Origin of the sequence: Acinetobacter sp. 5862 (assembly GCF_024494585.1) — a bacterium.
Lineage (GTDB): Bacteria > Pseudomonadota > Gammaproteobacteria > Pseudomonadales > Moraxellaceae > Acinetobacter.
The window spans coordinates 1-56,343 of the sequence record NZ_JANHGP010000053.1 but is presented as its reverse complement, the minus strand read 5'-3'; the positions used below and the strand labels follow the sequence as shown (position 1 = coordinate 56,343).

At 37.4% G+C, this 56,343-nt stretch carries 63 protein-coding genes (1 of these 63 only partly in view); 44 read left to right on the top strand and 19 right to left on the bottom strand.

All coding sequences use genetic code 11. The features are described 5' to 3' along the window. Both rhlB and fba read left to right on the top strand, forming a co-directional pair. Positions 1 to 1,002, top strand: partial view of an ATP-dependent RNA helicase RhlB gene (gene rhlB, locus NO346_RS09810; protein ID WP_005159857.1) — the 3' portion only. Its footprint begins 150 nt before the window's first position; 1,002 of the gene's 1,152 nt are visible here — the last part of the coding sequence; its start codon lies off the left edge, out of view; it ends in the stop codon at positions 1,000 to 1,002. A 200-nt stretch (positions 1,003 to 1,202) separates the two neighbouring features. After that, complete coding sequence (fba, locus tag NO346_RS09805; protein ID WP_004662410.1) at positions 1,203 to 2,240, top strand: class II fructose-bisphosphate aldolase; 1,038 nt, start codon at positions 1,203 to 1,205, stop codon at positions 2,238 to 2,240. A gap of 98 nt (positions 2,241 to 2,338) precedes the next feature. Here the strand turns inward: fba and NO346_RS09800 are convergent, their stop codons facing one another. Continuing rightward, positions 2,339 to 3,649, bottom strand: a complete 1,311-nt coding sequence (locus NO346_RS09800) for a peptidylprolyl isomerase (protein WP_087545339.1) — start codon at positions 3,647 to 3,649, stop codon at positions 2,339 to 2,341. Next, complete coding sequence (locus NO346_RS09795; protein WP_256415056.1) at positions 3,649 to 6,114, bottom strand: LPS-assembly protein LptD; 2,466 nt, start codon at positions 6,112 to 6,114, stop codon at positions 3,649 to 3,651. The genes NO346_RS09800 and NO346_RS09795 overlap by 1 nt, the downstream gene beginning before the upstream one ends. 118 nt (positions 6,115 to 6,232) lie before the next feature. Here NO346_RS09795 and NO346_RS09790 point away from each other — a divergent pair, with 118 nt between their 5' ends. From NO346_RS09790 to pyrF, 28 genes are all read left to right on the top strand, one after another. Beyond that, entirely contained in the window at positions 6,233 to 7,246 is a 1,014-nt protein-coding gene (locus NO346_RS09790) for an aminoglycoside phosphotransferase family protein (RefSeq protein ID WP_256415055.1), read from the top strand. Continuing rightward, positions 7,246 to 7,935, top strand: coding sequence for an N-acetylmuramate alpha-1-phosphate uridylyltransferase MurU (gene murU / locus NO346_RS09785; RefSeq protein ID WP_256415054.1), 690 nt, complete (start codon positions 7,246 to 7,248; stop codon positions 7,933 to 7,935). The genes NO346_RS09790 and murU overlap by 1 nt, the downstream gene beginning before the upstream one ends. A gap of 176 nt (positions 7,936 to 8,111) precedes the next feature. Then, positions 8,112 to 8,747, top strand: a complete 636-nt coding sequence (gene rsmG / locus NO346_RS09780; RefSeq protein ID WP_087535852.1) for a 16S rRNA (guanine(527)-N(7))-methyltransferase RsmG — start codon at positions 8,112 to 8,114, stop codon at positions 8,745 to 8,747. 18 nt (positions 8,748 to 8,765) lie between these two features. Further along, positions 8,766 to 9,548, top strand: coding sequence for a ParA family protein (locus tag NO346_RS09775; RefSeq protein ID WP_256415053.1), 783 nt, complete (start codon positions 8,766 to 8,768; stop codon positions 9,546 to 9,548). After that, on the top strand, positions 9,545 to 10,432 hold the full coding sequence (locus tag NO346_RS09770; RefSeq protein ID WP_256415052.1) for a ParB/RepB/Spo0J family partition protein: 888 nt from the start codon (positions 9,545 to 9,547) through the stop codon (positions 10,430 to 10,432). The genes NO346_RS09775 and NO346_RS09770 overlap by 4 nt, the downstream gene beginning before the upstream one ends. A 47-nt stretch (positions 10,433 to 10,479) precedes the next feature. Beyond that, positions 10,480 to 11,109 carry a MotA/TolQ/ExbB proton channel family protein gene (locus tag NO346_RS09765; RefSeq protein ID WP_256415051.1) on the top strand — a complete coding sequence of 210 codons (630 nt, stop codon included), beginning with the start codon at positions 10,480 to 10,482 and terminating at the stop codon, positions 11,107 to 11,109. A gap of 14 nt (positions 11,110 to 11,123) precedes the next feature. Continuing rightward, positions 11,124 to 11,552 carry a biopolymer transporter ExbD gene (locus tag NO346_RS09760; protein ID WP_005159883.1) on the top strand — a complete coding sequence of 143 codons (429 nt, stop codon included), beginning with the start codon at positions 11,124 to 11,126 and terminating at the stop codon, positions 11,550 to 11,552. Then, positions 11,549 to 13,276 carry a lipid A export permease/ATP-binding protein MsbA gene (gene msbA / locus NO346_RS09755; protein ID WP_256415050.1) on the top strand — a complete coding sequence of 576 codons (1,728 nt, stop codon included), beginning with the start codon at positions 11,549 to 11,551 and terminating at the stop codon, positions 13,274 to 13,276. The genes NO346_RS09760 and msbA overlap by 4 nt, the downstream gene beginning before the upstream one ends. A gap of 2 nt (positions 13,277 to 13,278) precedes the next feature. Further along, positions 13,279 to 14,286 carry a tetraacyldisaccharide 4'-kinase gene (gene lpxK / locus NO346_RS09750; protein WP_256415049.1) on the top strand — a complete coding sequence of 336 codons (1,008 nt, stop codon included), beginning with the start codon at positions 13,279 to 13,281 and terminating at the stop codon, positions 14,284 to 14,286. Between the two features lie 9 nt (positions 14,287 to 14,295). Further along, positions 14,296 to 15,057: a 3-deoxy-manno-octulosonate cytidylyltransferase gene (gene kdsB, locus NO346_RS09745; protein WP_256415048.1), complete on the top strand. Its 762-nt coding sequence runs from the start codon at positions 14,296 to 14,298 to the stop codon at positions 15,055 to 15,057. A 2-nt stretch (positions 15,058 to 15,059) separates the two neighbouring features. Beyond that, positions 15,060 to 16,043, top strand: a complete 984-nt coding sequence (locus tag NO346_RS09740; RefSeq protein WP_256415047.1) for a DNA polymerase III subunit delta' — start codon at positions 15,060 to 15,062, stop codon at positions 16,041 to 16,043. A 338-nt stretch (positions 16,044 to 16,381) separates the two neighbouring features. Next, entirely contained in the window at positions 16,382 to 16,726 is a 345-nt protein-coding gene (locus tag NO346_RS09735; RefSeq protein WP_004662384.1) for a PilZ domain-containing protein, read from the top strand. A 16-nt stretch (positions 16,727 to 16,742) separates the two neighbouring features. Next, a complete protein-coding gene (locus NO346_RS09730; RefSeq protein WP_256415046.1) occupies positions 16,743 to 17,516 on the top strand; it encodes a TatD family hydrolase in 774 nt (257 codons plus the stop codon). Between the two features lie 40 nt (positions 17,517 to 17,556). Then, positions 17,557 to 18,168, top strand: coding sequence for a TetR/AcrR family transcriptional regulator (locus NO346_RS09725; RefSeq protein ID WP_034601445.1), 612 nt, complete (start codon positions 17,557 to 17,559; stop codon positions 18,166 to 18,168). Positions 18,169 to 18,176: 8 nt separating this feature from the next. Next, a complete protein-coding gene (locus NO346_RS09720) occupies positions 18,177 to 18,728 on the top strand; it encodes a prepilin-type N-terminal cleavage/methylation domain-containing protein (RefSeq protein ID WP_005159908.1) in 552 nt (183 codons plus the stop codon). Next, a complete protein-coding gene (gene gspI / locus NO346_RS09715; protein WP_004662377.1) occupies positions 18,715 to 19,101 on the top strand; it encodes a type II secretion system minor pseudopilin GspI in 387 nt (128 codons plus the stop codon). Before NO346_RS09720 ends, gspI begins: the two co-directional genes overlap by 14 nt. Then, entirely contained in the window at positions 19,101 to 19,730 is a 630-nt protein-coding gene (gene gspJ / locus NO346_RS09710) for a type II secretion system minor pseudopilin GspJ (RefSeq protein WP_256415124.1), read from the top strand. The genes gspI and gspJ overlap by 1 nt, the downstream gene beginning before the upstream one ends. Then, positions 19,727 to 20,683 (top strand): type II secretion system minor pseudopilin GspK, encoded by a 957-nt coding sequence (gene gspK, locus NO346_RS09705; protein ID WP_256415045.1) that lies wholly within the window; start codon positions 19,727 to 19,729, stop codon positions 20,681 to 20,683. Before gspJ ends, gspK begins: the two co-directional genes overlap by 4 nt. Before the next feature lie 110 nt (positions 20,684 to 20,793). Beyond that, positions 20,794 to 21,390, top strand: a complete 597-nt coding sequence (locus NO346_RS09700; protein ID WP_005216460.1) for a 6-carboxytetrahydropterin synthase — start codon at positions 20,794 to 20,796, stop codon at positions 21,388 to 21,390. A 45-nt stretch (positions 21,391 to 21,435) separates the two neighbouring features. Beyond that, positions 21,436 to 22,149: a uracil-DNA glycosylase gene (gene ung, locus NO346_RS09695; protein ID WP_249571225.1), complete on the top strand. Its 714-nt coding sequence runs from the start codon at positions 21,436 to 21,438 to the stop codon at positions 22,147 to 22,149. After that, positions 22,146 to 23,270, top strand: coding sequence for an enoyl-CoA hydratase/isomerase family protein (locus NO346_RS09690; RefSeq protein WP_171295091.1), 1,125 nt, complete (start codon positions 22,146 to 22,148; stop codon positions 23,268 to 23,270). The genes ung and NO346_RS09690 overlap by 4 nt, the downstream gene beginning before the upstream one ends. A gap of 5 nt (positions 23,271 to 23,275) precedes the next feature. Continuing rightward, entirely contained in the window at positions 23,276 to 23,800 is a 525-nt protein-coding gene (gene tadA / locus NO346_RS09685) for a tRNA adenosine(34) deaminase TadA (RefSeq protein ID WP_256415044.1), read from the top strand. Positions 23,801 to 23,866: 66 nt separating this feature from the next. Then, positions 23,867 to 24,307, top strand: coding sequence for an SRPBCC family protein (locus tag NO346_RS09680; RefSeq protein WP_005159930.1), 441 nt, complete (start codon positions 23,867 to 23,869; stop codon positions 24,305 to 24,307). Between the two features lie 9 nt (positions 24,308 to 24,316). Continuing rightward, a complete protein-coding gene (gene cmk, locus NO346_RS09675; RefSeq protein WP_005159932.1) occupies positions 24,317 to 24,997 on the top strand; it encodes a (d)CMP kinase in 681 nt (226 codons plus the stop codon). A gap of 115 nt (positions 24,998 to 25,112) precedes the next feature. Continuing rightward, a complete protein-coding gene (gene rpsA / locus NO346_RS09670) occupies positions 25,113 to 26,795 on the top strand; it encodes a 30S ribosomal protein S1 (protein WP_005159935.1) in 1,683 nt (560 codons plus the stop codon). Between the two features lie 156 nt (positions 26,796 to 26,951). Continuing rightward, complete coding sequence (locus NO346_RS09665) at positions 26,952 to 27,254, top strand: integration host factor subunit beta (RefSeq protein WP_005159938.1); 303 nt, start codon at positions 26,952 to 26,954, stop codon at positions 27,252 to 27,254. Between the two features lie 18 nt (positions 27,255 to 27,272). Further along, positions 27,273 to 27,626, top strand: a complete 354-nt coding sequence (locus NO346_RS09660; protein WP_005159942.1) for a lipopolysaccharide assembly protein LapA domain-containing protein — start codon at positions 27,273 to 27,275, stop codon at positions 27,624 to 27,626. A 758-nt stretch (positions 27,627 to 28,384) separates the two neighbouring features. Further along, positions 28,385 to 29,065 (top strand): orotidine-5'-phosphate decarboxylase, encoded by a 681-nt coding sequence (gene pyrF, locus NO346_RS09655; protein ID WP_005159948.1) that lies wholly within the window; start codon positions 28,385 to 28,387, stop codon positions 29,063 to 29,065. A gap of 22 nt (positions 29,066 to 29,087) precedes the next feature. On the opposite strand, the gene NO346_RS09650 is transcribed toward pyrF, so the two are convergent. Both NO346_RS09650 and NO346_RS09645 read right to left on the bottom strand, forming a co-directional pair. After that, the gene (locus NO346_RS09650; protein WP_256415043.1) at positions 29,088 to 30,005 is read right to left on the bottom strand and encodes a lysine exporter LysO family protein; all 918 of its coding nucleotides are present in this window, start codon (positions 30,003 to 30,005) and stop codon (positions 29,088 to 29,090) included. Between the two features lie 47 nt (positions 30,006 to 30,052). Beyond that, positions 30,053 to 31,567 (bottom strand): NAD(P)/FAD-dependent oxidoreductase, encoded by a 1,515-nt coding sequence (locus NO346_RS09645; RefSeq protein ID WP_256415042.1) that lies wholly within the window; start codon positions 31,565 to 31,567, stop codon positions 30,053 to 30,055. Positions 31,568 to 31,722: 155 nt separating this feature from the next. On the opposite strand from NO346_RS09645, the gene NO346_RS09640 reads away from it, so the two are divergent. From NO346_RS09640 to NO346_RS09625, 4 genes are all read left to right on the top strand, one after another. Further along, a complete protein-coding gene (locus NO346_RS09640) occupies positions 31,723 to 32,742 on the top strand; it encodes an AraC family transcriptional regulator (protein WP_256415041.1) in 1,020 nt (339 codons plus the stop codon). Positions 32,743 to 32,861: 119 nt separating this feature from the next. After that, entirely contained in the window at positions 32,862 to 34,007 is a 1,146-nt protein-coding gene (zapE, locus tag NO346_RS09635) for a cell division protein ZapE (protein WP_256415040.1), read from the top strand. Between the two features lie 293 nt (positions 34,008 to 34,300). Next, positions 34,301 to 36,463 (top strand): malate synthase G, encoded by a 2,163-nt coding sequence (locus NO346_RS09630; RefSeq protein ID WP_256415039.1) that lies wholly within the window; start codon positions 34,301 to 34,303, stop codon positions 36,461 to 36,463. Positions 36,464 to 36,525: 62 nt separating this feature from the next. Continuing rightward, positions 36,526 to 37,194 carry an SOS response-associated peptidase gene (locus NO346_RS09625; protein ID WP_256415038.1) on the top strand — a complete coding sequence of 223 codons (669 nt, stop codon included), beginning with the start codon at positions 36,526 to 36,528 and terminating at the stop codon, positions 37,192 to 37,194. Positions 37,195 to 37,238: 44 nt separating this feature from the next. Here the strand turns inward: NO346_RS09625 and NO346_RS09620 are convergent, their stop codons facing one another. Next, complete coding sequence (locus NO346_RS09620; protein ID WP_004662340.1) at positions 37,239 to 37,703, bottom strand: MarR family winged helix-turn-helix transcriptional regulator; 465 nt, start codon at positions 37,701 to 37,703, stop codon at positions 37,239 to 37,241. 700 nt (positions 37,704 to 38,403) lie between these two features. Then, positions 38,404 to 39,261: an alpha/beta fold hydrolase gene (locus NO346_RS09615; RefSeq protein ID WP_256415037.1), complete on the bottom strand. Its 858-nt coding sequence runs from the start codon at positions 39,259 to 39,261 to the stop codon at positions 38,404 to 38,406. A 133-nt stretch (positions 39,262 to 39,394) separates the two neighbouring features. Between NO346_RS09615 and NO346_RS09610 the strand changes: the two genes are divergently transcribed. Beyond that, a complete protein-coding gene (locus NO346_RS09610; protein WP_087535833.1) occupies positions 39,395 to 39,850 on the top strand; it encodes a hypothetical protein in 456 nt (151 codons plus the stop codon). Between the two features lie 32 nt (positions 39,851 to 39,882). Here NO346_RS09610 and NO346_RS09605 read toward each other — a convergent pair whose 3' ends face one another. Continuing rightward, positions 39,883 to 40,125 (bottom strand): hypothetical protein, encoded by a 243-nt coding sequence (locus NO346_RS09605; protein ID WP_005159983.1) that lies wholly within the window; start codon positions 40,123 to 40,125, stop codon positions 39,883 to 39,885. A 402-nt stretch (positions 40,126 to 40,527) separates the two neighbouring features. Further along, positions 40,528 to 41,838, bottom strand: coding sequence for a branched-chain amino acid transport system II carrier protein (gene brnQ, locus NO346_RS09600; RefSeq protein WP_249571198.1), 1,311 nt, complete (start codon positions 41,836 to 41,838; stop codon positions 40,528 to 40,530). Positions 41,839 to 42,189: 351 nt separating this feature from the next. Here brnQ and map point away from each other — a divergent pair, with 351 nt between their 5' ends. Beyond that, positions 42,190 to 42,984 carry a type I methionyl aminopeptidase gene (gene map / locus NO346_RS09595; protein ID WP_005216427.1) on the top strand — a complete coding sequence of 265 codons (795 nt, stop codon included), beginning with the start codon at positions 42,190 to 42,192 and terminating at the stop codon, positions 42,982 to 42,984. Between the two features lie 26 nt (positions 42,985 to 43,010). Here map and NO346_RS09590 read toward each other — a convergent pair whose 3' ends face one another. Together NO346_RS09590 and NO346_RS09585 are read right to left on the bottom strand one after the other, a co-directional pair. Further along, complete coding sequence (locus NO346_RS09590) at positions 43,011 to 43,928, bottom strand: LysR family transcriptional regulator (RefSeq protein WP_256415036.1); 918 nt, start codon at positions 43,926 to 43,928, stop codon at positions 43,011 to 43,013. Positions 43,929 to 43,982: 54 nt separating this feature from the next. After that, entirely contained in the window at positions 43,983 to 44,408 is a 426-nt protein-coding gene (locus NO346_RS09585) for a guanosine-3',5'-bis(diphosphate) 3'-pyrophosphohydrolase (RefSeq protein WP_256415035.1), read from the bottom strand. Between the two features lie 80 nt (positions 44,409 to 44,488). On the opposite strand from NO346_RS09585, the gene NO346_RS09580 reads away from it, so the two are divergent. Beyond that, complete coding sequence (locus NO346_RS09580) at positions 44,489 to 44,812, top strand: hypothetical protein (protein ID WP_256415034.1); 324 nt, start codon at positions 44,489 to 44,491, stop codon at positions 44,810 to 44,812. Positions 44,813 to 44,863: 51 nt separating this feature from the next. On the opposite strand, the gene grxD is transcribed toward NO346_RS09580, so the two are convergent. Next, positions 44,864 to 45,205 carry a Grx4 family monothiol glutaredoxin gene (gene grxD / locus NO346_RS09575; protein WP_004662328.1) on the bottom strand — a complete coding sequence of 114 codons (342 nt, stop codon included), beginning with the start codon at positions 45,203 to 45,205 and terminating at the stop codon, positions 44,864 to 44,866. Positions 45,206 to 45,368: 163 nt separating this feature from the next. Here grxD and NO346_RS09570 point away from each other — a divergent pair, with 163 nt between their 5' ends. Next, positions 45,369 to 46,583 (top strand): aspartate aminotransferase family protein, encoded by a 1,215-nt coding sequence (locus tag NO346_RS09570; RefSeq protein WP_256415033.1) that lies wholly within the window; start codon positions 45,369 to 45,371, stop codon positions 46,581 to 46,583. A gap of 57 nt (positions 46,584 to 46,640) precedes the next feature. Here NO346_RS09570 and NO346_RS09565 read toward each other — a convergent pair whose 3' ends face one another. From NO346_RS09565 to NO346_RS09555, 3 genes are all read right to left on the bottom strand, one after another. Next, positions 46,641 to 47,072 (bottom strand): CBS domain-containing protein, encoded by a 432-nt coding sequence (locus NO346_RS09565; protein ID WP_004662324.1) that lies wholly within the window; start codon positions 47,070 to 47,072, stop codon positions 46,641 to 46,643. Positions 47,073 to 47,211: 139 nt separating this feature from the next. After that, the gene (locus tag NO346_RS09560; RefSeq protein WP_256415032.1) at positions 47,212 to 47,583 is read right to left on the bottom strand and encodes a DUF2750 domain-containing protein; all 372 of its coding nucleotides are present in this window, start codon (positions 47,581 to 47,583) and stop codon (positions 47,212 to 47,214) included. A gap of 300 nt (positions 47,584 to 47,883) precedes the next feature. Further along, positions 47,884 to 48,117, bottom strand: a complete 234-nt coding sequence (locus tag NO346_RS09555) for a hypothetical protein (RefSeq protein ID WP_004662320.1) — start codon at positions 48,115 to 48,117, stop codon at positions 47,884 to 47,886. Between the two features lie 233 nt (positions 48,118 to 48,350). Here NO346_RS09555 and NO346_RS09550 point away from each other — a divergent pair, with 233 nt between their 5' ends. From NO346_RS09550 to NO346_RS09525, 6 genes are all read left to right on the top strand, one after another. Continuing rightward, positions 48,351 to 48,710, top strand: coding sequence for a hypothetical protein (locus NO346_RS09550; RefSeq protein WP_256415031.1), 360 nt, complete (start codon positions 48,351 to 48,353; stop codon positions 48,708 to 48,710). A 107-nt stretch (positions 48,711 to 48,817) separates the two neighbouring features. Then, positions 48,818 to 49,147: a hypothetical protein gene (locus NO346_RS09545; RefSeq protein WP_256415030.1), complete on the top strand. Its 330-nt coding sequence runs from the start codon at positions 48,818 to 48,820 to the stop codon at positions 49,145 to 49,147. Positions 49,148 to 49,266: 119 nt separating this feature from the next. Then, complete coding sequence (gene ftsY / locus NO346_RS09540) at positions 49,267 to 50,385, top strand: signal recognition particle-docking protein FtsY (RefSeq protein WP_256415029.1); 1,119 nt, start codon at positions 49,267 to 49,269, stop codon at positions 50,383 to 50,385. 175 nt (positions 50,386 to 50,560) lie between these two features. Further along, entirely contained in the window at positions 50,561 to 51,157 is a 597-nt protein-coding gene (locus NO346_RS09535; protein ID WP_256415028.1) for a nitroreductase family protein, read from the top strand. Between the two features lie 223 nt (positions 51,158 to 51,380). Then, positions 51,381 to 52,058 carry a DUF2057 domain-containing protein gene (locus tag NO346_RS09530; protein WP_256415027.1) on the top strand — a complete coding sequence of 226 codons (678 nt, stop codon included), beginning with the start codon at positions 51,381 to 51,383 and terminating at the stop codon, positions 52,056 to 52,058. 61 nt (positions 52,059 to 52,119) lie between these two features. Next, a complete protein-coding gene (locus NO346_RS09525) occupies positions 52,120 to 52,641 on the top strand; it encodes a GNAT family N-acetyltransferase (RefSeq protein ID WP_171295089.1) in 522 nt (173 codons plus the stop codon). Positions 52,642 to 52,767: 126 nt separating this feature from the next. Here the strand turns inward: NO346_RS09525 and NO346_RS09520 are convergent, their stop codons facing one another. Genes NO346_RS09520 through cydP form a run of 5 tightly spaced genes read right to left on the bottom strand, consistent with a single transcriptional unit; the run spans position 52,768 to position 56,095 of the window. Then, positions 52,768 to 53,064: a cyd operon YbgE family protein gene (locus NO346_RS09520; protein WP_005160016.1), complete on the bottom strand. Its 297-nt coding sequence runs from the start codon at positions 53,062 to 53,064 to the stop codon at positions 52,768 to 52,770. A 4-nt stretch (positions 53,065 to 53,068) separates the two neighbouring features. Then, positions 53,069 to 53,170 (bottom strand): cytochrome bd-I oxidase subunit CydX, encoded by a 102-nt coding sequence (gene cydX, locus NO346_RS09515; protein WP_002120988.1) that lies wholly within the window; start codon positions 53,168 to 53,170, stop codon positions 53,069 to 53,071. Between the two features lie 14 nt (positions 53,171 to 53,184). Continuing rightward, the gene (gene cydB / locus NO346_RS09510) at positions 53,185 to 54,330 is read right to left on the bottom strand and encodes a cytochrome d ubiquinol oxidase subunit II (RefSeq protein ID WP_256415026.1); all 1,146 of its coding nucleotides are present in this window, start codon (positions 54,328 to 54,330) and stop codon (positions 53,185 to 53,187) included. Next, entirely contained in the window at positions 54,327 to 55,904 is a 1,578-nt protein-coding gene (locus NO346_RS09505; protein ID WP_256415025.1) for a cytochrome ubiquinol oxidase subunit I, read from the bottom strand. The genes cydB and NO346_RS09505 overlap by 4 nt, the downstream gene beginning before the upstream one ends. Continuing rightward, positions 55,904 to 56,095, bottom strand: coding sequence for a cytochrome oxidase putative small subunit CydP (gene cydP / locus NO346_RS09500; protein ID WP_256415024.1), 192 nt, complete (start codon positions 56,093 to 56,095; stop codon positions 55,904 to 55,906). Before cydP ends, NO346_RS09505 begins: the two co-directional genes overlap by 1 nt. Positions 56,096 to 56,343: the final 248 nt, after the last annotated feature.

Here is a 56,343-nt window from a genome sequence, read left to right as displayed (position 1 = left end):
ACAGGTAAAACAGCAGCCTTTTTGATTAGTGTGATCAATGATCTATTAAATAATCCGCTACAAGAAAAACGTTTTCGTGGCGAACCACGTGCGCTGATTCTGGCTCCTACACGTGAGTTAGCACTACAGATTGAGAGTGATGCACAAGCTTTAACAAAATTTTCAAACTTACATCTTGTCACTCTACTTGGTGGTGTGGATTTTGATAAGCAAAAGAAAATGTTGGATAGTAATTTTGTTGATATTATCGTTGCAACGCCTGGTCGTTTAATTGATTTTGTCGAGCAAAAAGAAGTTTGGTTGGATAAGATCGAATTCCTTGTGATTGATGAAGCCGATCGTTTATTAGATATGGGTTTTATTCCATCGGTAAAACGGATTGTGCGTTATTCACCCTTCAAAGAACAACGTCAAACTTTAATGTTTTCTGCAACTTTTAGCTACGATGTGCTTAATCTTGCTCGTCAGTGGCTCTTTGAACCTGTAACGGTTGAGATTGAGCCTGAGCAAAAAACCAATAATGATGTGGAGCAGCGAGTTTATGTGGTTGCGAAACAAGATAAGTACAAATTATTGCAAGAAATTTTGCGTGATGAACCAATTGATAAAGTTATGATTTTCGCAAATCGTCGAGATCAGGTGCGTCGTTTATATGATCACTTAAAGCGTGATGGTTATAAAGTCGGTATGTTATCTGGTGAAATCGCTCAGGATAAACGCTTGAAGATGCTCGACCAGTTCAAGCAAGGTAAGCACAACATTATGATCGCAACAGACGTTGCTGGTCGTGGCATTCATGTTGACGGCGTATCGCATGTGGTGAATTTTACTTTGCCAGAGCAGTCTGATGATTATGTACATCGCATTGGTCGTACAGGTCGTGCTGGTGCTCAAGGTGTTAGTATTAGTTTCTTATCGGAAGATGATGCTTTCTATTTGCCAGAAATTGAAAAAGCAATTGGTAAAAAGTTGCCTTTGACACGTTTAGATGGATATTGTTAAGCCTAGACAATATTTTCTGATATTTAGATAGCATTTAAAAAAGACTAAATTATTTCTTAATTCAGTCTTTTTTTATTTTGAAAGCCCCTCATTTGCTAAATTACACAAATGATTCATGATTTTTTCGGAAATCCAGTGATTAGTTGCTGAATTGAAGTAAATCAACATGTAGAATATGGCGCATTACCTGGGAGGATATTATGGCACTCATCTCAATGCGCCAGCTCTTGGATCACGCTGCAGAACATAACTACGGCGTACCAGCGTTTAACGTAAACAATTTAGAACAAATGCGTGCAATTATGCTCGCTGCTGATGCAACGAATTCACCTGTTATTGTGCAAGCTTCGGCAGGTGCACGTAAATATGCAGGTGCACCTTTCTTGCGTCATTTGATTTTGGCAGCTATTGAAGAATGGCCACATATTCCTGTGGTAATGCACCAAGATCACGGGACGAGTCCTGATGTCTGTCAACGTTCTATCCAGTTGGGCTTTAGCTCTGTGATGATGGATGGTTCATTGGGTGCTGATGGTAAGACTCCAACATCATATGACTATAATGTTGATGTTACTCGTCGTGTTGTCGCAATGGCGCATGCGTGTGGTGTTTCGGTTGAAGGTGAGATTGGTTGCTTAGGTAGCCTTGAAACTGGTATGGCTGGTGAAGAAGATGGTGTTGGTGCTGAAGGTGTGCTGGATCATTCTCAATTACTCACTTCTGTTGAAGAAGCAACTCAATTTGTCGCTGATACGAATGTAGATGCTTTGGCAATTGCTGTTGGTACTTCACATGGTGCGTACAAGTTTACTCGTCCACCTACAGGCGATATCTTGGCAATTGATCGCATTAAAGAAATTCATGCTGCGTTACCAAATACGCATCTTGTAATGCATGGTTCAAGCTCTGTACCACAAGAGTGGTTGGCTGTGATTAACCAGTATGGTGGTGATATCAAGGAAACCTACGGTGTGCCTGTGGAACAGCTTGTTGAAGCAATCAAGCATGGTGTTCGTAAGATTAATATTGACACCGATTTGCGTTTAGCATCTACAGGTGCGATGCGTCGTATGATGGCTGAAAAACCAAGCGAATTTGATCCGCGTAAATTCTTTGGTGAAACAGTTGAAGCGATGAAGCAAATCTGTGTAGATCGTTATAATTCATTTGGTACATCAGGTAATGCAGATAAGATCCGCCCAATTTCTTTAGAGAAAATGGTTGATCGTTACAAATAATTAATTTGTAATATAAAAATAGCGGCAATTGCCGCTATTTTTATTTTGAATATAGTTAAAATAAAACTGCCTACGATAGCCGGCAGTTTTAACTTGGATTATTTCGGTGCTTTCGTGTCTAGATTTGCATCCTTAATTTCAACATAAGCATTAGCTCGAAGTTCACGCATCCAACTGTCTACTTCAGTATCAAACAAACGCTCACCTAAAATTTGACGAGCCATACGTTCTTGCACTTCTTTAGTCATATCTTGTTGTCGAGTATCAGTCACTTGTAAAATGTGCCAACCAAACTGACTTTGGAAAGGTTTACTGATTTGCCCAACTGGTGTTTCTTTCATGACTTGTTCAAACTCAGGCACCATAACACCAGGACTTACCCAGCCTAAACTGCCACCATCACGTGCTGAACCTGTATCATTTGAATAGGTTGCAGCGAGGGTTGCAAAATCTTCGCCCGCCGTCGCACGATTATAAAGACTATCAATCATTTGTTTTGCACGATCTAAGCTGACAACTTCAGATGGTTGAATCAAAATATGTCGAGTTTTATATTGTGATACAAGTGCTTTTTGATCATTTTGTTTGCGTTCTAAAAGTTTTAAAACATGAACGCCATCGCGGACATTAATCAGTTCTGTGGTCTGACCCGTTTGTAATGGTGTTATGCGTGCTGCAAGTTCAGTAGGAATGTCTGATAGTGCTCTGAATCCCATATCAGCACCATCAACCTTGATTGCACTGGTCGCAAGCTTGGTACTAATCGCTTTAGGATCATCACTAGTTGCTAGTGCTTGTTTGACTTCTTGTGCAACTTTTTTAACTTCTTCGCTATTTTCACCAGAAATACGCATGTGAATCACATGGACTTGTGTGCCAAGCGCAGCTTGGCCTTCTGGTGAATTTAAAAAGTTTTCAACATCATGATCACTGATTTTAATACGAGACATGACTTGTTGTTGGCGTAAGCGACCAATTGCTAAATCTTCCGCAATCCTATTGCGTAAATTTTCATAAGTATCTGGTGCAATCGCGTCCAATTTTTGTTGGAATGCTTCTAGTGTATTGGCACCTGATTGATTTGCAATTTTTAAGACTGCAGCATTTAAACTCTTTTCATCAGCTTTAATGCCAAAACGTTTGACCTGTTCTAATTGGGCTTGACGGATAATGAGCTGATCAAGCACTTGCATCTGTAAATACTGTTGGGGCGGCACAGTTTTATTTTGTGCTTTTAACTGATGTTCTGTTTCTGCAATCCCTTGTTCTAAATCACTTTTAAGAATGACACTACTATCAACTATTGCAACAACCTCATCCGTAGGTTGCGCAAAGCTTTGCATTGATGAAGAAATAAGTGTAGCGAGAACAGTCGCTTTAAAGATATGTTGAAAAGATTTTATCTTCATTAACGTTGTGTCCAAGATTGATTAATTTTGTTGAAACCTAAAACTCTATTTTCAAGAAGAGAGGCGAGCTTATTGTTGAGTGCACCTAGACCTTTAAGTGTAACCTCAGCCATAACAGCACGTTTTCTATGAACATCTGGTGAGTTTGGATCATCTAAATCATTGTAGTAAGATCTGCCATAAACTGAAATTGCCCAACAGCAAGATTCATAATTCACACCAAGTAAGTATTCTCGCATTAAACTATTATCTAAGTCATATTGAGCGTGACCCATAATACGCCAATTATCTTTTATTGGTTGTATAAACGATGCAACAGCTTGGTCGTATGAACTTTGACGATCTTGAATATTGCTACGATAGAAATAACCTACATTGTATAAGTTGCCTTTGTCTCCAGCATAGTAGGCTTGGAAGTCACGTTGAGCATTGTCGCCATTTGACATCCAAGCAGAATTTGCAGCTATGGTAAAGTTTTGATTCAATTGACTTGAAACACTTACAATTGGACCAGTATGTCGCTGTGTGTCAAACTCATCTGGTTGCTGATTTAATGTGACACGTCGATCACTAAAATAATAGCTTTGCCCAATACTTGCTTTAATACGTTCTAAGCCCTCTGTATCTAATAGGCTATAAGTTACACCCAGAGACAAGAAGTTATTATCATCTAAGCGGTCGTGTCCATAGAATCGATAAGGGTTGAAAAGTTGATCGTAATTAATTGATGCGGTAGTGGAGTCAAAGTTAGGATGATCATCTTGTTTTTTATAAGGGGAATAAGCATAAAAGGCACGAGGTGAGATACTCTGCAAATATTTACCTTCTTTTTCAAAAGTAACGCCTGTTGCAAAACTAAATTGAGGTACCGCAACAGATTTTTCTAAATCATCAGATATAGAAAGATCGCGACCTTCTTTAGAGTCTTGATCATAAAAAGTATTAATGCTTCTTACAGATATTTCTGGAATTGCATAAAACCACGATGGAGTTAGGTAGTTATAGCGAACGGCAAATTGATTATAAATACGTGTACCACTTGACTCTAACGCAGAGCCATCGGTGATCGATTTCTTAAAATAAGCAGTGTCGTTATTAAACTCATATTGTAGGCCTTGAGGGTTACCACCTACATAATTTAATAAAAACTGTGGAAGTCGTGCATAAGGCTTATCTGCATCTTTGATACTTTGATCTAGCGTTTGAAAGTCTTCAACCTTTAATTGAGCCTTAAGTCCAGGAATACCATTGCGATAATTAATTTCCCATGCGCGACGTAAGTTAAGATCTGTTCGCGTGTTTGGGTTGTTATTGAAGTCTGCGAAGTAATCTTTATCGGAAGCGTAGTTGTACTCTAAGTTGGTTGACCATTGGTTATTGATTTTCCAATCATGAAGAAAATGTAAATCACTTCGATCTTTATCTTCGTAATAATTGTCGTTTGGTAAATATCCACCCCAAATACGTCCAGAACCAAAGCTTTCAGTCATATAACGGAATTCGGCATCTAATTTTGCGCCGCGTTTGCTCATATAACTTGGTGTGAGTGTAAGATCATAATTTGGTGCAAGGTTAAGGTATACAGGTGCAGTCAGTTGGACGCCACCTTCGTTACTATAACCAAAAGTTGGACTTAATAAACCAGTGGTACGACGGTCATCAATTGGAAAATTGAAATATGGCACGGCTAAAACAGGTACGTCTTTTACATACAGTTTTGTTCCGCGAGTTACGCCACGACCAGTTGCTTGGTTAAGTTTAATTTGTTTAGCTTGGATTTTCCAAGCCGGTTTTTGTTCAGGAGGGCAGGCGGTATAACTTGCATCTTTCAATACAACTAAATTTTCATTCTGTCGTTTAATCTGACTTGCATGTCCGTGAGCATGTTGCTGTTCAGAAATATAAAAACTATTGTTCAAATCACCTGTTTGGGTTTTTAAATTATAATTTATTGCGTCACTTTGAGTAAGTAGGCCTGATTGAGCCAGTTGTACTCGACCTTGAGCGGAGGCGTGCGTCTGAGTTGAGTCAATCGTAACTTGATCGGCACGAATTGTGCGGCCTTCTTGATCAATCACGACATTGCCTTGTAGAACAGAATCGCCAGTTGGGTTGTAATGCCCATAATCAGCGGTAATCACGGAAGTCGTTGTATTGGAATTGCTTGCCTTTGTTTCGGGGTTAATTGGAGTGACCCATGTTCCCTGACAAAAAGAAGAGCTTAAATAACGATTGTCTCGTAATTGTGCTTCTGGTGCAGATTTGTCGACATAATATTGCTGAAAAAATTTTTCACCAGGATAACTGTCTTGATCTTGGTTTTTTTGGATAGTGGCTTGCAGCTGTTTATTGTCAAGCGTAGAGACAGCATCAGCTGGAGCTGCGAAACCTGATTGGATCGAGCTGCCACACAAGAGTGTCAAAATAGCTGTTGCTAAAGGATTAAATTTAAACTGATGTTTCATTGTCTCATTAACCAGTACGCTAATTCACAATTAATTATTGTCGCATCATAGAGAAAAAGTTGATAAGTGGCTACACTTAAGCTTTCAAAATCTCAGCTAGTTTTAGATTTTATTGCAAATGAATACACAACGTGAACAATTGATACAAACTTGGCTCCAAGCCACTCTCCAATCTGATCAATTCGAGATCAATTTTTTGGCTGGAGACGCAAGCTTTCGCCGTTATGCGCGAATTAAGTTACAAAACAAAACATATATGCTGATGGATGCGCCACCTGAAAAAGAAGATTGTGCACCATTTGTAAGTATTGATGAGTTTTTTGACAAAAATGGTGTGCGTGTTCCGCATATCATTGCTAAAGACCTAACTTTGGGATTGTTACTATTGGAAGATTTTGGTGATGTTGTACTTTCAACGTTACTAACAGATGAAACTGTTGATCAATACTATGCGCAAAGCTTTGAACAGTTGATTGAATTACAACAAATCGACGGTCTTGAACAACTGCCTGCATACTCTTATGAAAAATTAATGACAGAGATGCGTTTGCTGACAGAGTGGATGTTGCCTTCATTAGATATTCAGCCTACAGAGCAACAGTTAGAAACGATTGAACAAGCTTTTGACTTTTTAGCTGTTGAGGCGACGCATCAGCCACAAGTGATTGTGCATCGTGATTTTCATAGTCGTAACCTCATGAAAATTGACAATGAGCAAGAGCTTGGCGTGATTGATTTTCAGGATGCAGTGATTGGTGCAGATACCTATGATCTGATCTCGATTACCCGTGATGCCTATGTGCAATGGAACGCTGACCGTGTCTATGGTTGGTTTAAAGTGTTCTATGACCTGTTGCCTGAAACTGCAAAAGAAAACCGTAATTTTGAACAGTTCAAGCGTGATGCTGATTTAATGGCGATTCAACGTCACCTTAAGATTTTGGGTATCTTCGTTCGATTGTTTGAGCGTGATGGTAAATCTGGGTACTTAAAAGACTTACCACGAGTAATGTGGTATTTGCTTGAAGAAAGCCAAGGCTATGGTGAGCTGAATGAATTTATGCAGTTTATTCGTGACGTGGTCATGCCTAAATTTATTGCGAAATATGGCGATTACGAGGTTGCAGCATAATGAAAGCGATGATTCTTGCTGCAGGGCTAGGGAATCGCATGCGTCCTCTGACCTTACATACACCTAAACCTTTGCTTGAAGTAGGTGGAAAGCCACTGATTGTTTGGCATATTGAAAAGTTGCAAAAGATTGGTGTTACAGAGATTGTCATTAATACCGCTTGGTTGGGTGAAAAACTGGCAACTACTTTAGGAGATGGCTCTAAATTCGGTGTGACGATTTTGTGGTCTCATGAAGGAGAAGGGCTTGAAACTGCAGGTGGTATTATCAATGCTTTACCATTACTGGGTGATGAACCTTTTATTTTGGTGAATGGTGATGTTTGGACCACGATGGATTTTTCGTCATTATTAAATGTCCATTTGGGAGATAAGCAAGCACACTTAGTATTGGTTGAAAATCCACCGCAGCACCAGAAAGGTGATTTTATCTTGTCTAATAATTTGGCCCATACTTTTGAGCAGGGACAAATAGGTGAAGCCTTAACTTATAGTGGTATTGCAGTATTAGCTCCGCAGATGTTTAATGGTTTGGGAAATGGTAAAAGACCTCTAGCGCCATTGTTAAAGCAAGCGATGCAACAACAACAAGTGTCAGCTGAAAAATTACAAGGGATTTGGGTGGATGTTGGCACACCTGAACGTTTGGAACAGCTAGATCAACAAATTAAGCAAAATAAGTTTTCGTAATAGCTTATTGTCTTATTTACCTTAAATTTGTCTAAAGAAAGACAAAAAACTGAATAGATTGTGCAGTTTATCAGGTTTGAAAATGTTTAACTGCATAATCGTTCAACAAGTCCTACTGTGCCTTGCATCAGAAATGGGTATACTGCACGGCAAGTTTATCGAGATGTCGCACTGTTATGCATCCTTTTTTTCAAGAATTAAAGCAAGGTAGTCAAGCGTTAGGTTTAAACCTAAGTGAGGAAGCGCTAACACTCTTATTGAAATATCAAGATGCTCTCGTGCTATGGAATAAAGCATATAACCTGACAGCGATTCGTGACCCGAAAGAAATGCTGGTTAAACATTTATTAGATAGCTTAAGTATTTTAAATGATTTGCCACAAGGACGTTTATTAGATGTTGGCACGGGTGGTGGAATGCCGGGCATGATCATTGCGTTATGTCAACCAGAGCGCTCGTGTGTATTATTAGATTCAAATGGAAAAAAAATTCGTTTTCTTAAGCAATTTATTGCCGATTTAAAATTGGATAATGTTGTTGCAGTTCAAACACGTGTAGAAAATGAAGACACGATTGATGAACTTGGTCAGTTTGATGTCATTACTAGTCGTGCATTTGCTTCATTAACTGATTTTGTAGATGCAGCGCAACCCTATATGCATGAGCAGAGTATTATTGCGGCAATGAAAGGTTTGGTTCCAACTGATGAAATGGAACAGATCAAAGAACAGTATTCATGCAAAGTGATTGAGTTGCGTGTGCCGCGATTAGATGAACAACGTCATTTACTTTTACTTCAACGAATTCAATAAAAAATATTAAGGGTAATCATGGCTCAAATTATTGCGATTGCAAACCAAAAAGGTGGCGTGGGAAAAACCACAACAGCCGTTAATCTTGCTGCTTCTTTGGCGATTTTGAAGAAACGTGTCTTATTGGTTGATATGGATTCTCAAGGTAATGCCACTATGGGGTCTGGCGTTCAAAAGAATGACTTACTTTACTCGATTACCGATGTGTTGTTGGGTGAAGTGCCAATTGAAACAGCAATTCAGAAAGCTGACGTTGGTTATAAAGTTTTAGGTGCAAATCGTGAACTTGCTGGCGTTGAGTTAGCAATTGCCGAGCAAGAAGGGCGAGAGTTTATTCTCAAAAATGCGTTACAAGAAGTAGATTCAGCATTTGATTATATTATTGTAGATTGTGCACCAAGCCTAAGTTTGATAACTGTGAATGCTTTGGCTGCGGTCAATGCTGTAATTATTCCGATGCAGTGTGAATATTATGCTTTGGAAGGTTTGGCAGATTTGACACAAACAATTGATCGTATACAAAAAGCCCTGAATCCAAACTTGGAAATTGTAGGGGTATTACGTACGATGTATGATGCTCGTAACGCTTTAACCCGTGACGTGTCTGCTGAGTTAGAGCAATATTTTGGTAAAAAGTTATACGAAACGGTGATCCCTCGGAATATTCGTTTGGCTGAAGCACCAGCACATGGCTTACCAGTGATTTATTTCGAAAAAAGCTCAAAAGGTGCAGTTGCATATTTGAATTTAGCTGCAGAAATGTTGAAGAAAAGTAAAGTGAAAAAAGGAAGTGCTGTATGAGCATCAAAAAACGCGGATTGGCTAAAGGTCGTGGTTTAGATGCACTATTGGGTTCAATTCAAAAAGAGAAATTGCAACTTGAAGCACAGGCTTTGGATCATGGTCAACTCAAGCAAATTGATGTCAATTTACTGAAACGTGGCGAATATCAGCCACGCCGTTTTATTCAAGAACAAGATTTACAGGAACTTGCTTCATCAATTGAGAAGCATGGCGTAATGCAACCGATTGTGATTCGTCCAGTAGATGATGAACAACACCCTTATGAGATTATTGCAGGTGAACGCCGTTGGCGTGCTGCCCAATTAGCAGGTTTGGCTGAAATTCCAGCAATTGTACGTGACTTAAATGACCAAGTCGCAATCGCATTGGCGTTAATTGAAAACATTCAGCGACAAGATCTCAATCCAATTGATCAAGCGGTAGCTTTGCAGCGTTTCCATGATGAATTTGGTTTAAGTCATCAAGAAATCGCGGATACAGTAGGTAAGGCTCGTACTACGGTGAGTAACTTATTGCGGTTATTAAGTTTGGCTGATCCAATTAAGGACTTAATGCAACAAGGTCAACTTGATATGGGACATGCTCGTGCCATTCTGACCCTAAAAGCGAAAGAGCAAATGGATGTTGCTAAAATCGTAATTGAAAAAGCATTATCAGTGCGTCAGACTGAACAGTTAGTACGTGAGTGGAGTGAACCAAAGCCTGAAAAGGAAAAGGTGCAGGTTTCTCCTGATATTGAACAATTGACTCAGAAACTATCGGAACGTTTTGGAGCAAATGTTAAAATTGACCATAACCCAAAAGGTAAAGGAAAAATGGTCATTCATTATCACTCATTGGATGAGTTGGATGGAATTTTAAATATTTGTTTACCTAACTAATATTTAAGGTGCGTCCTTTTATATTTTAAATATTATTGGGGAATAATATGTGGGAACTTGTGAAAGCGGGTGGTTGGTTAATGCTACCGCTTATTCTTTCATCAATTTTTACGGTTGCTATTACAATTGAGCGATATATTCGCTTAAGACGGTCACAAGTTTTACCTCAAGCATTACTGGTTCAAGGCTCAAATGTGGATAATGTTATTTCACATTTAGAGCAAGAAGACGTTGTAAAAAGTCCGTTAGGTCGTATTTTAAAAGCTGGTTATGATCATCAAGATCAAGGTGAGCAGTTTGCGCGTGCACAAATGGAAGCAACAGCTTCGCAAGAAATCAGCTATCTAGAAAAAAATATTAACTTTTTAGGTACATTGAGCGCGATTGCACCCTTGCTTGGTTTGTTAGGAACAGTACTTGGTATTATTGAATCGTTTTTAGTGATTGATATCGGTTCTGTTGGAAATGCAAGCATGATGATGCCTGGTATCTCTAAAGCATTGATTACTACGGCTGTAGGTATGCTGATAGCGATTCCAGCAATGATTGCTTATCGTTATTTTCAACGTGTACTACATGAATATATTGCTGAGTTAGAACAACAATCAACATTATTTCATGCTGCACTTTTCTACAAAAAAGCACCTCATGTGCAACAAAATCGCCGTGCAAGCTGAGCATAGGTGACATTATGAAATTTAAACGTTCTCAAGTTGAAGATATTCATATCAATTTGACGCCAATGATTGACTGTATGTTATTCATTTTGGTGTTTTTATTATTATCTACCACATTTAGTCAGCAAAGCCGTATAAATCTTACTTTACCAGATGCTCAAGGTGTTCCACCTAAACAATTCGATCACAAAATTGAAATCATGGTAGACTCCACGGGACATTATTCTGTGAATGGTCAAGCATTATCGACCAAAGATAGTGCCGATCTCAGTACTGCGATTAAACAGGCTGCACAGGATCGTCGTGATTTTATGTTTATTATTGCAGCTGATGCAAAAGCAAAACATGAAGATGTGATTCGTGTAATGGATGTGGCAGGTCAACTCGGCTTTGTTAATGTCAATATTAGCACCAAAGTTCCAACTAGAGGTTTTACTGAGTGAATCAGGATTTTAAGGTTTATGTCCGTTTAATATCATATTTAAAATCTTATTGGGGCGTTGCCTTATTCGTCTTACTTGGTTTTGGAATCAACGCTGCGACAGAGGTTTCTGTCGCAAAGTTATTGAAATATATTATTGATGCAATCCAAAATGGTAGTCGCGAAAATTTAGATTGGTTCCCAGCCTTAATTGTCTTACTTATGTTTTTCCGTGGCCTTGGTTTGTTCTTAGGTGGATACTTTTCAGCAGTTATTTCACGTAGTTTGGTATTTAGTATTCGTCAAGAAGTTTATGCTAAATTACTGCGCTTACCTGCGCAATATTATCTTGATAACAGTGCAGGTCATATCAGTGCAAAATTGATGTATAACGTCGAACAACTCACAGCAGCATCATCTGAATCTCTACAAACATTAGTTAAAGATGGTTTAATTGTTATTGGTTTGTTGAGTTATTTACTCTATACCAACTGGCGTTTGACTCTATGTATCGTGGTTTTCATGCCTTTCATTGGGATATTGGTCAGAATCGCATCTAAGAAAATGCGTAAGTTGTCAATTCAAGTGCAAAACACGATGGGCGATGTGAACCATGTGGTACAAGAAACGATTAATGGAAACTCGGTGGTTAAAAGTTTTACTGGTGAGATTTTTGAGCGGCAACGTTTTTACAAATCTTCTGAGGAAAATCTTCGTCGTGGCCTAAAAATGGTTGTGGTGCAGAATATTAATAGCCCGATCATACAATTACTATTGTCTATGGCAATGGCAATTATTTTATGGTTAGCGCTTCGCCCACAGGTTTTAGGTGACACCTCAGCAGGAGAGTTTGTTTCCTACATTACTGCGGCAGGTCTGATCTCTAAACCAGTGAAGAATTTAACTGATATTAATGAGAAACTTCAGCGTGGTTTAGCAGCAGCACATTCGGTATTTGAACTACTTGACATGCCAGAAGAAGAAAATAATGGTCAGCTTAAGCCGGTTTTGAAAGGCAATATTAAATTTGATCATGCTAATCTGCGTTATACAGATGGTACGCATGCAATTAAGGATTTTTGTCTAGATATTGAAGCAGGTCAGACCATTGCTTTGGTTGGTCGATCTGGTGCAGGGAAAACCTCATTAGTAAATATGCTGCCGCGTTTTCAAGAATTAAGTGAAGGGCAAATTTATTTTGATGATATTCCTGTACAAGAGATAGAGCTTTCTTATCTTCGCTCACAAATTGCGACAGTCAATCAACAGGTTGTGCTATTCAATCGTTCAGTGCGTGACAATATTGCTTATGGTCAGCTTCAGGATTCAAGTGATGAGCAGGTAGTTGCAGCTGCAAAAGCTGCTTTTGCGCATGACTTTATTATGAATTTGCCACAGGGTTACGACACAATACTTGGTGCGCAAGGTTTAAATCTTTCAGGCGGTCAGCGTCAACGTATTGCGATTGCCAGAGCAATCTTAAAAGATTCTCCAATCTTAATCTTAGATGAAGCGACCAGTGCGCTTGATAATGAGTCTGAATACTTCATCCAACAAGCTTTTGATGAAGCGATGCAAGGTCGTACGACGATAGTAATTGCGCACCGTTTATCTACAGTTGAAAATGCAGATCTTATTGTGGTAATGGACAAAGGACAAATTATCGAGCAGGGTACACATACTGAGTTGCTAGATAAACATGGCATGTATTATCAATTGCATCAACGTAATTTTGAGGAAAATTAATAATGTCTATTGCGCAACACGTACAAGATGCTTGGAATAAAAAAGCGTCGTGGTTGATCGTGTTGCGTCCTTTATCATTATTGTATCGCTTAATTTTTGAATTAAATAAAACCTTATATACGGTTGGTCTTAAGAAAAAATACACTGCCCCAATTCCTGTGATGATTATTGGTAATATTACGGTTGGAGGAAGTGGGAAAACACCTTTATTAATTCAGCTCGTTAAATATTTACAGCAACAAGGTGTTCGTGTTGGTGTAATTAGTCGAGGATATGGTGGCAAAGGACCTTTTCCAGTTTTGGTGAATGCTTTGTCTGAACCAGATATTGCTGGTGATGAGCCGTGCCTAATCGTTCAATCTACTCATGTACCCATGGCGGTTGGGCCAAATCGTCAAGCATCAATTGAATTATTGTTGAAATCTGAAAAACTCGATTTAATTATTAGCGATGATGGTTTGCAGCATTGGGCATTAGCACGTCAAATTGAATGGATTGTTCTAGATCAAAATCGTGGTTTGGGGAATGAAAAGTTGTTGCCTGAAGGGTATCTACGTGAGCCTAAATCGCGCTTAAATAGAAGTACGGTCATTGAACATACTAAAATTGCTCAATCACAAAGGAATATGCATTTAGCGATTGGTCAGCCATATCTGTTAAATTTAAATACAGATTTAAATTTATTTGATCCAAATCAGTATTTTAATGTGGTTGTTGGTATTGGCTTCCCACAACGATTTTATCAAACTTTAAATCAATTGAATGTGAAGCAATATCAAACACATGAGTTTGCTGATCATTATGATTATCAGATCGATGATCTCACCTTCAATAATCAAGATGCAATTATTACCACAGAAAAAGATGCGGTAAAGCTTAAGGTTTTATTGAAACAATACCCAGAATTTAATATTCCGATTTGGGTTGTGCCTGTTGAAGCGGTTTTATCTGCAGACTGTTATGATTTATTGAAACAACAATTGCAACAAGTCGGTATCCAATTTTCTTAGAGTTCTAACATGAAACATATTGTCATTCCTGCTCGTTTTGCGAGTTCACGTTTACCTGCAAAACCACTTTTGCTTATTCATGGTCGCCCAATGATTTTACGTGTGGTAGATCAAGCGAAGAAAGTTGCAGGTTTTGATGATTTATGTGTTGCGACTGATGATGAGCGTATTGCAGAAGTGTGTCGTTCGGAAGGAATTGATGTGGTTTTAACCAGTGCCGATCATCCGTCAGGCACAGATCGTTTGAGTGAAGTTGCTCGTCTAAAAGGCTGGGCAGAAAACGATATTATTGTCAATGTACAGGGTGATGAACCATTACTTCCTGCTCAATTGGTTCAACAAGTTACTCAGCTTTTAGTTGATCAACCGCATTGCTCAATGTCTACTTTATGCGAGCCTATTCACGCATTAGATGAATTCCAGCGTGACAGTATCGTCAAAGTCGTGATGAGTAATTGTAAAGAAGCATTATATTTTAGTCGAGCAACTATTCCTTATGATCGTGATGGTGCAAAATTACAGAAGCCAAAGCTGCATGATCGTGCTTTTCGTCATCTGGGTTTATATGCATATCGTGTGAAATTGTTGCAAGAATATGTGACATGGGAACAAGGCAATCTTGAAAAATTAGAAAGTCTTGAACAATTACGCGTATTAGAAAATGGTCATCGTATTGCGATCGATATTGCTGAAGCCAATCTGCCTCCGGGTGTAGATACACAAGCTGATCTAGAGCGTCTAAATGCGCTACCAGTAAGTTTATTTGAATAATTATGATGAGTATGCAGTTAACAACCGTTTATCCTTGGCACAAGCAGACATGGGCGTTGTTGACAACGCGTTTTCCCGATATAGGTCATGGTTTACTTTTTTATGGTAAACATGGCTGCGCGAAACATCAATTTACTGAGCGTTTTGTGGCATGGGTCTTATGTTTAAACAAACAAGCCGAACAAGCTTGTGGTGAATGTACAAGTTGTCTTTGGTTGAAGTCTAATACACACCCTCGCTATGTCCATATCACCACAGATGAAGAAAATAAAAAGCAAAATGCCAAGATAAAAATCGAAAAGATTCGTGATTTATTGCCATTTGTTCAGCAGACTGGTGATGGATGGCGAGTCGTTGTGATTGAGCCAGCGGAGGCTTTGAATATAGCATCCGCAAATGCATTGCTAAAGACTTTAGAGGAACCTGGAGAAAGGGTTATTCTGATTCTATTGGCGGATCATTACTTGAAATTAACAGCAACGATTCGAAGCCGTTTGCAGCATTTCGCTTTAGACCGTCTAGATACCCAAGATGCACAAAAATTTATTCAGCAGCAAATACCGAATATCTCAGCTGAACACATTGATTTGTTGCTTAATCTCGCAAATGGCATGCCATTGACTGCCGTTGAAATTAATCAGAGCGATTGGTTGCATAAAAGAGATTTATTCTTGAAAGATTGGTTTAAGTTGGTCTTAGAAAAAAATATGCCTTTAAGTTATTCAAGCAAGTGGTCGAAAGAGTTGAGTTTCTCTGAATTTATGACAATGTTTGAATATTTGTTGGCGGATTTAGTCGCTATAAAATTAAATCAATCTTTGAGAAATAAAGACTTAGATTTAACACAGCTTGCACAGCTTTATGACTTGGAAAGCTTATTTCAAATTTATTCTGACCTGCAACAGAAAAAATTGATGGTTGAGCAAAATGTACAAACACAGTTGGTACTAGATCAGTTGTTTATTCAATTGATGCATGTGGTTTAGATAGGGTATTAAAATCTTTTATGTTGATTGAATGCTTGATTTTGTAATAGCCAAAAAGCATTTGCTTTCGATATGGTGATCACCTATGGAATCGTGATTCATCGAAGGTTATATTTGTTTAAATAAAAACCATTTTTGTTTGTTTTCGAACAGTTTTCCTCAAACATTATTTGTTGTTTGTCGGATTGTTTCCTATAATTAAAATAGCAGCAATTCTAGTTTTTTAAATTGACGGTAGAAAATATTGAATTTGAGAGGCATGTAAATATGCTTAAAAATTTACTAATGCTATGAAAATATAGATATTTCAAACTATTTGTATTTGACAGGGGAATGTTATGCAACCACAAATGATGGGCGGAATTATACAGGTCAATATTCCTGATAAAGCAACTTTGCAATCAAGTTATATGCCTTTTGTGCAAGGTGGCGGTTTATTTGTTTCCACGAAACAAGCCGTAAAAATGGGACAGGAAGTTTTTGTTTTAGCGACTTTACCAGAGCAGTCACAAAAAATCCCATTAACGGGTAAGGTGATTTGGATTTCGCATAAACAAACACATTTTAAACCACAAGGTTTTGCAATTCAGCTTGCTGGTGAAAAAGGTGTGTATTACAAAAATGAAGCTGAGAAATTATTGGCTGGTTCAAAAGCGATGGATCGCCCAAGTTTTACAATGTAAGTGATAGGAAATAAGCGTGTTTGTTGATACCCATTGTCATTTAACGATGTTAGATCTGAGTCCTTACGATGGGAGTTTAGATCAAGCGCTTGCCCAAGCTCGCCTTGCAGGTGTTTCAAAATTTATGGGCATCTCAGTTGATTTGGATGATCATATTAAATTGGCTGAAATCGCCTCTCAACATGATGACGTGGGTTATTCTGTAGGTGTTCATCCATGCGAGGATGATCATATTATGGCGCGAGCAACAACAGACTACCTCGTAGAGCTAGCACAGTCTGATAAGGTATGGGCATTAGGGGAAACAGGTTTAGATTATTATCACAGTACAGATTTTATTGCAGAACAGAAACGATGTTTTGCCCGTCATATTCATGCATCAAAAATTGTAAAAAAACCTGTGGTTGTGCATACACGATCAGCCAAACACGATACCGTCGATATTATAAGAGCAGAGCAGTCCACACATGGTATTTTGCATTGTTTCACCGAAGATTGGGAAACAGCGAAGGCTGTTTTAGATTGTGGTTACTATATTTCTTTTTCTGGTATTGTTTCATTCAAAAATGCACAAGAATTACGTGATGTAGCTAAACAAGTGCCGCTTGATCGGTTGTTAATTGAAACGGATAGCCCATATTTAGCACCTATGCCTTATCGGGGTAAAACCAATGAGCCTAAATATGTGCCTTATGTTGCAAAGGCATTAGCGGATGTATATAACAAGTCAGTTGAAGAAATAGGTATGATTACCACACAGAATTTTGAGAATCTTCTTCGTTTGAAGTAAACGGTTTAGTTGTATTAGCAAAGAGAGTTATCACGTGAAAATGGATCGCCAAGCTCAGTTTAGAGCACGAGAAGCCTTAATTTTTCAGATCGCTGAGCAACTCCTATTAGAAAATGGTGAAGCAGGCATGACTTTGGACGCTTTAGCGGCGGAATTAGATCTTGCTAAAGGCACATTATATAAGCACTTTCAGAGCAAAGATGAATTGTATATGTTGCTGATTATTCGTAATGAACGAATGCTGCTTGAAATGATTCAGGATACAGAGAAAGCTTTCCCTGAGCATCTAGCTTTTTTCATGCTACATCATTTACATCATCCTGAACGTACTGCTTTATTTCATCAAATTGAAGAACGCCTCTCTACGACGGGTCAAGGTATTCAGTTATTATTTAGTGAATTGTATAAAGTTCGTCGTCAACGTTTACGTATTATCATTCGTATGACAGAAAGTTATTTATTAGATATAAATAGCACGATGACAACGCGTGATTATTTGGCTTCGATTTGGTCTCTGACTTATGGTGCAGCAGTTATTCTGAATTCGAGCTTTTATCAGCGTTATTTAGGTTCACGTGATAGTTTACGTGTGGCTTATATTGATCAAGCTTTAGGTTTGCCAAAACAAATTGAATATTTAGCGAATGGCTGATAAATAAAATGAAATCACCACATAGATTACAACAAGGTTTTACCCTCATTGAGATCATGGTGGTGATTGTAATCATGACGATTATGACATCTTTGGTTGTTCTGAATATTGGTGGTGTAGATCAACGTCGAGCGATGCAAGCCAGAGAAATGTTTATACTTGATTTAAAAAAGATTAATAAAGAATCAACGGATCAAGCTAAAGTTTTTGCCTTAAATACTCAAAATGCGACTGACGTTGCACCATTTCGCTATAATTTGTTTGAATATCATGATCAGAGCCATGAGCAAATTCAGCAAGCTGATCGGACTTGGCAGCCGTATAAAGAGTTTAAACTTCGAGAGCTACCGACTAGCGTATCTTTTAGTATTCAAACTTTAAATGCTGAAGAATATCGAAAAGCGAGAAATGAGGACTTGTTAGGTGGTAAAGCACCGCAACTCATATGGTTTGGCAATGGTGAAGTTAAGCCTGTCCGTATTCAATTTTATTATGAGCAACAGCCAATTGGACATGAGTTTGAAATAGATCATTTGGGTAAAATAAATGAAGAAGATTAAAGCATTTACCCTGTTGGAAGTAATGGTTGCTTTAGCGATATTTGCTGTCGCTGCAATTGCATTAACAAAAATTGCCATGCAATATACACAATCTACATCGAGTGCGATTTTGCGAACAAAAGCACAGTTCGTTGCAATGAATGAGGTTGCAATGATGGAAATGAATCAAGAGTGGTTAGATGGAACGCAATCGAAACAGGTGACTTCTCAAGGTGAGACTTGGCAGATTGATAAAAAAGCACAGGCTACAATTAGTCCCAAAATACAACGTATCGAATTACAAGTAAGTTTATTTAATACTGAGCAAGGTAAAGTTGAAGCGGGCATCACCAATATGGTGTTTTTTAATTATCCAGCAAAAGCTAAAACATGATGAAAATTAAAAAGGGTTTTACCCTTGTTGAATTGCTGGTTGCAATTGCTATTTTTGCCGTACTTTCAATGCTTGGTTGGAAAGTTTTTGATTATCTATTAAAAGTCAAAGATCGTAATGCAGAGCATGAAACACATTTATTTGCGTTACAAGATGCCTATCAGCAGATTCTAAGAGATAGTCTGCAAATTATTCCATTAACGGCAAATGATGGTCGACAATTACAAGCCGCTTTGGTGCTAAATGATCGTGGTTTTATGTTTAGTAAAGCAGGAGTGTCCGATCCGTTGAAACAAGGTTTGTCACCTTATGAACGTATAGAATATCGCTACGATTCAACACAGAAAAAAGTTTATCGACTCAAATATTCAAATCTAAATATTCCAAATCGGGTACAACCCATCTCAAGTACCTTATTAGAAAATGTAGATCAATTTAAAGTGGTCGTGATGAATCCACAGGAACTGACACAATGGCCTGAAAATATTGGTGATCCTAATAATATTAATGAGTTAAAAAGATTACCATTAGGCATAAAAATACAGCTTAGTGTTGCAGGTACGGATTACGAGTGGATTTATAGTCTACTGAATGCAAATCAATTGTTGGGAAATAACTCACCACCATGAAAAACTATTCATCTCAGCGTGGCGTAGCTTTATTAACGATTTTAGTCATGGTTGCTTTAGCAACGATTTTGGCTGCAACAATTGCAAAACGACAAACCAATACCGCTGAAAATACGGGCTATTTGATGCGTCAGGATCAATCGTTATTGTACGCAAAAAGTGCAGAAGCTTTTTTTTCAGAGTTACTCATTCAAGATAGCGATAATGGTAGCAGCATTGACCATTTACAGGAAAACTGGGCAAAACCGATGCCACCATTTCCTGTAGAAGATGGATCAGTCTCAGGAAAACTACAAGATGAGTCAGGGAAGTTTAATCTGAATAATTTGGTTAAGGCTGATGGCAATCAAGTTGATGATTCTGCTCGACGTTGGTTTGAAAAGTTATTGCAACGCGTAGGTCTGCCTGCTGAACTCAGTCAAGCTGTGATCGATTGGCAAGACACAAATGATGAAGTGACTGGCGCAATGGGTGCGGAGAGTAGCTATTATCAAGGACTGGATCCTGCATATTTAACGCCGAATACCAAGTTTCATAGTATAGAAGAATTAAAACTTGTACGAGGTTTTGAAGGCAAAAACTACGATTTGATCAAACCTTATGTCACGGCATTACCTGAACAGACTAAGCTGAATATGAATACAGCACCTGCATTACTATTAGCCAGTATTGATCCTAAAGTAGATGTCAAAGCTATCGAACAACAATTAAAAGTCAAGGAAACTGAGTTAGCACATTTTAATAATGTAGGTGATTTATGGAAATTAAGTGCTTTTTCTGGGATTGATGAGCAGAGTAAAACCGACGCTGCATCTTTATTAGATAGTAAGTCAAATTATTTTACGGCTCAAATTGAAGTGGTTCTAAGTGAGCGTAAGCGCCAATTTACGAGCTTAATGATGAGAAAAGATAAACAAGTGATTGTGTATTCAAGAAGTCTTGCACCATTCTAGTCTTTGTATAGATTGGATTATTGAATAGTCACAAGGCTTAAAATCAATCCCACCGATGATTTTTTTGCTTTATAATAAAATTTGTTTGCAGATATAGATCAGCTTGGTGCATGTTAATTCGTAAATTATTTAAGTTTGAAAATGCTCATATTGTACGTAATTGTACATCAGATCGCTGTAAGCGTTCGATTCACGGGCATAGTTATAAAGTTGAATTACTGTTAAAAGCCTCAAGATTAGATCATGGCCAAATGGTCTATGATTTTGGTTTATTAAAAGGTGTTATTAAAGAGCTTTTTGACAGTTTTGACCACGCAATTTGTTATTGGCAAAAAGATGATCCTGAATATATTCAAGCGTGTAAAACTTTTAGTGCACGTTGGGTTGCCTTGCCAGTTTCACCATCAGCTGAACAGTTTTCAAGGATTTTCTTTTATCTAGCGCAACAGGTGCTCGCTTCAACCACAACACAGAATGGTGAGGGTGATGTTGAGGTCTATTCAGTGATCGTGCATGAAACTGATACAGGTTACGCACAAAGTTTCTTAGAAGATATTGAAAATGAGCAAATGGGTTTGCTTAACCTAGACCAAATTATTTTTTCAGAGCAAGTACAAGTCGAGTGGAGCGATCCTCAAATGTATGAAAATCTGAAAAATGGAATTAAATTCCAAAATCCAAATGTAGAGTTACAAGTTAACATTTAGGTCAGCAAGATTTAAATGTTGGAGTCGTTATTTCAAGGAATGTTGATGCAATTTACTGAACAGCAGCAGGAAAAACTTAATAAAGTTCAGTTGGACGAGTCATGGAAAATCTCTTTGTCAGAATTTCTACTCAGTCAGAAAATGGATCATTTAAGAGAGTTTCTACAGCAACAAATCCTTGCTCAGAAAACGATTTATCCACCTAGCAAGCAAATTTTCAATGCATTGAATACAACCCCGTTACAGGATGTAAAAGTCGTGATATTGGGTCAAGATCCATATCATGGCCCTAATCAAGCCAATGGTCTAAGCTTTTCTGTACAAAGAGGGGTTGCATTACCACCATCTTTGCGTAATATTTTTCATGAATTACATACTGATCTCACAGTGCCGATTTCACGTCATGGGGATTTAAGTAAATGGGCTGCTCAAGGGGTATTGCTATTAAACAGTGTACTCACTGTTGAAGCAGGACAGCCAACTTCTCATCAAAAACAAGGCTGGGAAGAATTTACTGATGCTGTAATTGATGTGTTAAATGAACAGCGTGAGCATGTTGTGTTTATCTTATGGGGTACTTATGCACAACGTAAAGGACAGCGCATTGATCGAAATAAACATCTAGTGTTAACAGCAGCTCATCCATCACCGCTTGCTGCAAACCGAGGTGGTTTTTTTGGCTGTAAAGTATTTTCTAAAACAAATCATTATTTGAAACAACATGGCATTGAGCCAATAGACTGGCAACTGGACGCATAATGACTTCTCCCGATTTAAATAGTTATCACCCAGATTTAATCATCGAAAACGCTAAAAATGGTTGGCGTATTGTTCGTTTAAATCGACCAAAATCTTTACATGCACTTGATGAGTCAATTGTGAGCGCTTTATTGAAAGTATTTGAATATTTTCATGAAGATGACAGTGTTAAAGCAATTTGGTTTGATTCAACCACACCGAAAGCATTTTGCGCAGGTGGTGATGTTCGTAAACTCCGTCAACTTGTCATTAATAATGAAGTAGATACGGCAAACAAGTTCTTTGAACAAGAATATGCGCTTGATTTATTGCTTCATAACTATGCTAAGCCAATCGTGGTTTGGGGTGAAGGTTATGTTATGGGTGGTGGTTTAGGCTTATTCATGGCTGCGCCATTTCGTCTGGTCACACCTTACTCACGTCTTGCAATGCCTGAAATCAATATTGGTCTCTATCCTGATGTAGGGGGGAGTCGTTTCCTTGCAGATCGTGGTCAAATTGGGCTGTTTACAGGTTTAACGGGTTCAATCATGACTTCAGCTGGTGCTTTTAGCATTGGTTGGGCAACTCATATTTGTGAAGCACAGCGAGATAATGTTCTTCAAAAAGTTTTGAATGTGGATTGGAATCATTATCCTGCGGGTGCTTTCCGTGCAATCGATGATACTTTAAATAGTCTACATCGCCCTGTATCATCAGGTCCGTTACAAAATTCAATCGATGTGATTCATAGCGTATGTCGTGGTCAAAGTTTTGAGTATGACTATCAAGCGATTATTGGTTTGAGTGATGCAAGTAGTGATTGGTTACGTCAGGCAAGTGAGAATCTGCAAAAAGGTTCTCCAAGTACTGCTGCGATTACATGGTTGCTATGGCAATGGGGTAAGCAAGGACATGCTTGGGATGAAGTTTTTGCACTAGAATCACAAATCTCTGATTGGAAAATCCGCCATCCAGATTTTGTTGAGGGTGTCCGTGCACGTTTAGTTGATAAAGACTTATCACCAGAATGGAAAGCAGCGGAAAAGATTACATTGAAAGATATTTTATCTGATTGTGCTCCAGTAACTACAATTGATAGTTGGAATGCTTTATTAAGACAATATGGTGTTATTGCTTAAAATCGATGAGTATAGACGTCACAATTTCAGAAAACTTTAATGATGAATATTGGATGCAGTTTGCTTATGAGCAAGCTGCACTAGCTGCTTCGCAGGGTGAAATTCCTGTTGGAGCGGTGATAGTGAGTCAAGAGAAAGTTATTGGTGCTGGTTATAATGCACCAATTAAACAATCTGATCCTACCGCTCATGCTGAAATTCAAGCTTTACGTGCAGCCTGTCAATCATTGAATAACTATCGTTTACCAGATGATGCCATATTATATGTGACGCTTGAACCTTGTACGATGTGTGTTGGTGCACTCATTCATGCTCGTGTCAAAAAAGTAGTGTTTGCTACGACAGAGCCTAAGGCTGGTTCGTTGGTCAGTGCTCGACAATTATTAGAAAATGGCTATTACAATCATAAATTCGTATTTGAACAAGGTTGTATGCAAGCTGAATGTTCATTGCAATTAAGTGAATTTTTTAAACAAAGACGAGAAGAAAAAAAGAAAACTCGGCTATTAAAAACGTCCTTAAATGATTAAAAATGTCTCATTAGTTGTGGCAAACTATGCCTCCGAAGATTTTAGCTAAATCAAAAAGGCAAAGTTATGCGTAACGCAATCACCATACAAAAAGAATTCAACGCACCAATTTCTGAAGTTTTTGACTTATTGTCAAAGCACGCAACTTATAGTAAAGCATTTGCTCCTTTACAAGTTGTACGTGTAAAAGATTCTGCTGATCCTCAGCGTCCAGATGGAATCGGTTCAATTCGCCGTATGGGCTTTGGACCAATCAAGCCTCTTCAAGAAGAAATCACATTACTAGAAGAGAATAAGCGTATTGAATATAAATTGATTAATAATCCTTTGGTTAAACACCATCTCGGGCAAATTGATTTTAAAGAAATCACACCGTTTATTACTTTAGTGACTTACAAGATTGAATTTACAGCAAAAGCGCCTTTTGTAAGTAAATTAGTTCTTGCACAACTCAAAGCAGCGATTACACTAGGTTTTTCAAAATTAGCGAAGTCAGTTGCTTCATAAGAGACGGGAATGACAGTTCATATTATTACGATTGATGGTCCTAGTGGTTCTGGTAAAGGGACCTTGGCAGCCAAAATAGCTGCTTATTATGGTTTTAATCTATTAGACTCTGGTGCTTTATATCGTTTACTCGGGCTGTCATTATTTCAACGTGGCTTACTTGATCAAATCGACTCTAATTTAGGTCAATGCGTTGAATACGCAACGAATTTAGATATTGAATTTAAAACGACTGAGGCTGCGACCCTTGTTTTACTAGAAGGTGTAGATGTCACAAATACCATTCGTACTGAACAGGTCGGAGAATATGCCTCTAAAGTTGCAACTGTTCCTGAATTAAGAAAAGCATTATTTGCGCGCCAACGTGCATTTATTCAAGCCCCTGGTTTGGTAGCTGATGGACGAGATATGGCGACATCAATTTTTCCAGAGGCTCAAGCTAAAATATACTTAACAGCATCGGCTGAATCTCGAGCAGAGCGTAGAGTAAAACAGTTGCAGGGTATGGGTCTTGATGCTAAAATAAGCGACATTTTATCTAACATACAGGCTAGAGATAAGAGAGATATGGAGCGAGCTGTTGCTCCGCTCAAGCCAGCTGAAGACGCGTATATCATTGATAGTTCTACAATAGGCATCAATGAAGTATTTCAGTTAATGGTGAACTATATCGATAGCCGTATTCAATAGATAGACCATTTTATTTTCAGTTGAAGCATTGCTTGATCAGATTTTTTGGACAATGTAACAACTTAACTAAACCGGCCTTGTCTGATCCAAGACCGCGGACTTTATCAGGTATATCATGACCGAATCTTTTGCAGCCCTCTTTGAAGAAAGTGAATTAAACCTCAACGTTGAAAAGGGTGCAGTCATCCAAGGTACTGTTGTTAGTATCGATTCTGACTGGGTTACTGTTGACACTGGCCTTAAATCTGAAGGCGTAGTTGACCGTGCTGAATTTTTAAATGAACAACGTGAACTTGAAGTTCAAGTTGGCGATACTGTTGACGTAGTTGTTGAAGCGCTTGACAACGGTATGGGTCAAACAGTTTTATCACGTGAAAAAGCGAAACGTGCTGAAACTTGGACTAAACTTGAGAAAATCTTTGAAGACGGCGAAATCGTTACTGGTGTTATCTCTGGTAAGGTTAAAGGTGGTTTCACTGTTGACATCGGTCCTGTACGTGCATTCTTACCAGGTTCTTTAGTTGACACTCGCCCTATCCGTGACACAACTCACCTTGAAGGTAAAGAGTTAGAGTTCAAAGTAATCAAACTTGATGCTAAGCGTAACAACGTTGTAGTTTCTCGTCGTGCAGTTATGGAAGCTGAATCTTCAGCTGACCGTGAAGCATTACTTGCTCAACTTGAAGAAGGTCAAACAGTTACAGGTACTATCAAGAATCTTACTGATTACGGCGCGTTCGTTGACCTTGGCGGTATCGATGGTCTTCTACATATCACAGATATGGCTTGGAAGCGTATCAAGCACCCTTCAGAAGTTGTTGAAGTTGGTCAAGAAGTTACTGTTAAAGTACTTAAATTTGACCGCGAGCGTAACCGCGTATCTTTAGGTCTTAAGCAATTAGGCGAAGATCCATGGTTAGCGATCATGAGCCGTTACCCTAAAGGTTCTATCGTTAAAGCACGTGTAACTAACTTAACTGACTACGGTTGCTTTGCAGAAATCGCTGAAGGTGTTGAAGGCTTAGTACACGTTTCAGAAATGGACCACACAAACAAAAACATCCACCCATCTAAAGTTGTTCAGATCGGTGACGAAGTTGATGTTATGGTTCTTGAAGTTGATGAAGAACGTCGTCGTATTTCATTGGGTATCAAACAAACTCGTGCTAACCCATGGGAAGAGTTTGCTAAAGCAAATGAAAAAGGCGAAAAAGTTTCTGGTACGATCAAGTCAATCACTGATTTCGGTATCTTCATCGGCTTATCTGGTGGTATCGACGGTTTAGTACATTTATCTGACATTTCTTGGAACGAACAAGGCGAAGAAGCTATCCGTCGTTACAAGAAAGGTGACACAGTTGAAGCAGTTATCTTATCTGTAGACGCTGAAGGTAACCGTATCAGCCTTGGTATCAAGCAATTAAACAGCGATCCATTCAATGATTTCCTAGCTGCGAACGAGCGCGGTGCTTTAGTTAAAGGTACTGTAACTGCTGTTGATGCTAAAGGTGCTACAGTTAAATTAGCTGATGACATCGAAGCAACGCTTAAAGCTTCTGAAATCAACCGTGACCGCGTTGAAGATGCAACTAAATTCTTAGAAGTTGGCCAAGAAGTTGAAGCGAAGATCATCAACGTTGATCGTAAATCTCGCTCTATCAACTTGTCTATCAAAGCGAAAGACGAAGCTGAAGAGAAAGAAGCTGTGAACAATGCTCGTCAAGCAGCAGCAGCTCAAGTTTCAGAAGCTAATGGTCCTAAGACTATTGGTGATTTGATTAAAGCTCAAATGAAGTAATTTGTTAAAAGGTACATTTCTTGTAACAGAGATGTACCTTTTTATACAAAAATACTGCAAACGGTAGCGTAGTATCGATGTACTGCGCTACCGTTTTGTATTTAAACAGGTTATTATTAAAATATTGAAAAGTAGCAATAATTAAAGAGGTCAACGATGACTACTGACGCACTTAACAAATCTGATTTGATTGAACGGATTGCCCTTAAAAACCCTCATTTGGCAGAACCGTTGGTCGAAGATGCAGTTAAAATTATGATTGATCAAATGATTGAAGCACTTTCGAGTGGCGATCGTATTGAGATTCGTGGTTTTGGCAGTTTTGCATTACATCATCGTGAGCCACGTTTAGGGCGTAATCCTAAAACTGGTAAATCAGTTGATGTTGCAGCAAAAGCTGTACCGCATTTCAAACCAGGTAAAGCACTTCGTGATGCAGTAAACGAGACTTTTGATTAATAAAAAATTGAGGTGTTCATGCGTTATATTCTTATAGCATTACTCATCGCCATTTTTGGTTATTCACTTGCTCTAGTTTTACAAAATCCAGCAGAATTAGAAGTAAACCTATTGTTTACTCAAGTTCCTGCAATGCGTTTAGGTTTATTGCTTTTATTGACTTTGGCATTAGGTGTCGTGGTCGGTTTGCTTCTAGGTGTTCAAGTATTTCGTGTTTTCCAAACGAATTGGGAAATTAAACGATTACGTAAAGATATTGACCACCTCAGAAAAGAGCAGATCCAACTTGCTCAGCAAGCAGCCGCAGAAGCTGCTGCAAGCGTAAGACATGAAAAAACTGTTTTAGATGTTTATCCGAATGATAAGATTTAATAGTTGAATTGCTATTTAGTATTGAAAATGGCTATTTCACAATTGAAGTAGCCCTTTTAGTTTTTGATTAAAAAACACTTAATTAATTTTAATTTCATTTTTCAAGTTCAATTCAAGCTGATCCATAAATTGATTAAAAGCATTAAAACTTTTTTCTACTACGATTAATGCAGTTTCATTCATTTCTCGCGTTATAGGCATGTTTTCAAAAACGTTTGATTCGAGACCAAGTCTATTAATTCGTAAGATAGTTTACGGCTAGGTGACATGTCATCACACCAAATAAATCTAAGGGTGTTGGTAAGTTCTTCTTTATTGTTGAGCTCGAGTGTTTTTAGGTCATGCAAATACCAAGGCCAATGATTAGCATCCTCTTTACAGTGAACATTGATTGCTTCTTCATATTCATTCTGTGGAAAATTAAAGGGCTGTACATATTTATTTAAATCCGCAAAGCTCATTATAAAGTGAGTAAGATTGGGCAAGAGTTTTAAGCGTTGTTGTATGGGTATTTCTTGATTTTTCAAAATCTTAAAAAATGATGGTGACTAAATTGATGCCTTTTTATGCCTATTGCAGTTTTAATCGTTTTTAATTTATTTTAAGATTAAAATTTAATAAAATTTTACTATTTGGTATGTTTTAGTTCTGTTGTTGCAACTTAAATGTAAGAAGTAAAAATGTGTTGAATGAAATTTTACACTTAAATTAAAACCTATTTATAATAGCGACTTTGAATCAACTGGGAAGAAACGCTCTTGAGTATCATTGTTGCACTAGATGCAAAAAGCGAATATGACGCTTTAACGATTGTGGATCAGCTTGATCCTGCTTTATGTCGTGTCAAAGTGGGCAAGGAACTTTTTACTCATGAAGGTCCAAGTGTTGTTAAAACTTTACAAGATAAAGGCTTTGAAGTTTTCCTTGATTTAAAATTTCATGATATTCCGAATACAACTGCTCAAGCTGTTTGTGCTGCGGCAGATCTAGGTGTGTGGATGGTCAATGTTCATGCGTCTGGCGGTCGAAAAATGATGGAAACTTGTGTTGAAAGACTCAAAGCAGGCAATTATCAAACACAACTAATTGCAGTTACTGTGTTAACTTCTATGGGGCGTGAAGATCTACGTGATATTGGTTTAGACATCGAGCCAGTAGAGCATGTCAAACGTTTAGCTAAATTGACTCAAGAAAGTGGTTTGGATGGCGTAGTTTGCTCAGCACAAGAAGCTAAGATTCTTCGTGAAATGTTGAATGCTGATTTTGCATTAGTTACCCCAGGCATTCGTCCAGAAGGGTCAAATGCAGATGACCAAAAACGTATCGTTACACCTAAACAAGCTATGCTTGATGGTTCGACGCATTTAGTGATTGGTCGGCCGATTACAAAGGCTGAACGTCCAACAGAAATGTTGAAGTCAATTTTGGCGTCTATCTAAGTTTATTTAGTGTATAAATACCTTAGAACTTGAGATTTAAGAATAGGCTGATTAATAAAGGCGCAAGAAGCGATAAAATTAATCCGCTCATCATTGCATGTGGTACGTAATGCGTGCCACATGACTGTTTAACCATTGCAAGGGTGACATCCATTGAGGTTGCTCCAGCACTCGAAATCGCTGAACGTGGAAAACGCCAGCCTAGACAATACATAAGAAGAATGGCGAAAATTTCTCTGAAGAGGTCGGTTAATAAGGCAATGCCACCAAGTCGTGCTGAATGTAATTCAGTGAATAGAATGCCAGACATTGAGTACCATCCATATCCCTGAGCTAAAGCCATTATTTCATTTAAGTTAAAGTGATTAGATAAAATTAAATAATTCACGATTGCTGCTAAGCATGAACCAACAAAGGCTGCAGCGGGAACCAATAGTACTTTCCAACTTAACCAACTACGATCAAATTGCGTAAAAGCAAGCTCAATGCCAATCAAAAAGATAAATATGAGTAATAAATACCAACTATTAAATGCAATTTGTAGATTAGATTGAGTGACTAGTATTCCAAGTAAAATCCCTAAACCTAATGCTAGAAATGCTTTAGCGATATTTTTGAGTGCATTGATAAAGAGGTGTAATGAAATTTTTCCTTGTATGCTTTGACGATCAATCAGTTTGTAAGTAATCAGACAGATAAAGAAAGAACCAACTGATGTAGTAAATGCAATTAATAATGCAGGTGGTAATATTGCTGCTGGATCTGAGATATGATTCAAAGCTTGAGTCAGTTCAAAGGCAACACTCATTAATAATAAATAAGAAAAATAGGGTAAAATTTTAAATACAAATTGTTTAATTCGCTGTGATAGTTTTGGGGCGAGAAAATAGCCTAAGCTTATTGCGATAAAAATTTGGAAGATAAGAACAAAAGATTGCATAAAAAAAGCAGGTTACGAATAACCTGCTTATTATGAAGAATTATTGGTTAGGCTGCATTGTTTTTTGCATTTGTTGCTGTATGAATAAAATTATAGTCAGCGACATTTACTTTACGTGTTTCTAACCAATATTTCCAAGTATATGTTGGCCATAATGAGAAGTTTTTACCATCGGCTGCTTGATACCAACTACTGCATCCACCTGCTTGCCAAACTGTTCCTTTGAGTTGTTCCTGCACACGCTCATTAAATTGATCTTGTACCTGTTGTTTAATCTCAACAGCTTGAGAACCTGTTTTATCTACGGTTTGAATCAATTGCAAAATATAATTCACTTGAGATTCAATCATAAAAATAATAGAGTTATGACCTAAAATCGTATTTGGACCTAAGAGTTGGAATAGGTTAGGGAAGTTTTTCGTACTAACACCATAGTAGCTTTCTGCACCATCTTTCCAAGCTTGCTTAAGTTCGATTCCATTACGACCAACACAATCGAAATGCTTTAAGTAAATACGTGGGTCAGTAATGAATCCCGTACCATAAATCAAACAGTCAATTTGGCGTTCTTTACCGTCTTTGGTAATAATGCCGTTAGCTGTAATTTCCTGAACGCCATCAGTAATTAATTCAACATTTTTACGGTTGAACGTTGGGAAGTACTTATTTGAAATCAAAATACGCTTACAACCCATCACGAAGTCTGGTGTAAGTTTTTTAGCGAGCTCTTTGTCTTTGACTTGAAAGCGGATAAATGCTTCTGCAAGCTTTTGACCATATTTCATGATCTGTGGTTGTACGATAGGTACGACACGTGATTCGTTGCTCCAATACAAACGAGTACGATGAATTTGACGATAAATATTTGAAGCTTTAAATAAAGATTTGCTTAATTGTGAATATTTACGTTCATCACGTGGAATGACCCATGCGGCAGTACGTTGGAATACATAAAGCTGTTTCACTTTTTGTGCAATCTCGGGGATATATTGAATTGCACTACCACCAGTACCAATAGAAGCAACAGATTTACCTTCTAAGCTGTATTGATGATCCCATTGTGAAGAATGGAAGACTTTACCTTTAAACTTTTCAATTCCTTTTAAGTGAGGAATTTGTGGAACGTGTAGGGGACCAGAAGCAAAAATAACAAATTGAGCTTCAATGGATGGTTGATCTTTAAAATCTAATGACCAAACATTACGATTTTCATCAAACTCAGCATGAGTAACTTCATGATTGAATTTGCAATAATCTTTTAATCTATATTGCTGAGTAATATCTTGGATATATTCAAAAATTTCATCAGCTTCAGCGTAACGTTTTGACCAATCTGTTTTGGGAGCAAACGAAAGTGAATACATGTGTGATTGAACATCACAGGCAGCACCCGGGTATTGATTTTCACGCCATGTGCCACCAACGTCATTGGTTTTTTCTAAAATTACAAAATCATTCATTTGACTTTGTAATAGTCGAATAGACATTGCTAAACCACCAAAACCTGCACCAATAATTGCAACTTTAGTTTTTTGAATAGCATTTTGGGGTACATCACGCATAGTCCACGCCCTACACATCTAAATTTTATGCAAGTTTAAAGGTTTTGTAGAGATTAAATATGATTGTATAGACGCAAAACCTGATCATTTCGGCAATTCATTTATTCGTATTTTTATAGTACAACGTTAAAGTCTTAGGAATTACATTCGGAATTATGAAGAGATCTATCCTCGGATTGATGTATTTAATTCAAGGCATGCGTCATGTGGGCATTGATGTTGATGCTCGTTTAGCAGACATGGGAATACAAGCCGAAGCTTTAGATCCGAGTTCAATTATTCCAGATGAAATTGAATGGGATATTTTACAGTATATTAGTCAAGATATTTCTCCTGAACAAGGCTTAATCATTGGTCAACATTATGCGCTTGCAGGGTATGGCCCATTCTTGATGCTGCTTGTTACAAGCGATACTTTACATAAAGCTCTGTTAAATGGTGTGCGATTTCAGCAATTGACACATCTGTTTGGTTCATTACAACTAAATATTAAAAAAGATCACATCCATTTTCATTATCAACCAATTGATTTAAATACACATTTAGGATTGTTTCGTGCTCAATGTGAAATCTCAGGTACTTATAAGTTCTTACAAGATATTTTTAAAATGATGGGGCTTGAAATCCCTAATATTCGTATTGAATTACCTTTTAAAGCACCTAAAGAATTAGAATTAATAGTGGCTTATCAAGACTATTATGGTCAGGATGTAAAATTTGAATGTCAGCATGCCTCTTTTATTCTAGAAAATACTGACATTTTAAATATAAAAATACCATCTGCTGATGTTCTTACTTACCGTGTCTATGAAGAAAAATGCCTACAAGATCTGAAGAAATTAGAACGAAGTAGCCGTGCAAAGTTGACCATTTTAGAATATGTCGAGGAATATCTTGAAATGCAAAATGGTGTAATACCTACAATGTCTGAAACAGCATGTGCATTAAAGATTCCTGAGAGGACTCTAAGACATAAATTGCAGCAAATGCAAACAAGTTATAAGGAAATACGCGAAAGGCTCATTAAGCATAAAGCATTAAAGTTTATTGAAAATAGTGCGTATTCAATTGAGCAAGTTGCGGAAATGTTAGGTTATTCTGAACCTGCTGCATTTAATCATGCGTTTAAACGATGGTTTGGTCAAAGTCCAAGACAATATAATCGTAATCATTAAAATGATTAAAAATGGTACATTATGATGTTTAAACTCCATGATAATTAAGCCTAAAATCTAATGCCTTTGGACTTAATGTTCGATATAATTTTCACCAATTAAAATTGTAATAACACCTTATGTTAAATTCTAAACCAGACTCACATAGCACTTCATTTATGCCGATCTCACCTGCGGAGCGTTACGCTCAAGCAATCGAATCAGGTCAATTCATGCCAGATGAAGCTCAGGCTCAGGCAGTGCAAGAGTTGGATCGAGTATGGAAAGAATTACTCACGCGTTATAAAGCATCCAAGAAAGCGTTTCGACGTTTCCGTCGCCAAACCTATCCGAGAGGTGTTTATATGTGGGGCGGCGTAGGACGTGGCAAGACATGGTTAATGGACCAGTTCTATGATGCTGTTCCATTCCGTCGCAAAACCCGTATGCATTTTCATCACTTTATGCAACACGTTCATAAAGAATTAAACAAGCTTTCAGGCCAGCGTAATCCGTTGGATTTGGTGGCTGATAAAATTTATAAAGATGCAGTTGTGATTTGTTTTGATGAATTTTTTGTATCGAACGTGACAGATGCAATGATTCTTAGTGATTTATTCCAGAAGCTGTTTGAGCGTGGCATTACCCTGATTGCAACATCCAACATTGCGCCAGAGGGTTTATATAAAAACGGGATTCACCGTGACCGTTTTATGCCCACGATTGCACTGGTACAGAAAAACTGTGTGGTTTTAAATGTTGATGCAGGCATTGATTACCGTTTACGAGTTTTGAAGCAGGCTCAATTATTCAAACATCCATTGAGTAATGATGCTCAATCATGGATGTATGAACGTTTCCAATCGCTTACACATACTCAAACGCTGTCTAATACACCCATCATGATTAATAATCGTGTGGTTGAGACGCTGGGGCATACAGAAGATGTATTGTGGTGTGAATTCTCAGAATTATGCTTCAAGCCACGTAGCCCAGCAGACTTTATTGAAATTGCCAATATTTACAATACCGTATTGGTCAGTAATATTCCACATCTGACTGATTTTCTGTCAGAAGGGACACGGCGCTTTATTTATCTGGTTGATGAGTTCTATGATCGGGGTGTCAAACTGTTGCTGACTTCTGAAGACTCGATTATTGAACTGTATGATGGTCAGAAACTGGCATTTGAAATTGAGCGGACACGTTCACGCTTGCTGGAAATGCAGTCGGATGAATATCTGCATTCCGAACATCGACAGATACAGGTCGCAAAAACCTCATAAATTTACAAACGTATTCTTCGGAATGTCTTTTTTTATAAATTTAGATAGAGAAGGCTTTATTCTTGTTTGATTTTTGCTATAAATAAAGGCGTTTAAAAATGTGAGGACATTGCAGACCTAAACTGTAAGTACCCAGAAATTTGATTTTTTGATAAAGAGATAAAGTTGTGCTTGTCAATACATCTTATAGAGAAAATGCTTACTATTTAGGAATGTGATATTACTATTCAGACTAGTATAAATCGGTATACTAGGAATCTTGTTATAAGAAGTTAGCACCATCAGGAAAGACAATGACTGTACGTATTCAACAAGGCAAGCTAGCGATTGCTAAAGAACTTTACGATTTCATCGAAAATGAAGCTTTACCAGGATCTGGTTTAGATAGTGAAACTTACTGGAAAAACTTCGAGCAAGTCGTTGTCGATCTGAGCCCAAAAAACAAGGCACTATTGGCTAAGCGTGATCAACTACAAGCCAAGATTGATGAATGGCACCGCAATAATGAATTTGAGTTAAATGCGTATAAAGCATTTTTAACTGAGATTGGTTACTTAGTACCAGAAGTTGCTGATTTCCAAGTAACGACTGAAAATGTAGATGAAGAAATTGCATTATTAGCTGGTCCTCAGCTTGTTGTGCCAGTACGTAACGCACGCTATTGTTTAAATGCTGCGAATGCACGTTGGGGTTCATTATACGATGCACTTTACGGTACTGATGTAATTTCTGAAGAAAATGGTGCAGAGAAAGGTAAGGGATACAACCCAGTCCGTGGTGACAAGGTTATTGCATTCGCTAAAGATTTCTTAAACCAGACTTTCCCGTTGGCACAAGGTTCACATGCCGATGCAACTAAATATGCAGTTGATCACAATCGTTTAGTTGTAACTTTAAAAGATGGTTCAACAACCTCTTTGGCTCATGAAGCTCAATTTGTTGGCTTTAATGGGGATGCTGCAAACCCAACTGAAATCGTTTTATTAAATAATGGCTTGCACGTTATTATTGATATCGATGCAAACAGCCCAATCGGTAAAACTGATGCGGCTGGCGTTAAAGATTTAACTCTAGAAGCTGCTATTACAACGATCCAAGATTTAGAAGACTCAGTTGCAGCTGTTGATGCAGAAGAGAAAGTTGAAGGCTACCGTAACTGGTTGGGCTTGATGAAAGGTGACTTACAAGAGTCTATCGAGAAAAATGGTAAAACCATTACCCGTGCCTTGAACAAAGACCGTACAGTTCAAAACTTAATTGGTGGCACCACAACTTTACATGGCCGTTCATTGATGCTTCTTCGTAACGTTGGTCATTTAATGACTAACCCAGCGATCCTTGTGGATGGTGAAGAAGTGTTTGAAGGTATCATGGATGCGTTAGTTACTCCATTACTTACCATTTCAGATATTCGTGGCGAAAACGAAAATAAGAACTCTCGTAAAGGTTCTATGTATATCGTTAAACCAAAAATGCATGGTCCAGAAGAAGTTGCATTTGCAGTTGAATTATTTGAACGTGCAGAACAAGCACTTGGTTTACCTGCGAAAACACTCAAAATCGGTATCATGGATGAAGAACGTCGTACTTCAGTTAATTTGAAAAACTGTATTGCTGCTGCAAAAGACCGTACGATTTTCATTAACACTGGTTTTATGGATCGTACGGGTGATGAAATCCATACCTCTATGGAAGCAGCGCCAATGGTCCGTAAAGAAGCTGTTAAAGCTCAGAAATGGATTGCTGCTTACGAAAATCGTAACGTTGCGATTGGTTTGGCATGTGGCCTACAAGGTAAGGCGCAAATTGGTAAAGGCATGTGGCCAAAACCAGATAGCATGAAAGATATGTTGGCGACTAAGACAGCTCATCCAAATGCGGGTGCTTCTTGTGCATGGGTTCCATCACCAACAGGTGCAGTTCTTCACGCAATGCATTATCACCAAATCAATGTAAAAGCTCGTCAAGATGAATTAGCATCTCAAGACATGTTGACTTTGGATGATTTGTTAACGCCTCCTTTTGCACCAGAAACAAACTGGAGTGCTGAAGAGTTGAATAACGAACTTGAAAATAACTGTCAAGGTATCTTGGGTTATGTTGTACGTTGGGTTGATCTAGGGGTAGGTTGTTCAAAAGTGCCAGACATCAACAACGTTGGTTTGATGGAAGACCGTGCAACTTTACGTATTTCTTCTCAGCATGTTGCAAACTGGTTGCGTCACGGTATCGTAACGAAAGAACAAGTTGAAGAAGTGCTTAAACGTATGGCTGTGATTGTTGATCAGCAAAATGCCAATGATCCGCTTTATACGCCAATGGCACCAAATTTTGATGGTATTGCATTCCAAGCTGCCGCTGATTTGATCTTCAAAGGTGCTGAGCAACCTTCTGGTTATACAGAGCCATTGTTACACGCTGCACGTTTAAAACTTAAAGGTTATACAGGTGATTAATTTCATCTAAAATAAAAAGCCTCCTCGGAGGCTTTTTTATTAAGTAAGGTGCTTGTGATTTTATGTGTGCTAACTACAAACCAGTAACACTTGAGCAATTACAACAACTTGAACTACCACTTGTTCCTTTTAACTATCTCGATGAGATTTATCCAAGTTATAAAACACCGTTATTATTTAAATCTGAACATGGATTGGAGTGGCGAGAAGTATTATTTGGTTTAGTGCCGAAATGGGCAGAGGATATTAACAGCTCTAAACGTGCTTATAATGCTAGACATGAGACCATTTTTGAGAAACCAAGCTTTCAGGAGGCAGCTTATAAATGCAAGTTCGGTATAATTCCAGTCACTGAGTTTTATGAAAGTAAATATATTGGAAATAAACCTCAACGATGGGGTGTAAGGCGTAAAGATGGCAGAGCCTTTTTTATTGCTGTACTTTATGAAATTTGTAAAATCAATAATCAAATTATTCGTTCAGCAGCGATGCTTACAATGGACGCAGTCGATCATCCGATGATGAAAGAATTTCATGAACCTGGCGATATAAAAAGATCAGTTGTCATCATTCCACATGATCGTCTTGATGCTTGGTTGAGTTTAAAACAACCACATCAAATGATTCAATTTATGCAAGGGTTTCCAGTCGAAGAGTTTGAATGTTTACATGTACCTAAGGCAAAAATAGCAAAACAAACACCCCAGTTAAATATGTTTGATCTTTTCTAAATAAAAAAGGTTTCTAATAAGAAACCTTTTTTATATTTTATCAATCAACGAGCAAGATTTTTAAACATATGTTTTAAAATTTCCATCGTCTTTTCAATTTGCAACGGCGTTAATCCATCAAATGATTGTTCTAATATTACAGAGGTTAGATCATTAATTTTAGTAATCATTTCTGTACCCTTATCAGTAAGATAAACGCGAGTAATACGACCATCTTCTTTACATGAATAAGTTTCAATATATCCCTCATCTTTAAGGCGATATACGATTTTTGTGGTTGTAGACATTTTAGAAATCACCATGTCTGAAAGTTCAGACACGCTTGCATGTGGTTTAACATTCAATGCAATTAAAATACGACGGCGAGAGTTGTCTAAACCATACTTCTTAAGTACATTATCGATATTTTGAACGTACTGTGCATTTACTTGAGAAATCCAGAAATAAGGAAAGTCTTCTAAGTTAAATGTTTCTGATGTAGGTAAAAAACGCGCATATTTTTTAGGCATTAAGTTATTTCCTATGCTTGTTACACAGAGTTGTTAGATGCAACTCCTAAATTCCATGAAATGTCTACAATTTATACGCTAGAAAAATGATGAAATCTAATTTTTCTAACATTCCATTTATAACAAATCTTCCTAAAAATGGTTGTATAACCATCTTTGCTTAGGATAGGGGTATCATCATGTAAACTACATAAAACTGTTATTAATGATGGTCTTACCTATCCATCGTACCCCAATTGTATTTCTACAGTGTTGCATTGTAGCTTATTTGTAGAACAAATGTATTGTAGAAAATAAATACAAATTATGACGTGACTTTTTTATAAAAGATTCTGTCTAAAATGTCATATGGCTTTAAAATTATTACATTTGTAAAATAAAATAATCGTAAAAACAAATTAAATACATATATTTGAATTTAACATTTGGTTAAAAATTAAAATCTATAGTGCTGCTAAAAAAGTTGAATAAATACATTCTTTATCACATTTAATCACTATTAGTTAATTAATTTGCTTAAAAAGAATACAAATGTAGCTTTATTATTTAATTTTATATTGTTAAAAAATAATTCATTGTAAAAAACTTCTACTTAGTTATGTCATTTATCGTTTATGTAAATAATTGTAAATTAAAAAGGCGCATCTAAATAGGATTACAAATTTAGATGCGCAAAAGGGTAAAGCTGTGAGTTTAGGGATTACATTCTCAGTTCTTTTTCTAATACGGGCCATAATTTCTGATGTGATTTTTTGAACATCAGCATATGTCCAATTTGTTTGTAACCATATTGTTGTGGTTTCAATTCAATCAAATTGGTTTGAGCATTAGGATAAAGTCTGAGTAAATCTTTAACATTTGCCTGTGTTGCGATTTCATCATCACTTGCCCAAATTGATGTAATCGGACAGACAATCTCTTGGTGATAATCAGCAAAAATACTTTTACCAATTGCATTCATGACATAACCAGGTTGACTACAAAATTCAGCCCATTGTTTTGCTACATTTTTAGGTAAATTTTCACCCATACCAATAAATTGTGTTGCACCGTATCCTTTAATAGCACTGGATATTGGAAAAATGACATTAAACATTAATGGAGCAAGAAGTTTAGTTTTTCCTTTTAAGCCTTTTACATGACCCGTTGAACCAGCGATTGCGACAACTTTAGCAACTTTTTGATGGTTAGGGTTGATTCCAAGTAATTGACCACCGGCACTATGTCCCAAAATAATCACTTGTTTAGCTTGAGCGCGATTCAAGAGTGTTTCGATGGCTGCGGGAATATCTAATAAACCCCAATCATTGATACTGGCATTCGAATTTTTCAGTGCCCCATGTAAAGATTGACCTATTCCTCTAAAGTCAAAACTTAAGACCTTGTAGCCTTCTTGATTTAACCATTCAGCAAATGAGTGATAAAAACCTTTGGTAATACCTGTTGCTGGACAAATTAGAATCGGAAATGGTTTGGTGGCATCACTTGCTGGATAATACTGTGCTGCAAGTTGGTAACCATCTTTACAGCTGATCCAAAATGATTCAAATGTAGTCATTTGAGAAATACTCTTGTCTAGACATATTTCCAGTTTATACAAGTTCTAAAAAGAAACTCGTTTAAAAAATGACTTAAAAGTCAAATTTTATGTAATATAGCTATTTTTGGAAAAACAATTTGGGGAAAAGGGAATGTTAATTTTAACTAGTGCAACCAAATTGGCGATCATTTTTAGTGGAATATTTCTTTGGATAGGGATGCTAACTGGTGTTTGGAAGTATTATCAAATTAGAAATACAGAGCTTGCACGTGCACATTATTATGTCGATATTGCACATCGCAGTAGTTTGCTTTATGCCGCTGCGAGTTTAATCTTGGCTGCATTAAGTTATTTTACAAGTTTATCGGATAGTTTGAGTCTATTTTGCGTTGTGGCGAATTTATTCTTTTTCTCAATGTCGATTTTGGTCTATATCATTCATGGAATGTTAAAAGATACAACGAATCAGTTTAAGCAACCGCATAAGTTGGGGCAGTGGTCGATTCCAAGATGGTGTATGACATTTTTAATGTTGAGTTTAATAATGGTCGAATTAGGTGCTACAGCAGTATTACTATTAGGAACAATCTTAAAATTTACCAGTTAGAAAAATGGATGATTACTCATCCATTTCTTATATTAAAAATTCTTTTGGCGCTCAGCACTTATCTGTCGAAACTTTCGATCAATAATCCCCCACGTACAAAAGGCTAAAGACACGATTAAAGCGTATGCAAAATATTCAGGTTTTAAATTACCCTTAATAGTGCCTTGCAATAACAGCGTCGCCATTAATGCAAATGTCGTAATTGCATATACGATGGAATCATTGGTCTTTAGAGTGTCAATGAAGACTTGCTTGTTGAAATGTAATGAGAACATCTCCATCCCTCCTTGAGTAGTGATGACAAAAGCTAATCGTTTTTGTCAGAATTAAGATTAAAGTTGTACTTTTATTTTTTCAGTATTTCAATAGCTAATTTCACTATTTTTTAAATAAATTTATGAATGTATTGATTTCTATATAGATTGAACATTTTTTGAGTGTATTAAGGTTATTTTTATTATGAATAGTGGTGTGGGTTTTTTACAATTTGAAAAAGTTGCTGAAAAGATGTTGTTGTGATTCAGATCAAATACAGTGTGAATAATACGGGTAGAGGTAGATAGAAATAAGATAAAAAATAATTTGTCGTAAACAAAAAATGTAAGTTGGATAAAAGAACATTTTTTGTATAGCTAAAATTATGTTTGGGTAAAACATCATTTTAACGACAAATCATTTTAATTTTGAGAAGCAGTATTGCTAGAGAATCGATCTACAGCAATTGCGATAACGAGTACGACCAATGAAGGCAATAACCAAGCAAGGTTCTGTTCATTCAACGGTAAATTATTAATGAATTGAGGGAGTTGTTCAGAGAATCCAGCCGCTTTGAGTGCTTCAATAATGCCAAAAAGAAAAGCAACAGCAGTAACAGAGCTCACGACAGTTGAAGGTTTATTCCAATATTTCCAGAAGAAACTCATCATAATCACAACAATCGCTGGTGGATAAATTGCACTCAACACTGGAACAGAGAACGCAATTAGTTTTGTTAAGCCTAAATTAGAAATTAATAATGAAAATCCAATTAAGATAAAAACTAATAATTTATACGGTAAGCCTGTTAATTCAGTGAAATACTCTGCACATGCACAGGTTAAACCAATTGCAGTTACCATACAGGCAAGAAAAATCAAACCAGCTAAAAACAACGAACCTAGATCACCGAAGGCGTGTTGTACATAAGCATGCAGAATTACTGCACCATTCGCTGCATTCGCCGCAACTTCATGGCTACCTAATCCAAGTTTAAATAGGCTGATATATACTAGTGTTAAACCTACACCAGCAATTAAACTCGCGATAATCGCATATTTGGTGATCAGCTTTGAATCTGTCACTCCACGAGACTGAATCGCTTGAATAATCACAATACCGAATACTAAGGCACCCAAAGTATCCATCGTTAAATAGCCGTTTACGAAGCCTTCAGAAACAGGACTAGTCACATACTTATGGATTGGTGGAGAAATATAGCCAGTAGGGATAAGGATTGCTGCAATACCAAGAACCGCTAGAGCAGCAATTTTTAAAGGAGCTAAGACGTGACCTACTGTATCTAATAATTTATTCGGGTAAAGCGAGATCACAGTGACAAGTGTAAAATAAATAACACTATAAATCAGTAGACTGCTATTTGATGTACCAAAATATGGAGCAAATCCTATTTCATAAGAAACAGTTGCAGTACGTGGTGTGGCAAATAATGGTCCAACAGACAAATAACAGACAATCGTGAGGAGTAAGCTAAAAAAGCGTCCAAGTGGCGAGCTGATAATTTCAATAGAGCCTTGCATACGAGACAAAGCCATAATGGTAATTACAGGTAGACCGACTGCGGTAATTAAGAATCCAAAAGCAGCGAGCCAAACATGCTCACCTGCTTGTTGCGCAACGATAGGGGGGAAAATAATATTGCCAGCACCAATGAAGAGTGCAAAGGTCATGAAACCGAGAGCAATAATATCTCCTGTACGAAGATGGTTCATAAAAGGGAGGTATAAAATAAAAGTGCGGATTCTAGAACAAATTTGTAGTCATTTGAAACTAATTTTATGTGAAATTTGGTTTATTTTTGTCTAATAAGAACTGATTAAAATCATATAATTAGCATTGGTAAACTTAATTTATTGAAAAGATTTTAAAAGTAAAAAATATAGCCCTTTATACTTTTTTACTATGATGCCGATTGAAATTAAATGTAAAATAATAGCAACCGTTCAATCTTAAAACGATTGAAGATTTTTGTACGACAGCGTACAACTGTTGAAATACGAGATGCAGTACAAAAATGAATCTGCATGTTGCATTAACCTATATTTAAATAAGGAAAATCTCGAATGAGAGCTTCTACTGTGACGATTAAATCTGAGCAAGATATTGAGAAATTACGTATCTCAGGACGTTTAGCGGCACAAGTATTAGAAATGATTGGTGATTATATTAAGCCCGGCGTTTCAACTGAATATTTAGACGATATTTGCAACGACTATATCGTAAATACTTTGCAGGTGATTCCAGCCAATGTGGGATATCATGGTTTTACCAAGACGACATGTATTTCAGTCAATGAAGAAGTGTGCCATGCAATTCCTTCCGCAAAGAAAATTTTGCAAGAAGGCGATATATTAAATATCGATGTTGCTGTAATCAAAGATGGTTATTTTGGGGATACCAGCCGCATGTATTTTGTGGGCGAGCCGAGCCCAGAAGCGAAGAAACTGGTGGAAACAACTTATGAAGCCATGCTTGCAGGGATTCATACGGTAAAACCAGGTGCGACACTCGGTGATATTGGTTATGCAATTCAATCCGTTGCGCAACGTGAAGGTTATAGTATTGTCCGAGAATATTGTGGTCATGGTATTGGTCGTATCTATCATGAACAGCCGAATATTTTGCATTATGGTCAAAAAGGACAGGGCATGACCTTGAAAAAGGGTATGGTATTTACGATTGAACCGATGGTGAATGCTGGTAAACGGCATGTGAAAGAACTGAATGACGGATGGACTGTGGTGACACAAGATAAGTCCTTATCAGCGCAATGGGAACATATGGTTGTTGTTACTGATGATGGTTTTGAGTTGTTAACACCTTGGCCAAATGGAACAGGACACTATCCAGCGGTGTAATGCATTTAAAAAAGAGCTTGAATAATTCAAGCTGTTTTTTTATTCGGTGATTCTGTTAATTGTTCTACTAAATAATCGATAAAGACTCGTACAGCGGGTAATAGACCTCTACGTGACGGATAAACGGCATGGAAAATACCATGTGGGGCAGTCCATTCAGGTAAAACTTTGACCAATTGGCCTGATTTTGTGAAATCTTGTGCAATACTATCTGGTAATAAAGCAATTCCACAATTTTGACTTGCCAATTCCGCGAGCATCAACAAATTCGAACCCATAATGACAGGATTTACTTTAATTTTCTTTTGTTGATTTTCAGGTCCAAATAATAAAAAGTGTTGATCTAGATGTTCTTCGGACATACTGATAATACGATGCTCAGATAATTGTTCTGGTGTTGTTAAATGACCGAATTCATTTAAATAAGCTTGACTAGCAAATAGACGTTGCTCAATTGCTGTAAACTGACGCAAAACTAAATTAGGGTCATCGTCTAGCTTAGAGCGAACACGTAAGGCGAGATCAACGCCTTCGTTAATTACATCAATTCTGCGATTGCTTACCATCATTTGAACCCGAACTTCAGGGTACTTCTTTAAAAAGCTCGGTAATATTTTCGCCATTTGATTTTGTGCAATATCAACTGGAACACTGACTTTAATTACACCGCGTGGTTCGCTACTTAAGTGATTGACAACATCATGTGCAGCTTGGGCTGCATTCATCATCACTTGAGCATGACGATAAACATCCATACCAATATCGGTAACGGCAAAGTGTCGTGAACTACGTTGAATTAAGCGTACACCCAGCTGTTCTTCGAGATTGTAAACTCTGCGACTTAATTTGGATTTAGGAATATCAGTTGCTCTTTCAGCCGCACTAAAACCACCATGTTCGACAACAAGGGCAAAGCAATAAAAATCATCTAAATCCGTTAGCATTACGCTATAAACTCCAGCTTTTGTGATTAGGGTGAATCATTATAAAAGAGATTATTAAACATTTTGGAGTAATAAATCTCGAACCTGTTGGTATTCTTTCAAACGCTCAAAATCTTTGACTGTTGGTGATTGAATGCGAGATAAGTCCATATTGTCATTGATATCTGCTAATTTAACAACACGTGCGATTGGATTTTGTCGCGCTCGTTGAGCTGCTTCTAGACGAGTTTCTCCTTGTTTTTTAGTGAGTGCGACGATTGCGTCAATGATATGCTCTTGAAAACCGAATTGGTATAAATCTTCAATCGTTGTTTCAGTATCTTCTAAAATATCATGTAAAACGGCCACAATTTTATGTTCAATTGTAGGAACATTTAACATGACTCTTAATGGATGCAATATATAAGGGGCATTTGCTTTATCTACTTGCCCTTCATGTTGTTTTGCAGCTAGTGAAATCGCTTGTTCAAGTGTTGCCATAATTTAAATCCCTGTTATTCAGATAGATTCATAGATCGTATTCTTTTAAACTAAATCCAAATTTTCTATGCTTTAAAATTATGACATACCAACTTATAAACGTTATCGATGCGACTCAAAACATAGCATGTCCATATTGTTATCAAGCTGTTTTAGATTGGGAACAAGAACAGTATATTCAGCCGTGTGAGCATACTTTATTCCTGGCTATGGATTTAGGTTTTGAATTTATTGCTGATCGTTTTGAAGCAGTTCTACCACAGTCGGTTGATGAAATTCATGAAGATCCAAGTATGAATATTTATGAGACGATCACTCAGGCAGAATATCCAAACATGCAAATTTACAAAGCCGATTTAGGGCTAGAAGGTATGTTTCGGTATGTTGGTTTTAGCTTAAACTAAAACTCATTGTAATAAAAAAGCCAATCATTTGATTGGCTTTCATTTTTTAGCTTATGCTTCAGGAGCAGGGCTATACTGTTCAACTAATGGTTTTAACTCACCATTTTGGAACATTTCAAGCATGATATCGCTACCACCAATGAGCTCGCCGTTTACCCATAATTGTGGGAAAGTAGGCCAGTTAGCAATTTGAGGTAATGTTGTACGAATATCTTGATTTTCCAAGATATTTACATAGGCAAATGGGCGACCAATTTGGCTAAGTGCTTCAACTGCACGCGCAGAAAAACCACATTGCGGAAATTGTGGAGTGCCTTTCATGTAAAGTAAAACAGGGTGTTTCGCAATTTGATCACGAATTAACGCTACTGTATCACGCGCTTGTTCCGTCATAGATAGATCCTCAACTAATCTTCGTAAATTATATACTGAAAAACAGTTTTGCGGCTATTGCTAAAGATTTTTCTTATATAAATGTGAGTTTGAGCTTTCAATCTACTCAAGTTTTTGCTTATATAACTTTTTTCACCACAACTAATGATAGATTGAGTTTGTTATGACTAATATCACTCTTGCTCCTGTGCAACCTGATCAACCATCACATCTTATGGCAACTTATGGTCGCCAGGCGATCAGCTTTGTACGAGGACGAGGGGCGTATTTATATACAGCGGATGGTACAGAATATTTGGATGCCTTAACAGGTATTGCTGTTTGTGGTTTAGGGCATGCACACCCAGTGATTGCGGAAGCGATTGCGGAACAAGCTGCAACTTTAGTGCATACCAGTAACTTATTCGAAATTCCTTGGCAAACTGCTGCAGCTCAAAAACTTGCACAAGTTTCTGGAATGGAAGAAATTTTCTTCTCAAACAGTGGCGCTGAGTCAAATGAAGGTGCGATCAAAATTGCACGTAAATTTGGTTCTAAACAAGGCATTAGCAATCCTAAAATTATTGTTGCTGAACAATCTTTTCACGGTCGTACTTTGGCGACTTTATCTGCGACAGGCAATAAAAAAGTTCAAGAAGGTTTTGCACCTTTGGTTGAAGGCTTTATTCGTGTGCCATTTGGTGATGTTGAAGCGATTCAAGAGGCAGCTATCAATCATCCAGATATCGTTGCAATCTTGATTGAACCAATTCAAGGTGAAGGTGGTGTCAATACAGCACCGCAGGGTTTTAGTTACCTCGAGGAAGTTCGTGCTTTATGTAATCAGCATAATTGGTTAATGATGCTTGATGAAATTCAAACAGGGAATGGACGTACAGGTAAATACTTTGCTTATCAACATACGAACATTATTCCTGATGTCATGACCACTGCGAAGGGTTTAGGAAATGGTTTCCCTGTGGGTGCAGTAATGACACAGGGTAAAGCGATCGGTTTACTGGGTGCAGGCAGCCATGGTTCAACATATGGCGGGACAGTACTTGGCTCACGTGTGGTTTACACTGTACTTGCTACGCTTGAAAATGAAAAAGCCGTTGAAAATGCAGCCATAGTTGGAGCCTATATTGTTGATCAACTACGAGCTCAATTGATTGATCAAAATGTACAGGTGCGTGGCTTTGGTATGATGATTGGTGTTCAATTACCAAAAGATTGTGCTGAACTAGTTGGTATTGCACGTGATGAATATAAGTTGATTATTAATGTAACGGCAGGTTCAGTGGTACGTTTATTACCACCATTAAACATGACTCAAGCTCAGGCTGATGAATTGTTGAAGCGTCTTGTACCTGCAATTCAAGGCTTTTTAGCAGCGTAATGACGTATTAGTCATACAATAAAAAAGGGCAATTTGAATTGCCCTTTTTTGCGGCGATTAGCCTGAAATATATTGTTGAAGTTGTTCGATAAGAACGCGTTGATCTTCCATTGCAGCTTTGACTAAGTCACCAATTGAAATAAAGCCAACAAGTTTTTCTTTATCTAAAACAGGTAAGTGACGCAAATGGCGATCAGTCATTAACTGCAAGCATTCTTCAACTGTATTGTTTAAACCAACGGTGATGACTTTAGATGTCATAATATCTGACACAGGTGTTGTATTTGATGAACGCTCCATCAATGTCACTTTACGTGTGTAGTCACGTTCAGAGAAAATACCAACTAGCTTTTCATCTTCTGCAACGACTAAAGCTCCCACGCCTTTATCTGCCATAATTTTGATTGCTTCAAGTACAGTCGCATTTGGCGAAATTGTAAAAATTGATTGTACAGCTTTATTTTTGATGACTTGGGCAACGATTGTCATTGTTTATCTACCTCTGTTGTATTGTCATTTTCATTTAACTTAACGGTATTTTTTTTAATTGCAAAGTCCTAAATGCACAACAATGATAACTTTCTCTTGCGAATGTCTAAAAAGTCATCATGGTTTGTGGGCAAATTTATTACCCCATAACTGGTTCTGGCATAAAAAAGAAATGCTGCATTTGTTGTGTCGAAAGTTTGAATTTGCGATGCGAAGAATTAAATAAAGCAGGTTCTACTTGTAAACGCGTTAAGGTTGGTAATAGTGATTCATGAAAATCTTTAGGTGTAATTTTACGTGGTTTATAATTTTTCCAATTTGATTTTGCATAACGGTGTGCTTGTACGCCATTCAACCAAAATGGGAATACATGACCATCGTGATCGGACTTGATTGCCCAACCTTGATGATATAAACCCCAAAGTACGCCACAATACATCATTGTTTTTAGAATTGAAATTTTAATCATCAACTCGCGTGATACTGGTTGGAAATTATTAAAACGATACATGTTCGTAAACTAATTTGATTTAAACTCATGTTTAATTATAAGAAATTTATATGGCATTTATGTTTAAACAATTGATCTAAATCGTAAGCAAATATTCTTTTGGGTCAAAATATCATCTTGATTATTCAATCTTTGCATCAGATAAAATCAATTCAGAAAGACTCTAGAAATATTTTTTTATTAAAGTTAACACTACCTGAGCAAATCAAAGCTTTGATGCAGCGCAAGTTAGACCTTGAGAGGTAGCGATGTTGTACGTTTTAAGGAGGTATTAAAAAACGCCACCTGAGTGACGTTTTCTTATGCTTGCATTGTTGCTAACTTTTGCCAATATTGAGCTTTCAAAGAATCACGTTCTACTCGAAAACCTTGATAATACAGTTCCGCTAAAAATAATGCTGCTTTACCGTGACCTGCTTGAGCTACTTGTTCAAGCTCTTTCACAGCATCTAGAAAGTTTTTTTGCGATTGAATTGTATTTACTGCATTGGCATACACATGCTCTAGTTCATGTTGTGTAAAATGCTGAATCATATATAACTCCTTATTTTAATTATGATTACTTCAGATTCTATTCAAAGATACTTTACTTTGAACTTAAGTCACTATAACTCTGAATTATGAAATAATTATGACAACATTACTTGAATTGTCAAGTATATTGCGTGTCATTATGTAATTTGTAAGCTTACACGATTAAACACTTCTCGCAAATATTTTTAAGTAAAATCAAAGTGAAAATAATAGAAATAGATAAGGAGAATAATATGTCAATTGTAATTGATGGCTTCAGCTTTGATGTACCGCCAGCAGAAAGCCAAATTATTGCTTTAGCTCACCATCACCGTAAATTACTCGATGAGGCAATCTTTCATCAGGAGATTCACTTAGGTGACTATTGTTTAGCACAGCGTAAAAGAGTTTACGATTTCGCAAGTCATTTAAGCCCTGAACAAAAAGATCGGTTTTATGATATTTACAATGGCGAGTTGAAACGTATTGCTGATGATGATGATTTACATCCAGCTGATGCTGAAAGTGGTGTAGGGATGTTTGCTATATTTTTGGCACTTGTGATTATTGCATTTATTTTATATTTCGCCTTTGTCCGTTCGCTGATGAGTTGATTAATATCATATGAGCGTTCAATAAACTTACTAGCGGTGAATTATTGAACGCTACACTTGTTCTCAGCGAGCTAGACACATACACTACATCTAATTCGAGGTAGATTATGCTGTCTATAATTTCTAAACATAAATTTCTACAATCTAAATTGAGGTTGAAAATTGACCAGTTTTATAATGCTTTGGTCAGTATCATTATTTTGTCTATTTTTATCCTTGCATTTTATGCGTTGAAACGTCCTGTCAATCCTTTGCAATATCAACAAGTACTTCAGTTTTCACAGCAAGCCAGTCATCCTAAAACACAACAAATGGCAGTACATATACTGGAAAATTCTCAGATTCGCCGTGAAGATTATTTAAAGCTTTTGAACGCTTATCAATTTGAATCTAGTCGAATCAAAGAGTACCCAGCGATGGCACAAGAAGATGAATAAGTTTTAATCGACTCATTTCTATTTATAAATGAACAGTTTGCCTTAGTCAGGAAAAAGAAATCAATTTGTGCTAGACTGACCATCTTTAAAAAAGCTGCTTTTTTTCTCAAGGAATCGACATGCAACAGCAATCGAATATGCAAAATAAATTCTTGATAAATGCCGATATCGGAGATGACGATGTCACATTACCAAGTTTACCTGCTGTCGATGTTCCCATTATTGAGCCAATAGCTAAAAATACTGTTGAAACGCCATCATCTGCAGTTGTGGAAGAAACATCTGTTCCTGCTGTTACAGAAGAAGCCAAGTCAATGGGTTTCTTTGGTCGTATGAAGGATGGTTTGACTAAAACGCGCCGTAGCTTTACGGATGGTATGGTCAATATCTTAATTGGTGGCAAAGAAATTGATGATGAGTTATTAGAAGAAGTTGAAGAACAGCTACTCATCGCCGACATTGGTGTCGATGCGACCAAAACTATTATCGCGAATCTTACTGAAAGAACTGCGCGTGGAGATTTAATTTATTCGCATGCGCTCTACAAAGCATTACAAGAAGAGTTGGTTGCATTACTTGCACCACGTGTCAAACCATTACATATCGATCCAAATAAATCGCCTTATGTGATTTTAATGGTGGGTGTAAATGGCGTAGGTAAAACGACGACCATTGGTAAATTGGCTAAACGTTTACAAGGTGAGGGTAAAAAAGTCATGCTTGCGGCGGGTGATACCTTCCGTGCTGCAGCGACTGAGCAACTACAAATTTGGGGTGAACGTAACGATATTCCAGTTGTCGCTCAGGGGCATGGTGCTGACAGCGCGTCGGTTATCTTTGATGCTTTTGAAAGTGCGCGTGCAAAGGGTATTGATGTTCTTATCGCAGATACAGCAGGTCGTTTGCAAAATAAATCAAATCTTATGGAAGAGTTGAAAAAAGTTAAACGTGTGATGCAGAAGATTGATGCAACTGCACCGCATGAAATTATGTTAATTGTAGATGCGGGGACAGGCCAAAATGCAATTAACCAAGTGCAACTGTTTGATGAAGCGGTTGGCTTAACGGGTATTACGATTACTAAACTTGATGGTACAGCGAAAGGCGGTGTGTTATTTAATATCGCGAGCCGTACCCATGTACCAATTCGTTATATTGGTGTCGGTGAAAAGATTGATGATTTACGCCCATTCTCAGCAAAGTCATTTGTTGCTGCATTATTTGAAACTGATAAGTAATTAGTTTATGTTAAAAAGACTCCACTCAATGTGGAGTTTTTTTATAGTTCACAAATAGTATTGTTTCAAAAATAAAACGATCTGTCATATTTTTTAGACTATTCCTAAAAAATGTATCGTTATACACTACATTCAATCCAAGATAACGCCTTAAAGGTATAGTAGGAATAACAACATGAGTAATTTTCTAAATAGCATTAAATCACGTCGTACCATTTATGCAATTGGTAAAAATCTTACAGTTGACCAAGCAACGATTGAAGAAACAATTCGCGAAGCAGTAAAACAAAGCCCATCATCATTCAACTCACAAACTTCACGTGTTGTAACTTTATATGGTGAATCACACCATAAATTTTGGGAAATTGTTCGCGAAACTTTACGTAAAATGGTTCCAGCAGAAGCATTTGCAAATACTAGCGTGAAAATTGATAGTTTCTCAGCAGGTTTTGGTACAGCGTTATTTTATGAAGATCAAGATGTTGTAAAAGGTTTACAAGAGCAATTCGCATTGTATGCGGATAACTTCCCAGTTTGGTCTGAACATTCAAGTGCGATTGCACAGTTCGCAACATGGACTGCATTATCTGAAATTGGTGTTGGTGCATCATTACAGCACTATAATCCAATTGTGGATGCCGAAGTGGCTGAAACTTTTGATATTCCATCAAACTGGAAACTACGTGCCCAGTTAGTATTCGGTTCTATTGAAGCGGCTGCTGGTGAAAAAACCTATATGGATGATGCTGCACGTTTCAAAACTTTTAACTAAGTAAATATACGTCTCATTAAAAAGAGCACTCAATGTGCTCTTTTTTTATTTAAGGGTTTGTATTCGCCAAAAGAACTATGGCGCTTAGCATTAGAATTGATGTATATATCTTAAAAAAGCCAAATTGTTGGAATAGACAGTTTTGTTTTATGTCATAAAATGGTCATAATCGCAGAGCATAGTGCTTACGATTTCATAAATTGTTTATATCGAGAAGAGTCTAATGTCTTTAAGAGTTGGTGTTGCTGCTTTCGGGTTATTATTGAGTAGTTCAGTTTTTTCAGCAGTCACAATCACTGCACCTGAAGAAATCGTGATTCTTGCGGTAAATGGTCAAGAAGTAAATAATGGCTTAATTCCTTCAAAGAAAAACAACTATCAGGTTGATCCTGGGAACTTAACGGTAAATGTTCGTTATCGTGAATATTTTGAACACTTAAATGGTGAACACGATATTGTGAAATCTGGTGTGGTAACAATTCAAACAGCAGATCTAAAAGATAATCAAACTTATAATTTGGCACTGGTAAATGCTCCAAAAGACTTTAGTGAAGCAAAAAAATTTGCTGAACAGCCTACGGTTGCTTTATATGATCAAAGCAAAAAACTTGTAGTACAGCAAACTGGTGCAAATAATGAAGCTCAACCGTGGTTTTCAGGTAACAGTTTGCTAGGTCGTACTTTAGATTTAACGCAAAAAAACAAAAATAATGTCGTGAATCAACCTGCACCCGTATATGCAGCTTCGACAACAAGTGTAGCACCTGTTGCTGTAACAGCAACAACGGCAGTATCGGGCAATATAAAAACCACAGATCAGCAACTCGTAGACTTGTGGCAAAAAGCATCAAAAGCTGAGCGTCAAAAATTTATGGCGTGGTTAGCAGGGCAAACGAACTAATTGCTCCACTGTAAAAGAACCGATGTTATCATCGGTTTTTTATTGAGCGTATAAAATAGAAATGTCTTTAAACATTAGAACTGCAAAAAATGATGATGTAGCGCAATTGGTTGAATTAATCAATTTGGCTTATCGGGCTCAATCTGAGCGAAGTTGGACCACCGAAAAAGCATTTGTAGATGGAACACGCATTACTAATGAGCAATTGAATGGAGACTTGAGCCGATCCAATTTTAAACTGTTTGTTGGCGAGAATGAACAAGGTTTGTTAGTTGCTTGTATTGGACTCAGTCTTGATCATAATTCTGTTGAAATTGGAACTTTTGCGATTGATTCATCGGTTCAAAACTTAGGATATGGCAAACAAATGCTCAATTATGTTGAAGCATATGTTGCACAGAGTTGTTCGGAAGTTCGTGATTTAATTATGTATGTCTTGGATGTTCGCTCTGAGTTAATCGCATATTATCAGCGTCGTGGTTATCAAATTACAGGTCATACAGAGCCTTATCCTGTAAATGCAAATGTAGGTCAGCCGTTGGTGCCAATTCAGTTAATTGAAATGAAAAAGACGATCATATAGCCTATTGATTATAAATTAAAAATTTTAAATTACATTGTAATTACTTTGTATGTTATTAAATGATCATTCAAAACGACACAAAAAAGAGGAAGCCATGCTTCCTCTTTATATTTGATTTGTTAAAGATTAATTACCAATCCAAATATAATAGCCTAAGATCATCAGAGGCCATGCAATATAAGGACTAAATAACCATTTCCATAACCAAAATCTTGGTATAAACCCAACACCATGAATAAAACCGCCAGAAATACCGACCATGACGAGCATCAGCATACTGTGGTTGTAGTGACCATTGGCATCTAACATTAATGATGGGTGTACCAATAAAATAGCAGCAAGTGGCAATGCCAACAAAAACGAAACGGTCATTGCAAGCACTTGAGCTTTACTATTCTTCGGTGTTGTCATTGCTTCAGCCATTTTATTATTCCTCATCTAAATCTTGATGGTGTTCGATATAGAGTGCACTGAGTACACCTGCGAAGCATGCCATCAAAATGCCTAGAATCCATGCAAAATACCACATTTCACATCTCCTCATTAGTACAAACTATGTGAATTTTCTTCAATGTGTTTGTTAGTGATGACACCCCACATTTTGTAATAAGACCAAGAGGTATAGATCAAAATGAGAGGAACAAAAATACAAGCAGCAACAGTCATTACACCTAGAGTTTTGTGACTAGAAACAGCATCCCACATCGTTAAACTTGATGTTGGGTCGATACTTGATGGCAATAAGAATGGGAATAATGCAAAACCAGCAGTTAAGATAGCACCCACAATCATCAGACTCGTACCTGTAAAGCTTGCAGCTGCCTTACGTTTTCCAGCACTAAGAATAACCAATAATGCACCTAGGATTGCAACAATTGGTGCAGCCATAGTAATTGGGTAAGTTGAGTAGTTATTCAACCAACCATGGTTTGCATTTGTTACCACTTCTTTTGCAAGTGGGTTTAATGCAGCATTAGTATTAACAGCAGTAGCATAACTATAGCCTGAGATATTTCCAAACAATAACCAAGCGCCAGCCGCTAAGAAACATACAAGGAATGCGATTGCCATAATTTGAGTTGCTTTAGCCGAACGGTTATGTAAATCACCATCAGTACGAAGCATTAACCATGCGCCGCCATGAGCAGATAACATTGACAAACTCACGATACCGCAAATCAGCGCAAATGGATTCAATAATGCAAAGAAGCTGCCTGTGTATTCAGAACGTAAGGTGTCGTCTAAGCTAAATGGTACGCCCAAAAATAAGTTACCAAATGCAACACCGAATACTAGTGCTGGTACAGCACCACCAATGCATAGACCCCAATCCCAAGAAGTACGCCATTGGGTATTTTCTAATTTAGAACGATAGTCAAATCCAACGGGTCTGAGGAATAGCGCAAATAGAACGAGTAGTAATGCCCAGTACATGCCAGAGAAAGCGACAGCATAAACCATTGGCCATGCAGCAAAAAGTGCACCACCAGCGGTAATAAACCAGACTTGGTTACCATCCCAGTGTGGTGCAATCGTATTGATTGCAGCACGTCTTTCAGAATCAGTTTTACCTACAAATGGCATCAGTGCCATTGAGCCCATATCAAAACCATCGGTGAGGGCAAAGCCAATCAGTAATACACCAACCAATACCCACCAAATAATTTTTAGGAGTTCATATTCGATCATGATTGAGCCTCCCCAGTTTTTGCAGCTAGTTTTTCAAAATGATATTTACCAGTGTGCAACGAACTTGGACCTAAACGAGCAAATTTGATCATTAAGTACATTTCAATAATGAGCAGTACCGTATAGAACGCAGCAAGTGCAATAATTGATCCCCATACATCACCTGTGCTTAAAGAAGATGCAGATAGATGTGTTGGTAAAACTTCACCAATAGACCATGGTTGACGACCACCTTCAGCTACATACCAACCTGTTTGAATTGCAATCCATGGTAGTGGAAGAGCAAATAGAGCAAATTTAAGTAACCACGGTTTTGTTTCGGCATTACGTTTAGCGACTGACCACGCAGCCAGTAGGAAAAGTAATAACATTAATGCACCAGAAGCCACCATCGCACGGAACGAGAAGAACAATGCAGCGACATTTGGAATGGTATCTTTAGTTGCTGCTTTGATATGTTCTTCAGTTGCGTCAACAACATTCGGTGTATATTTCTTTAATAGCAGACCATAGCCTAAGTCTTTTTGATTTTTTTCAAATGATGCAAGTAACTCTGGGGACTGATCGCCCGCACGGAGTTTTGTTAATTCGCTATACGCCACCATACCATTACGAATACGGATTTCATGCTCTTTCATCAAGTCATGTAAGCCAGTAACTTCTTTGTCTGTCGAGCGAGTTGCAATGATTCCCATAACATATGGAATTTTAATTGCATAATCGGTACGCATTTCTTTTTGGTTAGGAATACCAAATAAAGTAAATGCAGCAGGTGCGGGTTCAGTGTGCCATTCAGCTTCAATTGCAGCGAGTTTAGTTCTTTGCACATCACCCAATTCATAACCTGATTCATCACCAAGTAAAATGACGCAGAAAGTTGAAGCTAAACCAAAAATTGCAGCAATCGCGAAAGAGCGACGCGCAAAGGGCATATCACGTTTCTTTAGCATATAATAGCTTGAGATGGCGAGTACAAAAACTGCACCTGTGACATAACCAGCAGAAACGGTATGAACGAATTTAACTTGAGCAACAGGGTTGAAAATCAACGCTCCGAAGTCTACAAGTTCCATACGCATGGTTTCATAGTTAAATGCGGCACCAACAGGGTTTTGCATCCAACCATTTGCGATGAGAATCCACAAGGCTGACATATTAGAGCCAATCGCGACTAACCAAGTTACACCTAAGTGTTGAACTTTAGAAAGACGATCCCAGCCAAAGAAGAATAGACCAATAAAAGTCGATTCTAGGAAGAAAGCCATTAAGCCTTCAATTGCAAGCGGTGCACCAAAGATGTCGCCTACATAGTGAGAATAATAAGCCCAATTGGTACCAAACTGGAATTCCATCGTTAAACCAGTAGTTACACCTAAGGCAAAGTTAATCCCGAAGAGTTTCCCCCAAAATTTGGTCATGTCTTTGTAAATTTCTTTACCAGAAATCACATAAGTGGTTTCCATGATGGCAAGAATAAAAGCTAGACCTAAAGTTAGAGGGACGAAAATAAAGTGATACATTGCGGTCATTGCGAATTGGAACCGCGAAAGATCGACCACGCTTTCAGAAATCATCAACGTGTCTCCTGAGTTTTGGACATATCGCCAGCAATACGCTCGGCAACTTCATTGTTAAAATCTTTTGGAATCGTTGGGGCATCAAACCAGATATGTTTAACCACCATGAGAAGCACAACTTTAAGAATAAGAATGATTGTGATCTCTCTGATTAATCTTCGATTTGGATCTTGAGAACTCATGTTCATAGAACTTAGCCTCATATTTTTAAAGATGTTACATATTATTAATTAAAATTTATTAAAAATAAACCTTTAAGGCTTTTAAATTGAATTAATTTTATATTTTATATAAAAATCAATTATTTAAATAAATTTTGGTTAAATTTTGAAAATGTTATTATTACTCAACTAAAATAATATGAATTAATTTAAAAAACTGATTAAAACAGTTGTATTTATATTTTTAAATCTGATTAAAAAGGTTTGATTTATAC

What these genes read in the sequence shown, in the direction of transcription:
- fba (WP_004662410.1), top strand. Translation starts at nt 1,203, where the DNA reads ATGGCACTCATCTCAATGCGCCAGCTCTTGGATCACGCTGCAGAACAT.
- NO346_RS09570 (WP_256415033.1), top strand. Translation starts at nt 45,369, where the DNA reads ATGACTAATATCACTCTTGCTCCTGTGCAACCTGATCAACCATCACAT.
- NO346_RS09630 (WP_256415039.1), top strand. Translation starts at nt 34,301, where the DNA reads ATGACTGTACGTATTCAACAAGGCAAGCTAGCGATTGCTAAAGAACTT.
- NO346_RS09585 (WP_256415035.1), bottom strand. Translation starts at nt 44,408, where the DNA reads ATGGCAACACTTGAACAAGCGATTTCACTAGCTGCAAAACAACATGAA.
- NO346_RS09580 (WP_256415034.1), top strand. Translation starts at nt 44,489, where the DNA reads ATGACATACCAACTTATAAACGTTATCGATGCGACTCAAAACATAGCA.
- NO346_RS09665 (WP_005159938.1), top strand. Translation starts at nt 26,952, where the DNA reads ATGACTACTGACGCACTTAACAAATCTGATTTGATTGAACGGATTGCC.
- NO346_RS09525 (WP_171295089.1), top strand. Translation starts at nt 52,120, where the DNA reads ATGTCTTTAAACATTAGAACTGCAAAAAATGATGATGTAGCGCAATTG.
- NO346_RS09620 (WP_004662340.1), bottom strand. Translation starts at nt 37,703, where the DNA reads ATGCCTAAAAAATATGCGCGTTTTTTACCTACATCAGAAACATTTAAC.
- NO346_RS09680 (WP_005159930.1), top strand. Translation starts at nt 23,867, where the DNA reads ATGCGTAACGCAATCACCATACAAAAAGAATTCAACGCACCAATTTCT.
- NO346_RS09545 (WP_256415030.1), top strand. Translation starts at nt 48,818, where the DNA reads ATGCTGTCTATAATTTCTAAACATAAATTTCTACAATCTAAATTGAGG.
- NO346_RS09735 (WP_004662384.1), top strand. Translation starts at nt 16,382, where the DNA reads ATGCAACCACAAATGATGGGCGGAATTATACAGGTCAATATTCCTGAT.
- NO346_RS09725 (WP_034601445.1), top strand. Translation starts at nt 17,557, where the DNA reads ATGGATCGCCAAGCTCAGTTTAGAGCACGAGAAGCCTTAATTTTTCAG.
- NO346_RS09640 (WP_256415041.1), top strand. Translation starts at nt 31,723, where the DNA reads ATGAAGAGATCTATCCTCGGATTGATGTATTTAATTCAAGGCATGCGT.
- tadA (WP_256415044.1), top strand. Translation starts at nt 23,276, where the DNA reads ATGAGTATAGACGTCACAATTTCAGAAAACTTTAATGATGAATATTGG.
- NO346_RS09555 (WP_004662320.1), bottom strand. Translation starts at nt 48,117, where the DNA reads ATGATTCAGCATTTTACACAACATGAACTAGAGCATGTGTATGCCAAT.
- NO346_RS09645 (WP_256415042.1), bottom strand. Translation starts at nt 31,567, where the DNA reads ATGCGTGATGTACCCCAAAATGCTATTCAAAAAACTAAAGTTGCAATT.
- NO346_RS09770 (WP_256415052.1), top strand. Translation starts at nt 9,545, where the DNA reads ATGAGCATCAAAAAACGCGGATTGGCTAAAGGTCGTGGTTTAGATGCA.
- NO346_RS09560 (WP_256415032.1), bottom strand. Translation starts at nt 47,583, where the DNA reads ATGTATCGTTTTAATAATTTCCAACCAGTATCACGCGAGTTGATGATT.
- NO346_RS09565 (WP_004662324.1), bottom strand. Translation starts at nt 47,072, where the DNA reads ATGACAATCGTTGCCCAAGTCATCAAAAATAAAGCTGTACAATCAATT.
- NO346_RS09795 (WP_256415056.1), bottom strand. Translation starts at nt 6,114, where the DNA reads ATGAAACATCAGTTTAAATTTAATCCTTTAGCAACAGCTATTTTGACA.
- NO346_RS09605 (WP_005159983.1), bottom strand. Translation starts at nt 40,125, where the DNA reads ATGTTCTCATTACATTTCAACAAGCAAGTCTTCATTGACACTCTAAAG.
- cydP (WP_256415024.1), bottom strand. Translation starts at nt 56,095, where the DNA reads ATGAACATGAGTTCTCAAGATCCAAATCGAAGATTAATCAGAGAGATC.
- gspK (WP_256415045.1), top strand. Translation starts at nt 19,727, where the DNA reads ATGAAAAACTATTCATCTCAGCGTGGCGTAGCTTTATTAACGATTTTA.
- NO346_RS09610 (WP_087535833.1), top strand. Translation starts at nt 39,395, where the DNA reads ATGTTAATTTTAACTAGTGCAACCAAATTGGCGATCATTTTTAGTGGA.
- NO346_RS09650 (WP_256415043.1), bottom strand. Translation starts at nt 30,005, where the DNA reads ATGCAATCTTTTGTTCTTATCTTCCAAATTTTTATCGCAATAAGCTTA.
- NO346_RS09740 (WP_256415047.1), top strand. Translation starts at nt 15,060, where the DNA reads ATGATGAGTATGCAGTTAACAACCGTTTATCCTTGGCACAAGCAGACA.
- gspI (WP_004662377.1), top strand. Translation starts at nt 18,715, where the DNA reads ATGAAGAAGATTAAAGCATTTACCCTGTTGGAAGTAATGGTTGCTTTA.
- NO346_RS09625 (WP_256415038.1), top strand. Translation starts at nt 36,526, where the DNA reads ATGTGTGCTAACTACAAACCAGTAACACTTGAGCAATTACAACAACTT.
- NO346_RS09550 (WP_256415031.1), top strand. Translation starts at nt 48,351, where the DNA reads ATGTCAATTGTAATTGATGGCTTCAGCTTTGATGTACCGCCAGCAGAA.
- kdsB (WP_256415048.1), top strand. Translation starts at nt 14,296, where the DNA reads ATGAAACATATTGTCATTCCTGCTCGTTTTGCGAGTTCACGTTTACCT.
- murU (WP_256415054.1), top strand. Translation starts at nt 7,246, where the DNA reads ATGAAAGCGATGATTCTTGCTGCAGGGCTAGGGAATCGCATGCGTCCT.
- NO346_RS09660 (WP_005159942.1), top strand. Translation starts at nt 27,273, where the DNA reads ATGCGTTATATTCTTATAGCATTACTCATCGCCATTTTTGGTTATTCA.
- NO346_RS09800 (WP_087545339.1), bottom strand. Translation starts at nt 3,649, where the DNA reads ATGAAGATAAAATCTTTTCAACATATCTTTAAAGCGACTGTTCTCGCT.
- gspJ (WP_256415124.1), top strand. Translation starts at nt 19,101, where the DNA reads ATGAAAATTAAAAAGGGTTTTACCCTTGTTGAATTGCTGGTTGCAATT.
- NO346_RS09765 (WP_256415051.1), top strand. Translation starts at nt 10,480, where the DNA reads ATGTGGGAACTTGTGAAAGCGGGTGGTTGGTTAATGCTACCGCTTATT.
- NO346_RS09775 (WP_256415053.1), top strand. Translation starts at nt 8,766, where the DNA reads ATGGCTCAAATTATTGCGATTGCAAACCAAAAAGGTGGCGTGGGAAAA.
- rsmG (WP_087535852.1), top strand. Translation starts at nt 8,112, where the DNA reads ATGCATCCTTTTTTTCAAGAATTAAAGCAAGGTAGTCAAGCGTTAGGT.
- NO346_RS09720 (WP_005159908.1), top strand. Translation starts at nt 18,177, where the DNA reads ATGAAATCACCACATAGATTACAACAAGGTTTTACCCTCATTGAGATC.
- cydX (WP_002120988.1), bottom strand. Translation starts at nt 53,170, where the DNA reads ATGTGGTATTTTGCATGGATTCTAGGCATTTTGATGGCATGCTTCGCA.
- NO346_RS09535 (WP_256415028.1), top strand. Translation starts at nt 50,561, where the DNA reads ATGAGTAATTTTCTAAATAGCATTAAATCACGTCGTACCATTTATGCA.
- NO346_RS09760 (WP_005159883.1), top strand. Translation starts at nt 11,124, where the DNA reads ATGAAATTTAAACGTTCTCAAGTTGAAGATATTCATATCAATTTGACG.
- NO346_RS09700 (WP_005216460.1), top strand. Translation starts at nt 20,794, where the DNA reads ATGTTAATTCGTAAATTATTTAAGTTTGAAAATGCTCATATTGTACGT.
- lpxK (WP_256415049.1), top strand. Translation starts at nt 13,279, where the DNA reads ATGTCTATTGCGCAACACGTACAAGATGCTTGGAATAAAAAAGCGTCG.
- grxD (WP_004662328.1), bottom strand. Translation starts at nt 45,205, where the DNA reads ATGACGGAACAAGCGCGTGATACAGTAGCGTTAATTCGTGATCAAATT.
- cmk (WP_005159932.1), top strand. Translation starts at nt 24,317, where the DNA reads ATGACAGTTCATATTATTACGATTGATGGTCCTAGTGGTTCTGGTAAA.
- map (WP_005216427.1), top strand. Translation starts at nt 42,190, where the DNA reads ATGAGAGCTTCTACTGTGACGATTAAATCTGAGCAAGATATTGAGAAA.
- rpsA (WP_005159935.1), top strand. Translation starts at nt 25,113, where the DNA reads ATGACCGAATCTTTTGCAGCCCTCTTTGAAGAAAGTGAATTAAACCTC.
- NO346_RS09615 (WP_256415037.1), bottom strand. Translation starts at nt 39,261, where the DNA reads ATGACTACATTTGAATCATTTTGGATCAGCTGTAAAGATGGTTACCAA.
- NO346_RS09590 (WP_256415036.1), bottom strand. Translation starts at nt 43,928, where the DNA reads ATGCTAACGGATTTAGATGATTTTTATTGCTTTGCCCTTGTTGTCGAA.
- cydB (WP_256415026.1), bottom strand. Translation starts at nt 54,330, where the DNA reads ATGATCGAATATGAACTCCTAAAAATTATTTGGTGGGTATTGGTTGGT.
- ftsY (WP_256415029.1), top strand. Translation starts at nt 49,267, where the DNA reads ATGCAACAGCAATCGAATATGCAAAATAAATTCTTGATAAATGCCGAT.
- NO346_RS09790 (WP_256415055.1), top strand. Translation starts at nt 6,233, where the DNA reads ATGAATACACAACGTGAACAATTGATACAAACTTGGCTCCAAGCCACT.
- NO346_RS09520 (WP_005160016.1), bottom strand. Translation starts at nt 53,064, where the DNA reads ATGGCTGAAGCAATGACAACACCGAAGAATAGTAAAGCTCAAGTGCTT.
- NO346_RS09530 (WP_256415027.1), top strand. Translation starts at nt 51,381, where the DNA reads ATGTCTTTAAGAGTTGGTGTTGCTGCTTTCGGGTTATTATTGAGTAGT.
- NO346_RS09505 (WP_256415025.1), bottom strand. Translation starts at nt 55,904, where the DNA reads ATGATTTCTGAAAGCGTGGTCGATCTTTCGCGGTTCCAATTCGCAATG.
- ung (WP_249571225.1), top strand. Translation starts at nt 21,436, where the DNA reads ATGCAATTTACTGAACAGCAGCAGGAAAAACTTAATAAAGTTCAGTTG.
- brnQ (WP_249571198.1), bottom strand. Translation starts at nt 41,838, where the DNA reads ATGAACCATCTTCGTACAGGAGATATTATTGCTCTCGGTTTCATGACC.
- zapE (WP_256415040.1), top strand. Translation starts at nt 32,862, where the DNA reads ATGTTAAATTCTAAACCAGACTCACATAGCACTTCATTTATGCCGATC.